The organism is Pseudomonas sp. GM79 (assembly GCF_000282495.1).
Taxonomy (GTDB): domain Bacteria; phylum Pseudomonadota; class Gammaproteobacteria; order Pseudomonadales; family Pseudomonadaceae; genus Aquipseudomonas.
On sequence record NZ_AKJE01000112.1, the window covers coordinates 1 to 56378 of the forward strand.

Sequence of the window (56378 nt, forward strand, 5' to 3'; positions counted from 1 at the left end):
TGGGGGACGAGCCGCGACGGCGGCCCACTTGGTGCAGGGCAAGGCGCGAGGAACGTGGTTTGGTTGTCCCAAATAAGTTCCGAGCAACGCAGCCCTGCGCCAAGTGGGGCCCGTCCCGGTCGTCACCAAGCGTCAACAGACCCTATCTCGAATGAGTCCTGTACACTGCACGACCTTGGCAGCCACACATTCCCCCGGCTGCGCTCCCGATCCTGGATTTTCCGGCCATGCAGAAAGAAACCGAAATCAAACTCCGCGTCAGCCGCGAAACCCTCGCTGCCCTGCGCGAGCACCCGTTACTGAAAAAACGCAACAAAAGTGGCTGGGAACGCCGTGAGTTGATGAATCAGTACTTCGACACGCCTGAGCGCGACCTGGCCCGCGCCAAGGTTGCCCTGCGCCTGCGCCGCGATGGCGAAGAAGTGATTCAGACCCTCAAGACCCGTGGCCAGAGCGTCGCCGGTCTGTCCGAACGTCACGAGTACGACTGGAATTTGCCCAAAGCCAAGCTCGACGTGAAGAAACTCGACGGTGAATGCTGGCCCGAAGAGCTGGCCGAGCTGGACAAGAAAACCCTGAAAGCCATCTTCACCACCGATTTCGTGCGCGAACGCGCGGAAATCGCTTGGGGCCGTGGCAAGACCAAAGTGGTCATCGAAGCCGCGCTGGACCTGGGCCACGTGGTGGTCGGCAAGCAGAAAGAAGAAATCTGCGAGCTGGAACTGGAGCTGCGCGAAGGCGAACCGGCTGCGCTGCTAGAGCTGGCCGCCGAACTGGCTACGACACTGGCGCTGATGCCGTGTGACATCAGCAAGGCCGAACGCGGTTATCGCCTGTTCGACGCCAACAGCTACTCGCTGAGCTTGCCGGCACCGCAGATCACCGCCGAAATGCCGCTGGACGATGCGTTCGCCGCCCTGAGCTGGCATTTGCTGAGCAGCAGCCAGCGTCTGGCCGAGCAGTATCGCTTCAATGGCCACTGGCGCCTGTTGCAGGACTGGGTCGAGAACCTCGCTGAAATGCGCGCGTTGATCAGCAGCCTCGGTCAGGCCGCACCGCGTCAGTCGACTCACGATCTGCGGGTCGCGCTGGATGCCCTGCTGGAAGACTGGCGCCCGCTGGTACAAGCCGGCCTGGACGACGAAGACGTGCGCAAAGCCGCACCAGAGCAGTTCCTCGAAGAGCTGGAAGACCCACGTTGGGGCCTGTTCTCACTGAACACTTCGCGCTGGCTGCTGGCCCGCACCTGGGCCGCCGATCGCAACGTCCGCGGCAATCGCCAGGGCGCTGCACAACTGGGCAGCTGGCTGCCGCGCATGCTGGGCGAAGAAGCCAACTCGCTGCAATTGCAGCGTTACCAGCAACAGCCGGAAGACTTGGCCGAGCAGCTGCCGCGTATCGAGCGCATCCAGGCCTGGCTGCACCATGCCCGCGGCGTACTGGAGATCCCGGAAATGGATCGCCTGTACGGTGAGCTGAACAAACTGACGCAACTGGCCAACGAACCGATCACTGATGAATCGCTGGATGCGCGCAAGCACCAGGCGATTGCGGTGTATCAGAATCGCGCCTGGAAGACTTTGCTGCGTCTGTAAAATCGCCTTCGCGAGCAAGCCCGCTCCCACATTTGATTTGCTGCGTACACAAAAAAAGTGTTCGGCGCAGAGCTAATGTGGGAGCGGGCTTGCTCGCGAAGAGGCCAGCACGGCCAATGCAAAACTTCACCCCCGCAACACCGGCAAACTCGTCGTGGACTTGATTTCGGACAACGCCACGATCGAGTTGACCTCCTGAATCCCCGGCACCATCGACAGCTTCTCGAAGAAGAAGCGCTCATAAGCCTCGATGTCCGCCGTGACGATCCGCAGCAAGAAATCCACCGACCCCATCAGCACATAACATTCCAGCACTTCGGGAAAACCGCGAATCGCCTCGGTGAACTCGGTGAAGTTCGAACGTCCGTGGGCGTTTAGTTTGATTTCGGCGAAGATCTGCGTGTTAAGGCCGATTTTCTTGCGGTCAAGCAACGTCACTTGAGCGCGAATGATCCCCTCCTCCTTCATCCGCTGAATCCGCCGCCAGCACGGCGACTGCGAGAGCCCCACCTGTTCGGCGATCTGCGCGCTGGAGAGCGAAGCGTCCTCTTGCAGCAACGCGAGAATCTTGCGGTCGTAGCCATCCAGCTCGCTGTGCATAGAAAAACCTATAGTGGGTACTAGATCGAATTGATCTATTCGATAAATGGTCAATAAACCCAATCATAGATAAGAAATGCCCGGCACCGAATGTAAAAATTCCTCCAGTGATTTTGGAGCCCGACCATGCCGCATTTAGAAGCCGTGAACACCCCGCCCGCCCGCGCCGATGTCTGGAACGTCAGCAACGCCCACTGCCGCGTTCACTATCAATTACTGGCCGAGGCCGAGCCGGATCTGCTGTGTCGGGCGCTCAATCTTTTCGCCTTGCAGTTTCTGACGCCGCAGCAGGTCAACGTGCAGCGCATGGACGATCTACTGACGGTCGATATCGTCATGGACGGCCTGAGCTGGCACCGTGCTCAAGTGATCGCGGAAAAATTACGTAACCTGATCAGCGTCTGCTCGGTGAACCTGCAAGTGGCTGATTCTGCGTGGGAAGAGCCGGCTCAGGCGGCAGGCTGAAAAGAAACGTCACGCCTTGGTCGGGTAGTGGCCCAACGGTCTACGGGTGCGCGACTATCCTTTGCGAACGGTTGTTCATAAGGAGCCCGCATGTCCGTTCAACTCGCCACTCAGGACCGCTGGCTGGACCTCAATGATTTGCTGCGTGAATTGGTCGCCCAAGGCTTTATCAGCCAGGATTCGGCCGAACACGCACTCAACGCCCGCCGCCGTCACGCCATAAATGGTCAGCAGCACCCGCTGGAGTTCATCGCCAGCCAACACCTGGACGACCTCAGCCGTCCCGGCAAACACCTCGATCTGGAAAGCCTGACGCTCTGGCTGTCTCAGCAGGCCGGTCAGCCTTACTTGCGCATCGACCCACTGAAAATCAACGTCGCGGCCATCACGCCGCTGATGTCCTATGCCTTCGCCCAACGCCACAAGATTCTGGCGGTATCCATCGACCGCGACGCCGTCACCGTGGCCAGCGCCCAGCCCTTCGTCAGCAGCTGGGAAGCCGACCTGACCCACGTGCTGAAGGTGCCGATCAAACGCGTAGTGGCCAACCCGGTGGACATCCAGCGCTTCAGCGTGGAGTTTTTCCGCCTGGCTAAATCGGTCACCGGCGCCACCAACGCTGATCAACAAATAAGCACCCTGGGCAACTTCGAACAGTTGCTCAACCTCGGCGCCAGCGACCAGGAGCCGGACGCCAACGATGCGCACATCGTCAACATCGTCGATTGGCTGTTCCAGTACGCGTTCCAGCAACGGGCCAGCGATATCCACATCGAACCCCGGCGCGAGCAAGGCACGGTGCGCTTTCGCATCGACGGCGTGCTGCACAACGTCTATCAATTCCCGCCGCAGGTGACCATGGCCATCGTCAGCCGCCTGAAAAGCCTGGGGCGGATGAACGTCGCGGAAAAGCGCAAACCCCAGGACGGCCGGGTCAAAACCAAAACCCCGGATGGCGGCGAAGTCGAGCTGCGGCTGTCGACATTGCCGACGGCGTTCGGCGAGAAGATGGTCATGCGGATCTTTGACCCGGAAGTGCTGCTCAAGGACTTCGATCAGCTGGGTTTTTCCGCCGATGACCTGCGTCGCTGGCAAGACATGACCCGCCAGCCCAATGGCATCATTCTGGTGACCGGGCCGACTGGCTCAGGCAAGACCACCACGCTGTACACCACCCTGAAGAAACTGGCGACGCCGGAGGTCAACCTCTGCACCATTGAAGACCCGATCGAAATGGTCGAGCCAGCGTTCAATCAGATGCAGGTCCAGCACAACATTGACCTGACCTTTGCCGCCGGCGTGCGCGCGCTGATGCGCCAAGACCCGGACATCATCATGATTGGCGAGATCCGCGACCTCGAAACCGCCGAGATGGCGATTCAGGCCGCACTCACTGGCCACTTGGTGCTGTCGACGTTGCACACCAACGACGCCCCGAGCGCCATCAGCCGCCTGCTGGAGCTCGGCGTGCCGCATTACCTGATCAAGGCCACGGTGCTCGGGGTCATGGCCCAGCGTCTGGTCCGGACCCTCTGCCCGCATTGCAAGGCGCCATTAACTTTGGGCGAGGACGACTGGCAAACCCTGACCCGGCCTTGGCAAGCGCCACTGCCAGGTAACGCACAACGCGCCATCGGTTGCCTGGAATGCCGCGAAACCGGCTATCGCGGCCGCGCCGGGGTGTACGAAATCATGCAACTGACGGACGGCATCAAAGCGCTGATCAACCCTGATACCGATTTGCTCGCGGTCCGGCGTCAGGCCTTCAAGGAAGGCATGCGCAGTTTGCGCTTGTCGGGGGCGCAGAAAGTGGCGGCGGGTTTGACCACGATCGAAGAGGTGTTGCGAGTGACGCCGCAGAGTGAGCAGAAATAGGCCTGATGTCGGTAGGAGCTGCCGCAGGCTGCGATCCTTTGATCTTGTTTTTAAAAGCAAAAATCAGAAGATCGCAGCCTGCGGCAGCTCCTACGGCGAGCCGACTAACGTCACGGAACTCGATTGGGTAATTGGCAATCAAAGGCCGCAGTTAATACCCAGTGGAGTCACCTTTTATGCGTCTCAAACTTGCTGTCGCTACCTTCGCCGTGTTGTCCCTTCAAGTCGGTTCGGCGATGGCTGATGACAGCTTTTTGCGTAACGTCCTTACGTCCGGTGCCACCACCGGCACCTCTTACCTGACCTCCAGGGATCACAAGCTGGTCGTCGCCGCCCAGGACGACGCCGGCAGCTTTGTCGCCAGTGACGGCGCCATTCGCGGCCCCTACCTGGAAGCTGCGATACAGAAAGTCCGCGCCGACAACCCTGGCCTGCAAGCCACGGACATGGAACTGGCGAATGCCATCCTGGCGAAGAATGCCATCGCCTCGAAGTAAGGTTCATCGCTGGTCAAAAATGCCGCTCTGGATGAGCGGCATTTTTTTGCCTGAAATGCGATCCATTGTGGGAGCGGGCTTGCTCGCGAAAGCGGTGTTTCAGCCAACATCAATGGTGAATGTTGAACCGCTTTCGCGAGCAAGCCCGCTCCCACAAGATCTTCATCTCTCGTGATTTCAACGATATTCGTCCACCGGCACACACGCGCAAAACAGGTTGCGGTCACCGTAGACATTGTCCACTCGATTCACCACCGGCCAGTACTTGTGGGCCTTGGTGTGTGCATCCGGCGTCACCGCCCGCTCGATGCTGTACGGCCGCTCCCAAACCCCGGTGATGTCGGCCAAGGTATGCGGTGAGCGTTTCAGCGGGTTGTCCTCTGCCGGCCAGTTGCCGTTCTGCACCTCGGTGATTTCCGCGCGGATACTCAGCATCGCGCCGATAAAACGGTCCAGCTCCGCCTTCGATTCACTCTCGGTCGGTTCGACCATCAACGTCCCCGGCACCGGGAATGACATGGTCGGCGCATGGAAGCCGTAGTCCATCAGGCGTTTGGCAACGTCCTCTTCACTGATTCCGGTCTGCGCCTTGAGCGGTCGCAAGTCGAGAATGCATTCGTGGGCCACTCGCTCGTTGCGCCCGGTGTAGAGCACTGGAAATGCGCCGGCCAAATGCTGCGCCAGGTAATTCGCGGCGAGAATCGCCACCTCGCTCGCATCCGCCAGTTGCGGCCCCATCATCGCGATGTACATCCAGCTGATAGGCAAAATGCTCGCGCTGCCCCAAGGTGCCGCGCTCACTGCGCCGTTCTCCGGCAGCGGGCCGTCGATTGGCACTACCGGGTGATTGGCAACGAACGGCGCCAGGTGCGCCCGAACGCCAATCGGGCCCATCCCCGGCCCGCCACCGCCGTGGGGAATGCAGAAGGTTTTGTGCAGGTTCATGTGCGACACGTCGGCACCGATGTCTGCCGGCCGTGCCAATCCAACCTGCGCATTAAGGTTGGCGCCATCCATGTACACCTGACCGCCATGGCTGTGGATAACTTCACAGATCTCGCTGATGCCTTCCTCGTAGACCCCATGGGTCGAAGGATAAGTCGCCATCAGGCAGGCGAGTTTATCCCCCGCCTCCGTGGCTTTTTCCTTCAGATCATCCAGATCGACATTACCTCCCTCGTCGCACTCGACGATCACCACCCGCATCCCGGCCATTTGCGCCGAGGCCGGGTTGGTGCCGTGGGCCGAGGACGGGATCAGGCAGATATCCCGCGCGCCCTGATGGCGGCTCTCGTGGTATTTGCGGATCGCCAACAATCCAGCGTATTCGCCTTGAGCGCCCGAATTGGGTTGCATGCAAATCGCATCGAAACCGGTGATCGCGCAGAGCCAACGCTCCAGTTCCGCGATCATCAAGGAGTAACCCACTACCTGCTCTTTCGGCACGAACGGATGCAGGTTGGCGAACTGTGGCCAGGTGATGGGGATCATCTCGCTGGTGGCATTGAGCTTCATGGTGCAGGAGCCCAGCGGGATCATCGATTGGTTGAGCGCCAGGTCTTTGTTTTCCAGCTGCTTGAGGTAACGCAGCATTTCGGTTTCGCTGTGATGAGCGTTGAACACCGGATGACGCAGATAAGGCGTACTGCGCTGCAACCCGGCAGGAATGCCGGACACCAGGGTTTCAGCGTCCAGTTCGTCGACGTTGAGCCCATGATCGGCCCCGAGAAACACATCGAACAGCTTCGCCACGGTGGTTTCGTCACAGGTTTCGTCAAGGCTCAGGCCCAACTGCCCACGGCCGAGAATGCGCAAATTGATCTGCGCCGCCTGAGCACTTTCGATGATCGCCGTCTGAGTGCCCCCCACCTCCAGGGTCAGGGTGTCGAAGAAATTCTGGTTGAGACGGGTGACCCCGTGACGCTCCAGGCCGGCGGCGAGGATGCAGGTCAGCCGATGGACGCGCTGGGCAATCCGTTTTAGCCCTTCCGGTCCATGGTAGACCGCGTAGCAACTGGCGATATTGGCCAGCAGCACCTGAGCGGTGCAGATGTTGGAGTTGGCCTTCTCCCGGCGGATATGTTGCTCGCGGGTTTGCAGGGCCATGCGCAGGGCGACGTTGCCGCGCGCATCTTTCGACACGCCGATGATCCGCCCGGGAATCGCCCGTTTGTACTCGTCGCGGCTGGCAAAAAACGCGGCGTGAGGGCCGCCGTAACCCATGGGCACGCCGAAGCGCTGGGACGAACCGAACACCACGTCAGCGCCCAGCTCCCCCGGCGGGGTCAGCAACAGCAGGCTTAGCAGATCGGTCGCCACACAGACCAAAGCTTGCTGGGCATGCAGATGATCGATCAATGGGCGCAGATCGCGCACTTCACCACGGGTGTCGGGATACTGCAGCAGCGCGCCGAACACCTGGTGCTGTTTCAAGTTATCCACAGCATCGATGATCAACTCGAAACCAAACCCTTCGGCCCGGGTCCGCACGACGGAAATGGTCTGCGGGTGGCAATTCTCATCGACGAAAAACAGGTTACTTCTGGATTTGGCCACGCGCTTGGCCAGCGCCATGGCCTCGGCTGCCGCCGTGGCTTCATCCAGCAGCGAGGCGTTGGCCAGTTCCAGGCCGGTCAGGTCGATGGTCAGTTGCTGGAAATTCAGCAACGCTTCGAGCCGGCCTTGAGCGATCTCCGGTTGATAGGGGGTATAGGCGGTGTACCAACCGGGATTTTCCAGCACGTTGCGCAGGATGACGGCCGGCGTGAGAGTGCCGTGGTATCCCATGCCGATCAGGCTGGTCCAGACCTGGTTCTGCTCGGCGTAACCCCGCAGCTTGGCCAGCGCGGCTTCTTCGTCGAGGGCCGGCGGCAAGTCCAGCGGCCGGTTGAGGCGGATTCCCGGCGGTACCGTCTGCTCGATCAGTTCGACCCGGCTGCCAAGACCGAGGCTGTCGAGCATCGCCTGCTGCTCGGCGGCATCGGGGCCCAGATGGCGGCGCAGGAAGGTATTGGGGTCGCGTAACTGGCTCAAGGACGGCAACTGGGACATGACGGGCTCTCTCTTGACTGGCGCTCGGCGTCGATGCAATGCGGTCAAACCAGCATAGCAGTCGCTGCCGACAGCGAGCCTGTGGGGAGCTTGACACTTACCCTGTGGGAGCGGGCTTGCTCGCGAAAGCGGTGGGTCAGTCGCCCTATACGCTGAATGATTAATAGCTTTCGCGAGCAAGCCCGCTCCCACATTTAGTCCTCAGCGCATCAAGATGGCAGATACAAAAAAGCCCCGGATAATCGGGGCTTTGAGGTAACGCTGAAGGCTTACTCGCCGATGACGTCCTTGTAGGCACCTGCATCGAGCAGCAGATTGTCCAGCTCGGAGGTATCGCTTGGCTCGAGCTTGAAGAACCAGCTGTCATAAGGCGCGCTGTTGACCAGTTCCGGGTTGTTGGCCAACTCTTCGTTGACAGCAATGACTGTGCCGGAAACTGGCGAGTAGATATCCGACGCAGCCTTGACCGACTCGACGACACCCGCAGCCTCACCGGCAGCGAACACTTTGCCGATTTCCGGCAGCTCAACGAACACTACGTCACCCAAGGCTTCCTGAGCGTGGTCTGAAATACCCACTTTCACGCCGCCATCATGGTCTAGACGGGCCCATTCGTGACTTTCGGCAAAACGCAGGTCGACAGGGATTTCGCTCATGTTCTGTGTCCTCAAGAAAAATGTCAGCGGTCATTGCCCGCCAAAAAAAAGTTAGATCAAGGTTTTGCCGTGGCGTACGAAGGTCGGTTTGACCACTCGAACCGGGTACCACTTGCCACGGATTTCCACTTCGGCGCGGTCGGCGGTGGCCACCGGTACGCGCGCCAGTGCAATCGACTTGCTAAGCGTAGGAGAGAAACTACCACTGGTGATCTCCCCTTCGCCAACATCGGCGATGCGAACCACCTGATGCGCGCGCAAAACCCCACGCTCTTCCAGGACCAGACCCACCAGTTTGTGCTGTACGCCATCGGCCTGTTCGGCTTCCAGGGCAGTGCGGCCAATGAACTGGCGCGTGGCCGGTTCCCAGGCAATGCTCCAGGCCATGTTGGAGGCCAAAGGCGAAACTTCTTGATGAATGTCCTGGCCGTAGAGGTTCATGCCGGCTTCGACACGCAAGGTATCGCGGGCACCGAGGCCGATCGGGGAAATACCCGCGCCCACCAGATCGTTGAAGAAGCCCGGTGCCTGATCGGCCGGCAACACGATTTCCAGACCATCCTCACCGGTGTAACCGGTGCGCGCGATGAACCAGTCACCGTCAGTCTGACCTTCGAAATATTTGAGCTGCTGAATCAGCGTGCCACGGGACTGAGTCACCAGTTCGGCAATCTTGTGCCGGGCGTGAGGTCCTTGAATGGCCAGCATCGCCAGCTCGGAGCGCTCGTTGAGCCGCACATCGAAGTCGCCGAGATGAGCTTGCATCCAGGCCAGGTCCTGATTACGAGTGGAGGCGTTCACCACCAGGCGATAACCTTCCTCGAGACGATAGACGATCATGTCGTCGACGATGCCGCCGTGCTCGTTGAGCATGGCGCTGTACAAGGCACGGCCGGGGCTGTGCAGACGCTCGACGTCATTGGCCAGTAAATACTGAAGCCAGGCCTTGGCCTGGGGGCCGTCAACATCGATCACGGTCATGTGGGATACATCGAAAACCCCGCAATCGCGGCGCACCTGATGGTGTTCCTCAACCTGCGAGCCGTAATGCAGAGGCATATCCCAACCGCCAAAATCGACCATCTTCGCGCCGAGGGCGAGATGAAGGTCGTACAGAGGCGTACGCTGTCCCATGGGTTTCTCCTTCCGGGCGTGGCGAAGGTGCGGGCAGGCGCTGCACGGGATGAAATGCCTTGAAATAAAAGGCTTTCAGCCGATTTCAGCAACCCGATCCGAGGACGGACCGCACCGAATGCCGCGCATTGTAGCCGCAAGGTGTAGGACTGACACCTACGCGTTTCGATGCGCCGAACGTCGGATCAATCCGATGACCGGTAACAACCCGACCAACACCAGGGTCAGTGCCGGCAACGAAGCCCTCGCCCACTCGCCTTCGCTGGTCATTTCAAAGATCCGCACCGCCAGCGTGTCCCAGCCAAACGGGCGCATCAGCAGGGTCGCGGGCATTTCCTTGAGCACATCGACGAACACCAGCAACGCCGCGCTCAACGTGCCCGGCAGCAGCAGCGGTAGATACACTTTGAAAAACAGTCGTGGCCCACTGACGCCAAGGCTACGTGCTGCTTCGGGCAAAGAGGGCCGTATTCGCGCCAGGCTGCTTTCCAGCGGTCCATAAGCCACCGCGATAAAACGCACCAGATAGGCCAGCAACAACGCCGACAGACTGCCCAGCAGTAACGGTTTGCCCGCGCCGCCAAGCCATCCCGACAGCGGGATCACCAGTTCGCGATCCAGGTAACTGAACGCCAGCATGATCGACACCGCCAGCACCGAGCCCGGCAAGGCGTAGCCAAGGTTGGCCAGACTGATGCCGGAACGGATCGCCCGGGTCGGCGCCAATCGACGGGCAAAGGCCAGCACCAGAGCGACACTGACGGTGATCAACGCCGCTATGCCGCCCAGGTACAAGGTATGGATGATCAATCCTGCATAACGCTCATCCAGATCGAAGCGCCCACGTTGCCAGAACCACACCATCAATTGCAGCACGGGAATGACGAAGGCGCAGGCAAATACCAGACCACACCAGCTCATGGCCGCCAGCGCCTTGACCCCACGCAGGTGATACAACGCCTTGACCCGCGGTCGTTCGTTGCTCGCCCGATTGGCCCCACGAGCACGACGCTCGCCATACAGCACGACCATCACCACCAACAGCAACAGGCTGGCCAGTTGCGCGGCCGTGGAAAGACTGAAAAAGCCGTACCAGGTTTTGTAGATAGCGGTGGTGAACGTATCGAAGTTGAACACCGACACGGCACCGAAATCCGCCAGGGTTTCCATCAGCGCCAACGCCACGCCCGCGCCAATGGCTGGACGTGCCATCGGCAACGCAACCCGCCAGAACGCCTGCCATGGGGATTGCCCAAGGACTCGCGCCGCTTCCATCAAGCCTTTGCCCTGAGCCAGGAATGCGCTACGCGCCAACAAGTAAACGTACGGATAGAAAACCAGCACCAGCACCAGAATCACACCGCCGGTGGAGCGCACTCGGGGCAGCCTCAGGCCGCTGCCGAACCATTCGCGCAGCAAGGTTTGCACGGGACCGGCAAAATCCAGCAGGCCAACGAAGACAAATGCCAGCACATAAGCAGGAATCGCAAAGGGCAACATCAGCGCCCAGTCCAGCCAACGCCTCCCGGGGAATTCGCAGAGGCTTGTGAGCCAGGCCAGGCTGACGCCCAGCAGCGTTACGCCGAAACCGACGCCGAGTACCAGCGTGAGGGTATTGCCCAGAAGTCGCGGCATCTGGGTGTCCCACAGGTGGGACCAGATCTGCTGATCGATGATTTGCCAGGAAAAAAGCAGAACGCTCAGGGGCAGCAAGACCAGCGCAGCAATGGCGAAGACCAGGGGATACCAGCGGCGTTGGGCGGGGTGGGCCAAGGAAGGTTGTCTCGCGAGGAAATCGTGAAGTGTAAGGAAAAAATGCAAAAAGATCGCAGCCTTCGGCAGCTCCTACATTGGGATGATGTACACCCGGTAGGAGCTGCCACAGGCTGCGATCTTTTGACCTTTAAAACAGCAGACTCAGTTCCAGCCAGCCCGATCCATCATCCGGATCGCTTCAGCCTGACGCTTGCCAGCGATTTCCACCGGCAAGGTGTCAGCCACAAACTTGCCCCAGCTCGCTACTTCAGCTGAAGGCTGAACGGCAGGGTTGGCCGGGAATTCCTGGTTCACGTCAGCGAAAATCTTCTGCGCTTCAGGCGTGGTCATCCACTCCACCAGCGCTTTGGCCGCTTCTGGGTGTGGCGCGTGTTTGGTCAGGCCAATGCCCGACAGGTTGACGTGCACGCCACGGTCGCCCTGATTCGGCCAGAACAGCTTCACCGGCAGGTCCGGCTTCTGTTTGTGCAGACGGCCGTAGTAGTAAGTGTTGACGATGCCGACGTCGCACTGGCCGGCGTTGATCGCCTCCAGCACGGCAATGTCGTCGGAGAACACGTCGGTGGACAGGTTATTGACCCAGCCCTTGAGGATTTTCTCGGTTTTCTCGGCGCCATGGACTTCGATCATCGTGGCGGTCAGGGACTGGTTGTAGACCTTCTTCGCCGTGCGCAGGCACAGGCGGCCTTCCCACTGCTTGTCGGCCAGCGCCTCGTAGGTGGTCAGCTCACCGGGTTTCACCCGGTCGGTGGAGTAGGCGATGGTCCGTGCCCGCAGGCTGAGGCCGGTCCAGGCATGGGAGGAAGCGCGGTATTGCAGCGGGATGTTGGCGTCGATCACCTTGGAAGTGAACGGCTGGAGGATGCCCATCTGCTCGGCCTGCCAGAGGTTGCCGGCATCGACGGTCAGCAGCAGATCGGCAGTGGCGTTTTCGCCCTCGGCCTTGATCCGCTGCATCAGCGGCGCTTCCTTGTCGGTGATGAATTTCACCTGCACGCCGGTTTTCTGGGTGTAGACATCGAAGACTGGCTTGATCAACTCATCGATACGCGAGGAGTAAACCACCACCTCGTCGGCGGCCTGGGCGGCGGTGCAGCCAATCAGGGTCAGGGCCAGTGCGGTCAGTAGACGCTTGGGTGCCAACATGGAAGCGGTCTCTCGAAATGGGGAAAGTAGGGCCAAATGATAAGGACTCACATTTCGCTTCTCAATCGAACAGTGAGTGGAGGAGTTACCGGATGTTGCACGGTTTTGGAAGGTGCGTTGAATGTGCCGCCGCCTTCGCGAGCAAGCCCGCTCCCACATTTGAAATGCATTCCAGTGTGGGAGCGGGCTTGCTCGCGAAGAGTCCATCAGCCCCAACGAAGATCTCAGGCCTTGGCAAGTGCCGGCAAATCCCCAATCAACCCAAGCGCTTCACGCACGAACAACGCCTTGGCCTCGGGCATCTGATCGACCATCTTCAACCCGGTATTACGCAACCAGCGTACCGGCAACGGATCGGCCTGGAACAACCGCTCGAACCCTTCCATTGCCGCCATCAACGCCAGGTTGTGGGGCATGCGCCGACGCTCGTAGCGACTGAGCACTTTCACGTCCGCCAACCGCTCGCCACGCGCGGCCGCTTGCAGCAGCACTTCGGCCAGCACCGCGGCATCGAGGAAACCGAGGTTCACGCCCTGCCCGGCCAGCGGATGAATGGTGTGGGCCGCGTCGCCGATCAACGCCAGTCCTTCAGCCACATACCGTTTGGCATGACGCTGACGCAGCGGCACACACAAACGCGGGTCGACGCTGAGCACCGTGCCAAGGCAGCCTTCAAAGGCCCGTTCCAGCTCCTTGCAGAAGCCTTCGTCATCCAGCGCCATCAGGCGTTCGGCTTCACTCGGCGTGGTCGACCAGACGATCGAGCACCAATCCTGTTGACCGTCCCGCTCCAGCGGCAGAAACGCCAGCGGACCGTTGTCAGTGAATCGTTGCCACGCAGTCATTCGATGGGGTTTTGAGCTGCGCACGCTGGTAACGATCGCGTGGTGCATGTAATCCCATTCGCGAGTCGCAACACCGGTCAGGCGCCGAACGGCCGAGTTGGCGCCATCCGCCGCGATCACCAAAGGTGCCCGCAAGGTGCGGCCATCGGCCAGGGTCAGCAACCAGTCGTCACCGGAGCGACGCATCTGCTCCAGACGCGCATTGGCCAGCATCCCGAGATCGCAGTCGTGCAGTCGGTCGAGCAAAGCGTCCTGAACCACGCGGTTCTCGACGATATGCCCGAGCACTTCGGCATGCACGCTGGTCGCCGAGAAATGGATCTGCCCAGTGCCGCTGCCATCCCAGACATGCATGTCCGTATAGGGGCTGCTGCGCCGGCTGACGATGCCATCCCAAACGCCCAGACGTTCGAGTATTCGCTGGCTGGCCGCCGACAAAGCGCTCACCCGCGGTTCGAACGGAGCCTGCCCATCGAAGGGTTTGACGCTCAGGGGACTACCGTCCAGCAGCAGGACTTCAAGCCCACTGTTTTGTAACGCCAGCGCCAGGGCGCTGCCGACCATTCCGGCCCCGACAATCAGCAGATCTGCGCGCATTTCCATGCTTTAAGCCTGTCTCGCTTGCGGCTTGAGCCGCTTATAAAGTTTTTTTCCGACGCGCGTCACCCAAGTGCTCGCGCCGTCGTGAATATCGACTTGCAGGTGCACCCTGCCCGGCTTTCGCTTAGTCATCGGGACGCGTACCCAGGCCCATGGCCTGCCGGGCGAACCAGCGTTTGGCCGGCGGCAGCAGATCTAGGCCAAGCAGCCCAATGTTGCGGCCCAGGGAAACCAGCGGCTGAGTGCTGCCGAATAACCGGGTGACCTGATCGGAGAAGCCCACGGTCAGTTTCTGATCCATGCGCTGACGCTCGCGATAGGCTTGCAAGGTGGCGAAATCACCGGGCGATGTCTCGCTACCCAACAAACTGTCGGCCAGCGCCTGGGCGTCACGCAACGACAGGTTGAACCCTTGCCCGGCAATCGGATGCAGGCTGTGGGCGGCGTTGCCTAGGATCGCCAGATGCGGGCGGACTTGTTCCTCGGCTTCGATCAGCGACAGCGGATACAAATGCCGTGCGCCGACCTGTTTCAGCGTGCCGAGACGATAACCGAAGATGCCCTGTAGCTCAGTGAGAAAGCTGCGGTCATCAAGGGCTGCCAGTCGTTGCGCGTCCATGCCCAGACGGGTCCAGACCAAAGCGCAGCGGTTTTCCGGAAGCGGCAGCAAGGCCATCGGGCCGTCGTCGGTGAAGCGTTCGAAGGCCATGCCGTTGTGCGCTTCGCTGGGGGTGATGTTGGCGATCAGCGCGCTCTGGTTATACGGGCGTTTCTTGATGCCGATTCCCAGTTGCTCACGCAAGCCGGAACGGCCGCCATCGGCGAGCACCGCGAGGTCGCATTCCACCAGAGTTTCATCATTGAGCGTCAGGCGATAGCCGTCGGTCAGCGGTTCCATGCCGGTGACCTCCGCCGGGCAACGCCAACTGATCACGTCCTTGTCCAGACTGTGCCAGAGGCATTGGCCGAGCCAGGCGTTTTCCACCACATAACCCAACGCCGGAACGCCCTCTTCCATCGCCGACAGCCGTGCGGTGGAGAAACGTCCACGGTCGGAGACATGAATCTGCTTGATCGGCTCGGCGCGGCGGGAGATTTCCTGCCACACGCCCAACCGTTGATAAATCTGCCGGGCACCAAAGGACAGCGCCGAAGAGCGGGCGTCATAACTCGGTTGATAGCTGTCGCCGGGGGCAAACGGTTCGATCAGCACGATCTTCCAGCCGCGGGCCTTGGCCCCGGCCTGCAACGCCAATGCCAGACTGGCGCCGACCAGGCCACCGCCGATGATTGCCAGATTGACTCGACTCATGCCGCTTGTGTCCGTGCTGCGGCCATCAATGCCTCGATGTCGGCGACCGTTTTCGGCACGCCGTTCGTCAGGATTTCACAACCGGTTTTAGTGACCACCACGTCGTCCTCGATGCGCACGCCAATGCCGCGCCATTTCTTCGCCACGTTCTGGTTGTCCGGCGCAATGTAAATGCCCGGCTCGACCGTCAGCGCCATGCCGACTTCCAGCACGCGCCATTCGCCGCCGACCTTGTACTCGCCAACGTCGTGCACATCCATGCCCAGCCAGTGGCCGGCGCGGTGCATGTAAAACGCTTTATAGGCTTCGCTGGCGATCAACTCGTCGACGTCGCCCTGCAACAGGCCCAACGTCACCAGACCGGCGGTAATCACCCGGACCGTGGCTTCGTGTGCCTGATTCCAGTGTTTGTTCGGTGCGATTTCAGCAAACGCGGCTTCCTGGGAAGCCAGCACCAACTCGTAAATCGCCTTCTGCTCCGGTGAATACTTGCCATTGACCGGCCAGGTGCGAGTGATGTCGCTGGCGTAGCAGTCAATCTCGCAACCGGCGTCGATCAGCACCAGATCGCCGTCCTTGAGCACCGCGTCATTCTGCTGGTAATGCAGGATGCAGCTGTTGCGCCCGGCGGCGACGATCGAACCGTAAGCCGGCATCTTCGCCCCGCCCTTGCGAAACTCGTAATCGAGCTCGGCTTCGAGGCTGAACTCATGCAAACCGGCACGGCTGGCCTGCATCGCACGAATATGGGCCTGGGCGGAAATCCGTGCGGCTTCGCGCATTACCTTCACTTCTGCCGCCGATTTATACAGGCGCATGTCGTGAAGCAGATGATCCAGGGCAACGTATTCGTTCGGCGGCTGGGCGCCGAGGTGCGCTTTAGAGCGGATCACGTTGATCCAGTCCATCAGGTGCCGATCGAATTCCGGATTGCTGCCCATGGCCGAGTACACCCGGTCACGGCCTTCGATCAGGCCCGGCAGGATGTCGTCGATGTCGGTGATGGGGAATGCGTCGTCGGCGCCGAAGTCGCGGATCGCGCCTTCCTGGCCGGCGCGCAGTCCGTCCCACAATTCCCGTTCGGCATTACGTTCCCGGCAAAACAGCACGTATTCGCCGTGCTCACGGCCGGGCATCAAGACGATGACGGCTTGAGGCTCGGGAAAACCGCTGAGGTACTGGAAATCGCTGTCCTGACGGTAGACGTGCTCGACGTCACGGTTGCGGATGGCCACCGCGGCGGCGGGCAGGATGGCGATGCTGTTGGGTTCCATCTGCGCCATCAGCGCCTTGCGGCGACGGCTGTATTCCGATTTCGGGATATGAATCATGGGCAGACGGCTTTCCCTGGCACGCGATTAATGCAACGACGGTTTGGCAGCCGCTTCGTCGGTTTTCTTGGTTTCGGTGAACAGCAGCAACGGAGCGACGCGCAGGTACTCCATCACTTCCATGTAGTCGCTTTCGCCGTCGTCGGACTCTTCCAGCGCGTCCTGTACCTGGGCAATGGCGGCAAGATCCTGCAGCACTTCGGTGGCTTCAGTGCTCAAGGCATATTCGCGGCGGGTCAGACCGAAGCCGGTAAGAAAGCCCTGGCACCACTGGCCCAGTGCAGCCGCGCGCTCGGTGAGCGGCGCGTCGTCGGTCGGCAGCAGCAGAACAACGGTCATGTCGTCGCTGGTAAGCTCGCCCTTGACCATCTCTTGCAGGCCGATCAAGGCGTTGCGAACGTTGTCTTGCGGCTCGCCTTCGAGCAGCTCGGCGGCGTCGGCCAACCAGCTGTCGGCTTCGAAGCCGGCACCGGCGCAACTGCGACCGAGCAACAGGCCGTGCAGTTCGGCAGGCGAGACGGGATGGCCGCTGGTGCTCAGCAGGGTGGCAAAGGCTTGGTACGGAGAATTCTGAATGGGCATGGGCAGCTAGGCGCCAGACGGCGCTATGTCTAGAATGAAGGCCTTGTATCCTACATCGACAGACTCGCCAAGACTATTAAAGGCTGTCCGCCAGCTATCACGCATCAGACACAACCAGTGGACAAAATGGAAGACACCGACCTGCAAGCGCTGATGGCCAGACTCGAGCTGCTAATTACTCGAGTCGAGCAACTAAAGAGTCAGAATGGACTCCTATTAGCTCAGGAAAAGACCTGGCGCGAGGAACGCGCGCACCTCATTGAAAAAAATGAAATCGCCCGGCGTAAGGTCGAATCGATGATTTCGCGCCTCAAGGCCCTGGAGCAAGACTCATGAGTTCAAGCAATAGCGTTACCGTGCAGATCCTCGACAAAGAATATTCGATCATTTGCCCCCAGGAAGAGCGCAGCAACCTGGTGAGCGCTGCCCGTTACCTGGACGGCAAGATGCGCGAAATCCGCAGCAGTGGCAAAGTCATCGGCGCCGACCGCATCGCCGTGATGGCCGCCCTGAACATCACGCACGATCTTCTGCACAAGGATGAACGCCCGGATGTGCAGGCCAGCGGCTCGACCCGTGAGCAGGTTCGCGACCTGCTGGACCGCGTCGATCTGGCGCTGTCGACCGATCCGGATGTCACCAAGGGCTGAAACGCGAAACCGCTTGGGGTATACTCGCATCACTCCCTGGGGTGCTTGCCAGTTGACGACGTCCCTGAGCCGATTCGCACTACCTTGGAGGTTGCACGTTGGGCTGGTGTGCATGTCCGCTAGACGGAAAGCCTTAAAGCCTACTGCATCTTCCACCTTGAACTTTCGGGTTCAAGGGCTAAGTCGACAGCGGTTCATCCGGGGAGCCTTATTTCAGTCCGATGCCGGTTTTCATACCGGCATCGGCTTTTTTACGGGTACGCTTCAGTACCCGCACTTCTGAAGCCCTGATCCATGACCGAACCTGCGCTGCTGCCCCGCCCGCAACTTCGACGCATGCTGCGCAAGGCCCGCCGCGCACTGACACCCAGTCAGCAGCGCGAGGCCGCTCGCGGGCTGTATAAGCAATTGATCCAGCACCCGCTGTTCCGCCGCGCAAAACACATCTCCCTGTACTTGCCCAACGACGGTGAAATCGATCCGCGCCTGCTGATGCGTGCCGCGCAACGTCGGGGCAAGGTGACGTATCTGCCGGTGCTCAGTGCCTGGCCGCGAACCAAAATGGTGTTCCAGCGGATACGCCCCGGCGAAAAGCTCAAACCCAACCGTTTTCGCATCCCCGAACCACGGCACAACATCGCCCGACAACGCAAGGTCTGGGCGCTGGATCTGGTGTTGTTGCCGCTGGTGGGGTTTGACGATGTCGGCGGACGCCTGGGAATGGGCGGTGGTTTCTACGATCGAAGCCTGGCGTACCTGGCGCGCCGCAAAAACTGGCGCAAGCCGACACTGCTGGGCCTGGCCCATGAATGTCAGAAGGTTCAACGATTGGCTCAGGCGAGCTGGGATGTACCGCTGCAGGGAACGGTCACGGACAAGGCATGGTATTTCGCGGACTAGACGCCACTGATTTCAGCGGCGTCGAAAGACAGGTTCAGCGCTTGAAGGCCGACGGCTGTTGCTGCGAGATCTCGACCGGAGCATCGGGCTTGGCGTTCCACAGGCTTTGGGCATAGCCGGTGGTCACGACACCCAGGCCGAACAAAATAACCAAAATCCATAGTAAATCCGGTTTGCGTTTCATCGATTGCCCCCCCAAAGGCACATCAACACGATGACAGCAGCGGTTTCCGTTGTAGGTGTAGGCCGTGCAGCAGCGTCAAGCTTAGAAGGCCGGCATTTTGCGACAACGTGAACCGACACGCAAACGCTGGCGTCAACCGACTGTCGGTTTGTCATAAAATTGCCTGACCGCTTGCCCACTCACCTCGCAAGGAGCAAAACCATGGCCTATTGGCTGATGAAATCCGAGCCTGACGAACTCTCGATCAAAGACCTGGAGAAGCTTGGCCGAGCGCGCTGGGACGGGGTTCGCAACTACCAGGCGCGCAACTTTCTGCGGGCCATGGCGGTGGGCGACGAGTTTTTCTTCTATCACTCCAGCTGCCCGGAGCCGGGGATTGCCGGGATCGGCAAGATTGTCGAGGCCGCGTACCCGGACCCGACGGCACTGGAGCCGGAGAGTCATTACTTCGATCCGAAGGCCACCACCGAGAAAAACGCCTGGAGCGCGATTGATGTTGCTCACGTCGAGACGTTTCCCAAGGTGCTGAAGCTCGATTATCTGAAGCAGCAAACGGCGCTGGCTGAGATGCCACTGGTGCAGAAGGGTTCGCGGCTATCGGTGATGCCCGTCACCGCTGAGCAATGGGCGGCGGTGATTGCATTACGGGCATGAGCGATGCAGCGACAGCAAGAATGCCTTCGCGAGCAAGCCCGCTCCCACAGTTGACCGCGTACTTATCCAGCAACTCGGTTTAATGTGGGAGCGGGCTTGCTCGCGAAGGGGACAGCCCAGACAACAAACGTCTTACTGAATAATAAGGTTGTTGAACAACAAATCCTCAACCACCGGCTTGCCAGTCTCGTCGTTCATCACTTGCTGGGTCTGCTTCAAGGCTTCCTGACGCAGCTTTTCCTTGGCTTCAACGTTGTTCATGGCTTCAGTGGTCTGCTGTGCAAACAACGCCACCAGCTGATTACGGATCAATGGCTCATTGGCCTTTACCGCTTTGGTCGCCTCGTCACCGGTCACCCGCAACGCCACATCGGCCTTGTAGACCTTGAGCTTCGGCGTGCCGTCCAGCCCATAGTTGCCCACGAATGGCGGGCTCAGGGTGATGTAGTTGACCTTCGGAGCTTCACCTTCTTTGGCTTCTTCGGCCAGCGCTGCCACAGGCAGAGACAGGGCCAGCATCAACATGATCCACGCTTTCACAATTCGCTCCTTATCCGGTTTGCGGCCAAGCATAACGGCCCGCCGCTCAAGCACAAGCTTATGGCTGACTATCAGGGTCGGGCATGCTCGTTGACCCAATGACTCACACACCTACACTTATCGGCCATCACTCCCAAAGGAATAGCCCTGATGAAAGCCGTGCTGTGCAAAGCCTTCGGCCCTGCCGAATCGCTGGTGCTGGAAGACGTCGCCAGTCCTGTCGCGAAGAAGAATGAAATCCTGCTGGACGTGCATGCGGCTGGGGTGAATTTCCCGGACACGTTGATCATCGAGGGCAAATATCAGTTCAAGCCGCCCTTCCCGTTTTCTCCGGGTGGCGAAGCGGCCGGCGTGGTCAGCGCAGTGGGCGAGAAGGTCAGTCACCTCAAGGTCGGTGACCGGGTCATGGCCCTGACTGGCTGGGGCAGTTTTGCCGAGCAGGTCGCGGTGCCGGGCTACAACGTGCTGCCGATCCCGGCATCAATGGACTTCAACACCGCCGCCGCATTCAGCATGACCTACGGCACTTCGATGCACGCCCTCAAGCAACGGGGCAACCTGCAACCTGGCGAAACCTTGCTGGTGCTCGGCGCTTCCGGTGGTGTCGGTCTGGCCGCTGTAGAAATCGGCAAAGCCATGGGGGCTCGCGTTATAGCCGCCGCCAGCAGCGCAGAAAAACTCGCGGTGGCCAAGGCTGCCGGCGCCGATGAGTTGATCAACTACAGCGAAACCAGCCTCAAGGACGAGATCAAACGCCTGACCGACGGCCAGGGCGCCGACGTGATCTACGATCCAGTGGGCGGCGACCTGTTCGACCAGGCGATCCGCGCCATTGCCTGGAACGGCCGTCTACTGGTGGTCGGTTTCGCCAGTGGACGAATCCCGGAGCTGCCAGTGAACCTGGCACTGCTCAAAGGCGCCGCGGTAGTCGGCGTGTTCTGGGGCTCCTTTGCCCAGCGCCAACCACAGGACAACGCGACAAACTTCCAGCAGTTGTTTGGCTGGTTTGCAGAGGGCAAGTTGAAGCCGCTAGTGTCTCAGGTGTATCCCCTGAGCAACGCGGCCCAGGCGATCAATGATCTTGGCCAGCGCAAGGCGGTCGGGAAAGTGGTAGTTCAGGTTCGCTGATTGTTTACCTGACCTGCTTGACCCAAACCGGGTCGCAACCCTGCGACCCGATTCCGCCATCCCCATACCGCCCTTCATTTATACCTGAGCGACATGTTCATAAAAGAACATGCAATCTCCAACATTTCCACTGTTTGGCCGATGCGAACCGGTGCTATTTTCGGTAACGAAACTGTAACATTCGCATCCGCAGTCAAAACAAGAAATCTGGAGCTCTTGAATGTTTGCTTTCTTTCGTCCTGCCGCACATCAGGCTCCATTGCCTGAAGAAAAAATAGACAGCACCTACCGACGCCTTCGCTGGCAGATCTTCGCCGGGATTTTCATTGGCTATGCGGGTTACTACCTGCTGCGCAAGAACTTCACCCTGGCATTTCCGGATCTAATCGCTCAAGGCTATACAAAAGGCCAGCTCGGGGTGGCGATGTCGGCGATTGCGATCGCCTACGGCCTTTCCAAGTTTCTGATGGGCATCGTGTCCGACCGCTCCAACCCTCGTTACTTCCTGCCTTTTGGCCTGATAGTGTCCGCCGGGGTGATGTTCGTTTTCGGTTTCGCACCGTGGGCAACGTCCAGCGTGACCATGATGTTCATCCTGTTGTTCATCAACGGCTGGGCGCAAGGCATGGGCTGGCCACCGAGCGGGCGCACCATGGTGCACTGGTGGTCGCAGAAGGAACGCGGCGGTGTGGTTTCGGTCTGGAACACCGCGCATAACGTTGGCGGCGGCTTGATCGGCCCGCTGGCGATACTCGGCATGGGTTGGTTCAACGACTGGCACAGCAAGTTCTACGTACCGGCAGCGGTGGCGTTGCTGGTCGCTGTGTTTGCCTTCATTGTCATGCGCGATACCCCGCAATCGACGGGCTTGCCGCCTATCGAGAAGTACAAGAACGACTACCCGGAAGGCTACGACGCCAGCCACGAAGAAGAATTCAGCGCCAAGGACATCTTCGTCAAATACGTGCTGCGCAACAAAATGCTCTGGTTCATCGCGCTGGCCAACGTCTTCGTCTACTTGCTGCGCTACGGCATTCTGGATTGGGCGCCGACCTACCTCAAAGAGGTCAAGCACTTCGACTTCGACAAGACGTCCTGGGCTTACTTCCTGTACGAGTGGGCAGGCATTCCCGGCACACTGCTATGCGGCTGGATGTCGGACAAGATCTTCCGGGGCAACCGTGGCCTGACGGGCATGGTGTTCATGGCACTGGTGACCGTTGCGACGATCGTTTACTGGCTGAATCCGCCGGGCAATCCGATGGTCGACATGATCTCGCTGTTCGCCATCGGCTTCCTGATCTATGGCCCGGTGATGCTGGTCGGCCTGCAGGCGCTGGAGCTGGTTCCGAAGAAAGCTGCAGGAACGGCCGCGGGCTTTACCGGTTTGTTTGGTTACCTGGGTGGTTCAGTCGCGGCCAGTGCCCTGATGGGCTACACGGTGGACTATTTCGGCTGGGATGGCGGCTTCATCCTGCTGGTCGTCGCCTGCCTGCTGGCGATGGCGTTTCTGGCACCCACCTTGGGTCATAAGAACGTCGCCAGTCAGAGCCGCGAAGCGATCGCCTGATCGGCCTTTGATTTACAGCGCTTGAGCCGCGCCTCCAGATTCCGGTCTGGCATGGCGTGGCTACGCAGGGCGTGCGCGGTCTGCTCGACATATTCGCGCGTGGTGCCGTAACGCCCGCAAGCGCTTTCGAACACCTGGCTCAGCACATGATCCGGCAAGTTGCCGGCATAGCTGGGCAGGTGCCGCTCCAAAACGAATCCCAATGCCTGAACCTGGTTTCCGTCTTCAAGACGGCAGTTGAGCCAGTGTGGGCGATAGGACGGGAATGGCATTTCACGCTGCCAGAGCGCATAAAGCGAAGCTTCGAGTTGTTCTTCGGGCAAGCGATAGGCAAACCCGCTGCATGAGCCGCCACGATCCAGGCCAAACACCAGCCCGGGCACTTCCGGTGTACCGCGATGTTCGTGGGACCACAGGTACAAACCGCGATGGTAGCCATGCACGCGACCGCGCACTCGCTCAACCGCTGCACATTCAGGGCGCCAGATCAGCGAACCATAAGCGAATAGCCAGACCGGCCCACCCTTGTGGCGCGCCATGGTCGATTGCATCGAGCTGAGCAATTGTTCGTGCGTAAGCTGCGGCCCCAGATCGAGCCGCGGAGGGTAAGCCAGATTCAAAAAAGCAGATTCAATGGCGCTCATGGCGAATAGCGTTCAGCTCCCCGCGGGTAAAGAATTACTTAATAGAACGCACCGCTGTAACAATAAGGCACATATGGATCAAGGCAATTTAAGTGCCATGGCGGAGTTCGAAACGTATTGCCTGAATGAGATATAACCTACCGGCATTTATATAAATCTATAAATACCGATCGGCTATATGGGGAGTTATAACGAATTAAGATCGAGGATCAAGATCGGGGGGCGTAGGCGAACACATCCGCGCGCATCTGATGGGCATCCATCCCCGCGTCGACCAGGGCATCCAGCGTGCCATAGACCATGGCCGGAGAGCCGCTGGCGTAGACGTGCAGCGCTTTCAGGTCAGGGAAATCTTCACACACCGCCTCATGCAACATGCCGCAGCGCCCTCCCCAGCCGCATTGATCGCTGACGACTTTATGCAGGAACAGATTGGGCAGTTTTTCCCATTCATCCCAATGTTCGATGTCATAAAAGTCTTCAGGACGACGCACCCCCCAATACAGATGCACCGGATGCTTGAATCCCGTGGCCCGGCAATGTTCGATCAGGCTGTGGATCTGGCCCATGCCGGTACCAGCAGCAATCAGTACCAGTGGACCGTCCGGCAATTCCGCCAGATGGGTGTCGCCGAATGGCATCTCGATGCGCACCATCGAGTTGCGCTGAAGCTGTTCGATCAGGCTCAGCGCACTGCTTTCGCGCGCCAGTACGTGAATTTCCAGGTCGCGCCCGGAATGCGGTGCAGAGGCCAGGGAGAACGCGGATTTCTCGCCGCTCTCTCGCTCGATCATCAGGTACTGACCGGCGTGATAGCGCGGCGGCTTGCCCGCCGGTGCACGCAGACGCACGCGCCAGGTATCGCCGCCAACATCCCTGCATTCAATGACCTGACACGACACGCTGCGCACCGGCAATTCTCCCAGCGCGAGCACGCCATCCCACAGCACGATGCAGTCTTCCAGCGGCTCTGCAATGCAAGTGTAGAACTCGCCATGGTCACGCACATCGCCGGCTTGTTCGACCCGCCCTTCCACCAGCAACGCGCCGCACACATGGCAATTGCCGTTACGACAGCTTTGCGGGCATTCATAGCCCAGGCGCCGCGCGCCATCGAGAATCCGCTCGCCGGGCAGAATCTCTAGCACTGCTCCGGAGGGCTGCAAGGTTACACGCATCAATCTATTCCTAACTGATTCCAGATGGCATCGATCCGTTGGGTAACGGCTTCATCCTTGACGATGACCCGGCCCCACTCGCGGGTGGTTTCGCCTGGCCATTTATGCGTGGCATCGAGTCCCATCTTCGAGCCCAGGCCGGAAACCGGCGAGGCGAAGTCGAGGTAGTCGATCGGCGTGTTGTCGATCATCACCGTGTCGCGCTTGGGGTCCATGCGCGTGGTGATGGCCCAGATCACGTCGTTCCAGTCCCGTGCGTTGATATCGTCGTCAGTGACGATAACGAACTTGGTGTACATGAACTGTCGCAAAAACGACCAGACACCGAGCATTACCCGCTTGGCATGCCCAGGATACGACTTCTTCATGGTCACGATGGCCATGCGGTACGAACAGCCTTCGGGCGGCAGGTAGAAGTCGGTGATCTCCGGAAACTGCTTTTGCAGGATCGGCACGAACACTTCGTTCAGCGCCACACCGAGAATCGCCGGCTCATCCGGCGGACGACCGGTGTAGGTGCTGTGGTAGATCGGTTTGATCCGGTGAGTGATGCGCTCGACGGTGAACACCGGGAAGCTGTCGACTTCGTTGTAGTAGCCGGTGTGGTCGCCATACGGACCTTCATCGGCCATTTCGCCCGGATGGATCACGCCTTCAAGGATGATCTCGGCGGTGGCCGGCACTTGCAGGTCGTTGCCGCGGCACTTCACCAGTTCGGTGCGATTGCCGCGCAACAGACCGGCGAAAGCGTATTCGGAGAGGCTGTCCGGCACCGGCGTCACAGCGCCAAGAATGGTTGCCGGATCAGCACCCAGGGCCACAGACACCGGAAACGGCTGGCCGGGGTGTTTCTCGCACCACTCACGGTAATCCAGCGCGCCGCCACGGTGGCTCAACCAGCGCATGATCACCTTGTTGCGGCCGATCACTTGCTGACGATAGATGCCGAGGTTCTGGCGGTCCTTGTTCGGACCTTTGGTGACGGTCAGCCCCCAAGTAATCAGCGGACCGACGTCGCCCGGCCAGCAGGTCTGTACCGGCAACATTGCCAGATCGACATCGTCGCCTTCGATCACCACTTCCTGGCAGACGGCGTCTTTGACGACTTTCGGCGCCATGGCAATGATCTTGCGGAAGATCGGCAGCTTGGACCAGGCGTCCTTCAAGCCCTTCGGCGGCTCGGGCTCCTTGAGGAACGCCAACAGCTTGCCGATTTCGCGCAACTCGCTGACCGCTTCTGCGCCCATGCCCAGCGCCACGCGCTCGGGGGTGCCGAACAGGTTGCCGAGTACTGGAATGTCATAGCCGGTAGGGTTTTCGAAAAGCAGCGCCGGGCCCTTGGCGCGCAACGTGCGATCGCAGACCTCGGTCATTTCGAGCACTGGGGACACTGGAACCTGGATGCGCTTGAGTTCGCCGCGCTTTTCCAGGCCGCTGATAAAGTCGCGCAAGTCGCGATACTGCATGCGTGAGCCTCGTGTTGGCCGTGGCGTTCGGGGCAGGCAGTTTAGCGCCGAACCCCTCTATTCAGAACCACGAACTGCCGTTGATCAAAAATCAGATAGCAAAAAGCCGGGTTTCCCCGGCTTTTGCTGACTTTCTGCGACTTACTTGCGTTTCATCGACAGGAAGAACTCGTCGTTTGTCTTGGTCTGTTTCAGCTTGTCGACCAGGAACTCGATGGCAGAGACTTCGTCCATCGGGTGCAGCAGCTTGCGCAGGATCCACATACGCTGCAGTTCGTCGTCGGCCGTCAGCAACTCTTCGCGGCGAGTACCGGAACGGTTGATGTTGATGGCCGGGAACACACGCTTTTCGGCGATCTTGCGATCCAGAGGCAGTTCCATGTTGCCGGTGCCTTTGAACTCTTCGTAGATCACTTCGTCCATCTTCGAGCCGGTTTCAACCAGCGCGGTAGCGATGATGGTCAGCGAGCCGCCTTCTTCGATGTTCCGTGCAGCGCCGAAGAAACGTTTCGGTTTCTCCAGGGCGTGGGCATCGACACCACCGGTCAGCACCTTGCCGGAGCTCGGGATCACGGTGTTGTAGGCACGCGCCAGACGGGTGATGGAGTCGAGCAGGATCACCACGTCCTTCTTGTGTTCGACCAGGCGCTTGGCCTTCTCGATCACCATTTCGGCAACCTGCACGTGGCGGGTTGGCGGCTCGTCGAACGTCGAGGCAACCACTTCGCCGCGCACGGTGCGCTGCATTTCGGTCACTTCTTCCGGACGTTCGTCGATCAGCAACACGATCAGATGAACTTCAGGATTGTTACGTGCGATGTTCGCTGCGATGTTTTGCAGCATGATCGTTTTACCGGCTTTCGGCGGTGCAACGATCAGGCCGCGCTGGCCTTTGCCGATCGGGGCGCACAGGTCGATGACACGACCGGTCAAGTCTTCGGTGGAACCGTTGCCGGCTTCCATCTTCATGCGCACGGTCGGGAACAGCGGGGTCAGGTTCTCGAAGAGAATCTTGTTTTTCGCGTTCTCGGGACGATCGTAGTTGATCGTGTCGACCTTGAGCAGTGCGAAATAACGCTCGCCTTCCTTTGGAGGGCGGATCTTGCCAACGATGGTGTCACCGGTGCGCAAGTTGAAGCGGCGGATCTGGCTCGGCGAGACGTAGATGTCGTCTGGGCCGGCGAGATAGGAAGCGTCAGCGGAGCGCAGGAAGCCGAAGCCGTCCTGGAGAATCTCCAGCACGCCATCACCGGAGATTTCCTCGCCGCTTTTAGCGTGCTTTTTGAGCAGGGAGAAAATCACGTCCTGCTTGCGCGAACGGGCCATATTTTCTATGCCCATCTGTTCGGCCAATTCGAGCAGTTCGGTAATCGGCTTTTGCTTGAGTTCAGTCAGATTCATATAGGAATGACGTAATCATTTATGGAGGGGGGAAATTAAGCTTTTGGCTTAATGAGGCCGCGCCGCAGAGAAGGCGACAGGATCGCGTACTTATTCGAAAAGGAGTGCGTCGGCGACGGCTAGCAGGGGGCAGTGGAGAAACCAGTGCGGGGCCGAATGTACCACCTGAGTTTCGGAGCGTCTAGCCCTCAATAACGAAAAGGCCCCGCATTATGCGGGGCCTTTTCATGACGCTTTATAACAACGCTTAGATGTTGGCGTCGAGGAAAGCAGCCAGTTGCGACTTCGACAGCGCACCGACCTTGGTGGCTTCGACGTTGCCGTTCTTGAACAGCATCAGCGTCGGGATACCACGTACGCCGTGCTTGGCCGGGGTTTCCTGGTTTTCGTCGATGTTCAGCTTGGCTACGGTCAGCTTGCCTTTGTAGGTCTCAGCGATTTCGTCCAGAACAGGAGCGATCATTTTGCAAGGGCCGCACCATTCAGCCCAGTAGTCGACCAGTACAGCGCCTTCGGCCTTGAGTACGTCGGCCTCGAAGCTAGCGTCGCTAACGTGTTTGATAAGATCGCTGCTCATGGAAGTCTCCAGGTTGTAAGCAAAAAAACGTGGCCCATCATAGCCGCCCTTCCCGCGTTCAGGAAGCTGCAGATGATTGAGTCTCGCTATGGTGGCCCATGAGTTTGGGTATAGCTCAAGTCATGAGGTGACGGGAGCGACGAAAGCAATTCCGGTACGCAGGGCGGCGTTGCGCACATGCTCCTGCATGGCCTTCTGCGCGGCGCCAGAGGCTCGACGAGCCAGCGCACGGAGGATTTTACGGTGTTCCTGCCAGGTTTCCATCGCCCGTTCGGCCCGGATGAACGGTAGCTTCTGGCTCTCCAGGAAGATGTCGGCGCTGGCCGTCAGAATGCTCAGCATCGCCTGATTGCCGCTGGCCAGGAGGATGCGCCGGTGAAACTCGAAGTCCAGTCGTGCTGCCGCCTCGAAGTCGGCGGCACGCAATTCGGTGCGCATGGCGGCGACATTGTCCTCCAGGGCATCAAGATCGTCGGTGCTCAGGGTCACGGCCGCCAGCCCGGCGGCAAAGCCTTCCAGCGCATAGCGCAACTGGAAGATGTCCAGCGGCGATGCCTGGGCCGCGAACGGCCAGCCCGGCGCGGCATCGCCCCGGGGCAGATCAACCGGTGATTGCACAAACACGCCCTTGCCCGGCTGGATACTGATCACGCCCAGCGCACTCAGGGACGATAACGCCTCACGCAACGACGCCCGACTGACCCCCAATTGCACCGCCAGGTCCCGTTGCGAGGGCAAGGCATCCCCCGCCCCGAAACCTTGCTCGGTGATCAGTTTGCGGATGGCTTGCAGCGCCACTTCGGGTACGGCGCGGGAGATCGAGTTCATGGTTTTTTCAGACGAGCCAGGCCAATGAGCGGCTAGTTGTAAAGCTATTCGCGGCGTCCGGCAAGTCGTGCCCCATGGGGGTTCGGGGATTTTCACGGGTGCGCCATCAGGGTGCGAAATGCCACCCAACTGTTCAGACCAGTAAGACCGAACGACACCAGCAAAACCGTGGCCTGCGGCCCCCAAAACCGAATCTTGGCATGTCCTGTGCTCTGTCGATCCGCAGAAATCACTTCCCGCCGATCCGGAGATTTGCCATGACCATGCGTTACAGTGCCCTCCTCGCCGCTCTGTTTGCCAGCCTGATGCTGAGCCAGGCGCCCGCCCACGCCGACGGTCTGGAGGATGTGGTCAAGCGCGGCACCCTCAAAGTCGCGGTGCCCCAGGACTTCCCGCCGTTCGGTTCGGTCGGCCCGGACATGAAACCTCGCGGCCTGGACATCGACACCGCCCAACTGCTGGCCGACCAGCTCAAGGTCAAACTCGAACTGACCCCGGTCAACAGCACCAACCGCATTCCGTTTCTGACCACCGGCAAAGTCGACCTGGTGATTTCCAGCCTCGGCAAGAACCCTGAGCGCGAGAAAGTCATCGACTTCTCCCGTGCCTACGCGCCGTTCTACCTCGCCGTATTCGGCCCGCCAGACGCCGCCATCAAGGGCCTGGACGATCTCAAGGGCAAAACCATCAGCGTCACCCGTGGCGCCATCGAAGACATCGAGCTGACCAAAGTCGCTCCCGAAGGCGCGACCATCAAACGCTTCGAAGACAACAACTCGACCATCGCCGCTTACCTCGCAGGGCAAGTCGACCTGATCGCCAGTGGCAACGTGGTGATGGTGGCAATCAGTGAGAAAAACCCGAAACGCGTGCCGGCGCTGAAAGTGAAGCTCAAGGACTCACCGGTTTACGTTGGCGTGAACAAGAACGAGCCGGCGCTGCTGGGCAAGGTCAACGACATCCTCGCCACAGCCAAGGCTGACGGTGCGCTGGAAAAGAACTCGCAAACCTGGCTGAAAGAGCCGCTGCCGGCCGATCTCTGATCGTTCGCGGAGACGACTTATGGCTTATCAGTTCGATTTCTTGCCGGTGGTGGAAAACACCGACCTGCTGCTACGCGGTGCGCTGTTCACTCTTGAGCTGACAGCCATTGGCGCGGTGCTCGGGGTCGGTCTGGGTATCGTCGGGGCACTGGTGCGGGCGTGGAACATCCGCCCGTTCGCCGGCATTTTCGGGGTTTACGTCGAGTTGATCCGCAACACGCCATTCCTGGTGCAGTTGTTTTTCATCTTCTTCGGTTTACCGTCGCTGGGCCTGCAGATTTCCGAATGGCAGGCAGCGGTGCTGGCGATGGTGATCAACCTTGGCGCCTATTCGACCGAAATCATCCGCGCCGGCATTCAAGCGATCCCCCGCGGGCAGCTGGAAGCCGCAGCCGCCCTGGCAATGACCCGCTTCGAAGCCTTCCGCCACGTGGTTCTGTTGCCGGCGCTGGGCAAGGTCTGGCCGGCCCTGAGCAGCCAGATCATCATCGTCATGCTCGGCTCGGCGGTCTGTTCGCAGATCGCCACCGAAGAGCTGAGCTTCGCCGCCAACTTCATTCAATCGCGTAACTTCCGCGCCTTTGAAACCTATGCCCTGACCACACTGATCTACCTGTGCATGGCGCTGCTGATCCGCCAATTGCTGAACTGGATCGGCCGGCGCTACATAGCAAGGAGCAGCAGCCAATGAGCGATTTCACCTTCTGGGACATCCTGCGCAACCTGCTCACGGGCCTGCAATGGACCCTGGCATTGTCGCTGGTGGCGTTTATCGGCGGCGGGCTGATCGGCTTGCTGATCATGGTGATGCGGATTTCAAAAAAATCCCTGCCCAGCCACTTCGCCCGCACCTACATCGAACTGTTCCAGGGCACACCGCTATTGATGCAGCTGTTTCTGGTGTTCTTCGGTGTGGCGTTGGCCGGTGTGGAGATTTCGCCGTGGATGGCCGCGGCGATGGCCTTGACGCTGTTCACCAGCGCTTACCTGGCGGAGATCTGGCGCGGTTGTGTCGATTCGATCCCCAATGGCCAGTGGGAAGCCTCGTCGAGCCTGGCACTCAATCCGCTGGAGCAACTGCGTTACGTGATCCTGCCGCAAGCCTTGCGCATCGCCGTGGCGCCGACCGTGGGTTTCTCGGTGCAAGTGGTCAAAGGCACCGCCGTCACCTCGATCATCGGCTTCACCGAACTGACCAAGACCGGCGGCATGCTCGCCAACGCTACCTTCGAGCCCTTCATGGTCTATGGCCTGGTGGCGCTCGGTTACTTCCTGCTCTGCTACCCCTTGTCCCTCAGTGCGCGCTACCTGGAAAGGAGACTGCATGCCTCTGCTTAGAATTTCCGCCCTGCATAAATATTACGGCGACCACCATGTGCTCAAAGGCATCGACCTGAGTGTCGACGAAGGCCAGGTGGTGGCAATCATTGGCCGCAGCGGCTCGGGCAAATCCACCTTGCTGCGCACCCTCAATGGTCTGGAGTCGATCAATGATGGCGTGATCGAAGTCGACGGCGAATACCTCGACGCCGCCCGCGCCGACCTGCGCAGCCTGCGGCAGAAAGTCGGGATGGTGTTCCAGCAGTTCAATCTGTTCCCGCACCTCACTGTGGGCGAAAACGTCATGCTCGCGCCGCAAGTGGTGCAGAAAGTGCCGAAAGCCAAAGCCGCCGAACTGGCGCGGCAGATGCTGGAGCGGGTGGGGCTGGGGGAAAAATTCGACGCCTTCCCCGACCGACTGTCTGGCGGCCAGCAACAGCGGGTGGCGATTGCCCGGGCGCTGGCGATGTCGCCGAAGGTGCTGTTGTGCGATGAAATCACCTCGGCGCTGGACCCGGAACTGGTCAACGAAGTGCTGAGCGTGGTCCGGCAACTGGCCAAGGAGGGCATGACGCTGATCATGGTCACCCATGAAATGCGCTTTGCCCGCGAGGTTGGGGACAAATTGGTGTTCATGCACCATGGCAAGGTGCATGAGGTGGGGGATCCAAAGGTATTGTTTGCCAACCCGCAGACGGCGGAACTGGCGAATTTTATCGGGACGGTTGAGGCGGCAGGCTGAGAGATCTTAAGTGCCTGCAAGGCCGCCTTCGCGAGCAAGCCCGCTCCCACAAGGATTTTGTGTTGCCTACAATCCTGCGAACGACACCGAACCAATGTGGGAGCGGGCTTGCTCGCGAAGGGGCCATCCGCAACGCCGCAAGTGTCCCGCGGTAAAAGATCGCAGCCTTCGACAGCGCCTACGCGTTGGCGGCAGCGTTTGATCGTGGCAGGATGTCGAGGTTATCGACCGAGACCCCCTGACCATGCCGCAATCCCAAGCCAAGAATCTGTCCCTGATCGCCGCAATCGACCTGGGCTCCAACAGCTTTCACATGGTCGTGGCCAAGGCCCAGAACGGCGAAATCCGGATTCTCGAACGTCTCGGGGAGAAGGTTCAGCTGGCCGCCGGCATCGACGAAGAGCGTCAACTCAGCGAAGAATCCATGCAGCGCGGGCTCGATTGCCTGAAGCGTTTCGCCCAACTGATCAGCGGTATGCCGCCCGGCACCGTGCGGATCGTCGGCACCAACGCCCTGCGCGAAGCCCGTAACCGCGCCGAATTCATCCACCGCGCCGAAGAAATTCTTGGCCATCCGGTAGAAGTCATCTCTGGCCGTGAAGAAGCGCGCCTGATTTACCTCGGCGTCTCCCACACCCTCGCCGACACGCCGGGCAAGCGCCTGGTAGCCGACATCGGCGGCGGCAGTACCGAATTCATCATCGGCCAGCGCTTCGAACCGCTGCTGCGCGAAAGCCTGCAAATGGGCTGCGTCAGCTATACCCAGCGCTATTTCAAGGATGGCAAGATCACCCCGGCCCGCTATGCCCAGGCGTACACCGCGGCGCGACTGGAGATCATGAGCATCGAACACGCCCTGCACCGCCTGACCTGGGATGAAGCCATCGGCTCCTCGGGCACCATTCGCGCCATTGGCCTGGCGCTGAAGGCCGGCGGGCATGGCACTGGCGAAGTGAATGCCGAAGGCCTGGCCTGGCTCAAGCGCAAACTGTTCAAACTCGGCGATGTCGAGAAAATCGATTTCGAAGGCATCAAGCCCGACCGTCGGGCGATTTTCCCCGCCGGGTTGGCGATTCTCGAAGCGATCTTCGACGCCCTCGAATTGCAACGCATGGACCACTGTGAAGGCGCCCTGCGCGAAGGCGTGCTCTACGATCTGTTGGGCCGTCATCATCATGAAGACGTGCGTGAGCGCACACTCAGCTCGCTGATGGATCGTTATCATGTTGACCTGGAACAAGCCGCGCGGGTCGAACGCAAGGCGCTGCATGCTTTCGATCAGGTGGCCGAGGATTGGCAGCTGGATGACGGTGTCTGGCGCGAACTGCTGAGCTGGGCCGCCAAGGTCCATGAAGTGGGTCTGGACATCGCGCACTATCAGTACCACAAGCACGGCGCCTACCTGATCGAGCACTCGGACCTGGCCGGATTCTCCCGCGAAGACCAGCAAATGCTCGCGCTGCTGGTGCGGGGCCACCGACGCAACATTCCCAAGGACAAGTTCGCCGAATTCGGCGACGACGGCATCAAGCTGATTCGCCTGTGCGTGTTGCTGCGCTTTGCGATTCTGTTCCACCACATCCGCGGTACCCAGGAAATGCCACAAGTCGTGCTGCACGCCAATGGCGACAGCCTGGACGTGTTGTTCCCGGAACACTGGCTGGACGACAACCAGTTGACCCAGGCCGACTTCGCCCTGGAAGCGGAATGGCTGACCCGCGTCAGCTTCGTGCTGAACGTCCGCTGAAATTGAAAAAGGCCTTCTTCGGAAGGCCTTTTTTTGTGCCCGCGATTCAGCAGACGATGCAATCCCCATGTGGGAGCGGGCTTGCTCGCGAAGGCGGTGTGTCAGTCAACATTCATGCTGAATGTGCTGCCCCCTTCGCGAGCAAGCCCGCTCCCACAGGTTCTGCGCGTTAACGAACCGCCAGAATCGGGCTGCCCAAACGCTCAAGCAAGGTGGCCTGGGCACTGCGCGGGTTCTGGTTGCCGGTCGGCGTGTTGCGGATGTAGCGACCGTCCGCCTGCAGGCTCCAGCTGTGGGTGTTATCGGTCAGATAAAGCTCCAGCTCTTTCTTGACCCGCAAAATCAGCTTCTTGCCCTCGACCGGGAAGCAAGTCTCGACGCGCTTGTCGAGGTTGCGCTCCATCCAGTCGGCGCTGGACAGGAACATCTGCTCTTCGCCACCGTTGAGGAAGTAGAAAACCCGGGTGTGTTCCAGGAAACGACCGATGATCGAGCGCACATGGATGTTGTGGGAGACCCCGGCAATGCCCGGTCGCAGGCAGCACATGCCACGCACCACCAGATCGATACGCACCCCGGACTGACTGGCCTTGTACAACGCGCGGATGACCTTCGGGTCGGTCAGCGAGTTGAACTTGGCGATGATGTGCGCCGGTTTGCCGTCGAGGGCGAACTGCGTCTCCCGGGCAATCATGTCGAGCATGCCCTTCTTCAACGTGAACGGTGCGTGCAGCAGTTTCTTCATGCGCAGGGTCTTGCCCATACCGATCAACTGGCTGAACAGTTTGCCGACGTCTTCGCACAAGGCGTCGTCGGAGGTCAGCAGGCTGTAGTCGGTGTACAGACGGGCGTTGGCCGCGTGGTAGTTGCCGGTCCCCAAGTGGGCGTAACGGACAATTTCGCCCGCCTCGCGGCGTAAAATCAGCATCATCTTGGCGTGGGTCTTGAAACCGACCACGCCGTAAATCACCACCGCACCGGCCGCTTGCAGACGGCTGGCCAGTTGCAGGTTGGACTCTTCATCGAACCGCGCGCGCAATTCGATCACTGCCGTCACTTCCTTGCCGTTACGCGCAGCGTCTACCAGCGCATCGACGATCTCGGAGTTGGCGCCGCTTCGATACAACGTCTGGCGAACCGCCAACACATGCGGGTCTTTCGCTGCCTGACGCAGCAAGTCGACCACCGGGGTGAACGACTCGAACGGGTGCAGCAACAGAATGTCCTGCTTGCTGATCACGCTGAAAATGTTCTCGCTGTTTTGCAGCAGTTTCGGGATCTGCGGGGTGAACGGGTTGTATTGCAGCTCCGGATGACTGTCCAGGCCAGTGATGCTGAACAGCCGGGTCAGGTTGACCGGGCCGTTGACCTGATACAACTCGGTCTCATGCAGGTTGAACTGCTTGAGCAAGTAGTCGGACAAGTGTTTCGGGCAGGTATCGGCAACTTCCAGCCGCACCGCGTCACCGTAGCGACGGGAGAACAACTCGCCGCGCAGGGCGCGGGCCAGGTCTTCGACATCTTCGGTGTCGACCGCGAGGTCGGCGTTTCGGGTCAGGCGGAACTGGTAGCAGCCCTTGACCTTCATGCCCTGGAACAGGTCATCGGCGTGAGCGTGGATCATCGACGACAGGAACACATAGTTGTCGCCGGGACCGCCGACTTCTTCCGGCACCTTGATGATCCGCGGCAGCAGACGCGGTGCCGGGATAATCGCCAGACCGGAGTCGCGACCGAAGGCGTCGATGCCTTCGAGTTCGACGATGAAGTTCAGGCTCTTGTTCACCAGCAACGGAAACGGGTGCGTCGGGTCGAGGCCGATCGGGGTGATAATCGGGGCGATCTCGTCGCGGAAGTAACGACGAACCCAGGTCTTGAGCTTGGTGGTCCAGTAACGGCGACGGATGAAGCGGACCTGATGTTTTTCCAGTTCCGGCAACAGAATGTCATTGAGGATCGCGTATTGGCGATCGACGTGGCCATGCACCAGTTCACTGATGCGAGCCAGGGCCTGGTGCGGTTGCAGGCCATCGGCGCCAGCCTGTTCGCGAGCGAAGGTGATCTGCTTCTTCAGGCCGGCGACACGAATCTCGAAGAACTCGTCCAGGTTGCTGGAGAAAATCAGCAGAAACTTCAACCGCTCCAGCAATGGGTAGGACTCATCCAGCGCCTGTTCCAGCACGCGGATATTGAACTGCAGTTGCGAGAGCTCACGATGGATGTACAGGCTGCTGTCATCCAGGCCGGGAATGGCAATCGCTGGCGCCGCAACAACGGGCTCGGCCACCACCGCGGGAGGAGCAGGCTCCAGCTCCGGCGGGGTTTCGGCGATTGGCTCCACCACAGGTTGAGCGTCTTTTACGGCAACTTCAGTGAGTCCTTCGGTATTCATCGAATGTTCCTGGGAGGGCTATTTTTGCTCTCGTAACAATTGAGCAGCACGGACGGCAAAGTAAGTCAGGATGCCATCAGCGCCTGCACGTTTAAAAGCGGTCAGGGATTCAAGGATAACCCCTTCGCTCAACCAGCCATTCTGGATCGCTGCCATGTGCATGGCGTATTCACCGCTGACCTGATAGACAAAGGTCGGCACTTTAAATTCTTCTTTGACCCGATAAAGGATATCCAGATACGGCATGCCTGGCTTGACCATGACCATGTCCGCGCCTTCTGACAAGTCCGCCGCCACTTCGTGCAGGGCTTCGTTGCTGTTGGCCGGGTCCATCTGATAGGAGGCCTTGTTGGCCTTGCCCAGGTTCAGCGCCGAACCCACCGCATCGCGGAACGGGCCGTAATAGGCGCTGGCGTATTTGGCCGAGTAAGCCATGATCCGCACGTTGACGTGATCGGCCAGCTCCAGCGCTTCGCGGATCGCCTGAATGCGACCGTCCATCATGTCCGAAGGCGCCACCACCTGAGCGCCGGCTTCGGCGTGGGACAGGGCCTGTTTAACCAGTGCGTCGACGGTAATGTCGTTCTGCACGTAGCCTTCTTCATCGAGAATGCCGTCCTGGCCGTGGGTGGTAAACGGGTCCAGGGCGACGTCGGTGATAACACCCAGCTCCGGGAACCGGTCACGCAGGGCTCGGGTGGCGCGCTGGGCGATGCCGTCGGGATTCCAGGCTTCAGCGGCGTCCAGGGATTTGAGCTCCGGCGGCGTCACCGGGAACAATGCCAGGGCCGGAATCCCCAACTCAACCCACTTGGCCGCTTCTTCCAGCAACAGGTCGATGGTCAGACGCTCGACGCCCGGCATCGACGCCACCGCTTCGCGACGGTTTTCACCGTCCAGCACGAACACCGGCAGGATCAGGTCATCGACGGTCAGTACGTTTTCACGGACCAGTCGACGCGAGAAATCATCACGACGGTTGCGACGCAGGCGGGTTGCAGGAAACAAACGATTGGCGGGGGTAAAGCTCACGGCAGACTCCTGAGCCCGCGCTGGCGGGCGAGCGTGACAGTTATAAGCGGCCATTATGACGAACGGATGACAGTTGTGCTTCAGGAAGCCGCATTCCATTGTCCTTGTAGGAAATGTTCACGTCGAGACACATTTTGACACTTTCCTGAATGTGTCCGAGGGGTTAGGCTGCGCGTTCATTTCGCCAGCACCCAGACAATGCTCCAACAATTTCTTCAGGAATTCGGCTACTTCGCCCTCTTTCTCGGCACATTCTTCGAAGGCGAAACCATCCTGGTGCTCGCGGGCTTCCTTGCGTTCCGTGGATACATGGACATCAAGGTAGTGATGCTCGTGGCATTCCTCGGCAGTTATGCCGGCGATCAGCTGTGGTATTTCCTGGGACGCAAGCACGGGCGCAAACTGCTGGCGCGCAAACCGCGCTGGCAACTGATGGGCGATCGGGCGCTGGAACATATCCGCAAGCACCCGGACATCTGGGTGCTGAGCTTCCGCTTTGTCTATGGACTGCGCACCGTGATGCCAGTGGCGATCGGTCTGTCGGGCTATCCACCGGGACGTTACCTGCTGCTCAACGGGATTGGCGCAGCCATCTGGGCCGCCGCGCTGGCTTCCGCCGCCTATCATTTCGGCGCAGTGCTCGAAGGCATGCTGGGCAGCGTCAAGAAGTATGAGCTGTGGGTGCTGGGCGCCCTGCTGGTACTGGGCTTTTGCCTGTGGCTGCGGCGGCGCTTCAAGAATGCCCGTCTGGCGAAGAAGATCTACGCCGACGAGCAAGCGTTGAAAGCTGAACAGGCCAAGTCCAGCGAACCTACGACGCCCATCGAGTGAAGCGGTTTCTACAACAGTAGAGACCGATGCCGCTGAGCAGGCTGTAACTGAGCAGCCCCACCCAGCCCACCGCATTGCCCATTACACTGTCCGGCCATAACCCGACCATTGGCGCCAGCCACACCAGCGGCAGGTTCGACGCCAGCCGCAACAGCTCCAGCTTCAACGCCTGCGGGCGATTCTCCAGGGCCACGCCCAACACAAACAGCCCCAGTGCCACGGCGCCCCAGCCCAACACCAGGGCCGAAGTCGGCAGGCTCTGCTCCAGGTTCATCAGGTAACTGCCCAAGGCGATGTAGACGCAGAACTGCAGCGCCACATACCACTGCTGGCGTCCATCCAGCGGTACCTCGAATTTGCGGAACTGGCTCAGGTCCGGTTTGTTCATCGGGTACTTGGCCGCCACATCCGCTGGTCGCCAACCGGTGCGCATGAACCAGATCCGCAGCTTGTCCCACCAGCGTTCGGCGCGCCGTGCGTCATCCCATAGCTGCGCATAGAACTGCACGTTCGCCCACAACGGATTCCAGCTCGCCAGCGGTGTGGTCACGCCGAAAATCACCGGCTCGTTGTCGTCCTCTTCCTGGAACGAGCCAAATAGACGGTCCCAAATAATGAACACCCCGCCGTAGTTGCGATCCATGTAAAGAGCGTTCTGTGCATGGTGAGCCCGATGATTGGACGGCGTGACGAAGAACCATTCGAACCAGCCGAGCTTGGGAATGTGCCGGGTATGCACCCAGAATTGGTACAGCAGATTCAGCGCCGCAACGCTGACGAACACCACGAGTGGAACGCCGAGCACGGCCATGGGCAGGTAGAAAATCCAGCTCAACAGAAACCCGGTGCTGGTCTGGCGCAAGGCGGTGGAGAGGTTGTAGTCCTCGCTCTGGTGATGCACCGAGTGGGCAGCCCAGAGGATGTTGCGTTCGTGACCCATGCGGTGCAGCCAGTAATAGCAGAAGTCGTAGAAGACGAAGGCAAACACCCAGACCCAGACGCTGTCGGCCGACAGCTCAATCACGGCCAGGTGCTTCAGGGCGAAGGCATAAGTCACCAGGCCGACGCCTTTGGTCAACAGGCCCGTGGTAGTCGACAGCACGCCGGTGCTGAGGCTGTTGATCGCGTCTGCCACGCGGTAATTGCTCACCCCGCGCCAACGGTCGGCCAGCAACTCGACCGCAATCAGCACAAAGAAAAACGGCACCGCATACAGAATAAAGTCCATGACGCGCCCTGATCAGAATCGTTCCGCAGAGATTAGGTGTAGCCGCGTGTTAACCCTATGGCAACGAATGACAAATTAGTGGACATTTAACGCCATGAATCTGGAGAAAAGCCCATGAGCAAAAAAATTGCAGTGATCCTTTCCGGCTGCGGCGTGTACGACGGCGCCGAGATCCACGAAAGCGTGATCACCCTGCTGCGGCTGGACCAGCGCGGCGCCCAGGTGCAGTGTTTCGCACCCGATATCGCGCAGTTGCATGTCATCAACCACGTTACCGGCGAAGAAATGCCCGAGTCGCGCAATGTGCTGGTGGAATCGGCACGGATCGCCCGGGGCAACATCAAGGATATCCGTGAAGCCAGCGTCGAAGACTTCGATGCGCTGATCGTTCCTGGCGGATTCGGGTCGGCCAAAAATCTGTCGAACTTTGCCGTCGAAGGTGCCGGATGCAGCGTTCAGCCTGACGTCCTGGCGTTGACCGAAGCGTTCGCCGAGGCCGGCAAACCGGTAGGGCTGATCTGCATCTCGCCGGCCCTGGCGGCCAAGATCTACGGCCCGGGCGTGACCTGCACCATCGGCAACGATGCCGATACCGCCGCCGCGATGAACAAAATGGGCGCCACCCATGCCGAGTGCGCGGTGACCGACATCGTCGAAGACAAGGCGCGCAAGCTGGTGAGCACGCCGGCATACATGCTAGCGCAATCGATCAGCGAGGCTGCTTCCGGGATCAATAAACTGGTCGACCGCGTGCTCGAACTGACCCACGAAAACGACGAGTAACACGGTTTAATTGTGGGAGCGGGCTTGCTCGCGAAGAGGTCAACATTCAACTTTGATGTCGACTGTCAAACCGCCTTCGCGAGCAAGCCCGCTCCCACAAGGTTCAATGCATGGCTCAAGACTTGCGCGACAACCGCGTAAGTATCCGGTCCAGCGCATTGGCGAATGCCTGCTTCTCGCGCTCGCCAAACGGCGCCGGTCCGCCGCTCATCTGGCCCTGCTCACGCAGATCGGTGAACAGATTACGCACCGCCAGTCGATCGCCCATGTTCTGCGCATCGAACTCCTTGCCCCGTGGATCCAGCGCCGCGACGCCTTTCTTCACCAACCGGTCCGCCAGCGGTACATCGCTGCAAATCACCAGTTCACCTGGCACCGCGTGTTCCACCAGGTAATCGTCGGCGGCATCCGGGCCGCTGGGTACTACGATCAACTTCACCAGCGCGAGGCCCGGTTTAATCTGCGGCTGGCCGGCCACTAGCACCACTTCGAACTGGCGCTTGAGGGCGAACTTCACCACCAGATCCTTGGCTGCCCGAGGGCAAGCGTCGGCATCGATCCACACGCGCATAGTGTTTCCTCTATTGAAAAGCATCGCGGGCAAGCCCGCTCCCACAAGGTTAGCGCTGAACCTGTGGGAGCGGGCTTGCCCGCGATTATGAGCGTAGCGAATGCTTCAGGAAACCGACACCCGCCGCTTCTCGGCCATCCGGCTACGGCTATACAACACAATGATCGCAATGATCGCCACAGCCTGAGCACTCAGGGAATACGCATCAGCGTGGATCCCCAGCCAGTCGAAGTCAAAGAACGGCACCGGCCGCGTGCCGAAGATCCCGGCTTCCTGCAACGCCTTCACGCCATGGCCGGCAAACACCACCGACAATGCGCACAACAAACCGGCATTGATGCCGAAGAACAACGCCAGCGGCAGTTTCGCCGAGCCACGCAGAATCACCCAGGCCAGACCAATCAGCATTACCAGCGCTGTCGCTCCGCCCGCCATTACGGCGTTGTGTCCTGCTGGCCCGGCCTGCAACCACAGGGTTTCGTAAAACAGGATCACTTCGAACAGCTCGCGATAAACCGAGAAGAACGCCAGAATCGCAAAGCCGAAACGCCCGCCACCACTCACCAGGCTGCTCTTGATGTAATCCTGCCATGCCGCTGCGTGGCGACGGTCGTGCATCCACACGCCGAGCCAGAGCACCATGACACTGGCAAACAACGCCGTCGCGCCTTCCAGCAGTTCACGCTGGGCGCCGCTGACGTCGATCACATAAGCCGCAACCGCCCAGGTCGCCAGCCCGGCCAGCAGTGCCAGGCCCCAACCGATGTTGACGCTGCGTACCGCCGATTGCTGACCGGTATTGCGCAGGAATGCGAGGATCGCCGCGAGCACCAGAATCGCTTCCAGACCTTCACGCAGCAGAATCAACAGACCGGAAATGTAGCTCAGCGACCAGCTCAAGCCATCACTGCCCAGCAGGCCAGCGGACTGTTTCAACTTGGCTTTGGCCGCATCCAGGCGCTGCTCGGCCTGGGCCACCGGCAAGCCGTCCTGCAACGACTGACGGTACGCCATCAGGGATTTTTCGGTGTCTTTGCGCACGTTGGCGTCGACGTTGTCCAGCGAGCTTTCGACCAGCTCGAAGCCTTCCAGGTACGCCGCTACCGACAAGTCATAAGCCTGATCGTGATCGCCGGCGCGGTAGGCTGCGATGCTCTTGTCCAGGGTGGCCGCCGTGTAATCAAGCAACTGCCCCGGACCACGCTTGACCTGCGGCGGTTGCGCCCGTTGTGCACGGAAGGTAGCGGCCGCTTGCGGACCTTCAGCGGCCTGCACTTCGGCTGGCGTCTGACGTGCCAGGTCGGCGATGTTGTAGGTTTTCTCGGATTTGGCCGCAGCCGGATCGGCGCTGAAGCTGGCGATATAGGTCGCCAGGTCCCAACGTTGACGATCATCCAACTGATCGGCGAAAGCCGGCATGTCGGTGCCTTCAACGCCCATGCCCAGCGTGTTGTAGATCGCATAGAGGCTCAGACGGTCCAGTCGCACGGCATCACGCAGATTGGCCGGCGGTGGCGTCATGCCGACACCCGCCGGACCGTCACCGGCCCCCGCATCGCCATGGCACACCGAGCATTGCTGGGTATACAGCGGCGCGCCGCGAGTCGGGTCTGGAGTGATAACCGGGGCTTGGCTGACCTCATAGGTCACCGCCAGTTTTGCCCCCAGCTGCCGCGCCTGACGGGCAACATCCGCGCCGTCCTTGCGAGCGGCGATGGCAGCGCCAAGGCTGCCGACGCCCTGCTCCAGCTCTGCGCGTTCGGGTTTGGCCGGCAAATCGGCGATCAAACCTTGTAGCACCTTGAGGAATTCCTGCTGTTCGCGGTATTCAGACTCATCGATGACCTTGCCCGCCTCGACCGTCGCTGGGTAATCGGCGCCAATGTAATCGAGCAAATGCAGGGCCTTGGGCGCACCTTCCGCGGTTTCGGCCAGCGCATTGAAGCTGCAGAACGCGATCACCGGCAGCACGAGCCACGCCAGAAAACGAGAGGAGGCAATCATGAATAAATCTCAAATGGAAATACGAAGTAACACATTGTTCACTCCCAATGAGTTTCACTCAAGCTTTGTTGGTATTTCCTGCGTAGCTGCGTATAAATTCAGCGGCCAATTGCCATCTACGCCGGTTTCGTTCAGGGAAGAATCAACGTGTCCATGCGTTCAAACCTGTTTTTCTCACTGCTGTTAAGCCTTGCCCTGCAACTGACTGGTTGCGCCGCCTATCGCGACTACGACCTGGAACTGGAGCAAACGACCGCCCAGTTGAAAGCCGGAAATCCGCAGGGCGCTCTCCAACTGCTGGAGCTGCACAATCCGTCAGAAGAACGGGATCTGCTCTACTACTTCGAAAAAGGTGCAGTCCTGAGTGCCGGTGGTGCACTGCCGCAAAGCCAGGTTGCCTGGCGCAGTGCAGAGCAAATGGTGATCCAGCGCCAGGACACCGTCGAGTCTGCTGGCACACAGCTCTTGTCCGCGATGGGCGATCATTGGGGCAGCATCATCAATGACAAACTGCGGCGCTACGATGGCTACGACTACGAAAAAGTCATGCTGACCACGCAAATGGCCCTGAACCAGTTGGCCGTGAATGACTTCGACGGTGCTCGCGCCGACATCAAGAAAACCCACGAACGTGAAGCACTGATTGCCCGTCAGCGGGAAAAGGAATACGAGCGACTTGAAGAAGAAGCCAAGGCTCAGGGCGTTCGCGTGCACTACAAGGATCTCCAGGGCTATCCCGTGATGACCCTCGATGCGCCCGCCGTGATCGCGCTGAAAAACGGCTATCAGAGTGCATTCAGTCACTACCTGGCCGGGTTTACGTATGAAGCGCTGGGTGAGCGTGATCTTGCCGCCCCGGGTTATCGCCAGGCCATCGAGTTGCGACCCGACCTGCCCTTCTTCGAGCAGGCATTGCGCGAACTCGACAAACCCGCAGCCAAGGCAAATGAAAGTGATGTGCTAGTCATCGTGCAAAGCGGCCTGGCGCCGGCGCGCAGCTCGGTTCGTGTCCCCTACCCGGTGCGCCTGGAAGACAATCAGGTGATCGTCGCCAACGTGTCGTTTCCGGTGATGGTTCCCGACACGTCGACCCCGGCGTTCACGCAGATGACGATCGACGGTCGCAAACAGCAACTGACCCTTGTTAACAGCATCACCGACATGTCTTTGCGCACGCTGCGCGACGATATGCCGGGCATCATTCAGCGCACCGCGCATCGCGCCTACCTGGCTGCTTCTGTTCAGGCTACAGACAACCGACGCGACCCGAGCAAAGCCTCTTACGTGACGCAGCACGATGGCTTTGAGCACGCGGACACCCGAACCTGGCGCACGTTGTCCAACATCACTCTGGTGGCGCGCCTGCGCCTGAAAAAAGGCGAGCACCTGATCAGCCTGCCCAACACGCCGGGCGCCGCGCCCCTGAAAGTCCGCATCGAGCAGGACCATCAGGTCATAGGCCTGCGAGCGCTGGGCGAGCGGGTTTACAGCAACGGAGTGGCTTTCGAACCTGCCGTTGCGCCTGAAAGTAGTGTGGTATCCGGTCTGAAATAAGTAATGGCACATTTGTGAAAGCATGTAATTAAAAAGCCATTACATAGCCAGTATCCCTGTCTATAATGCCACGCCGTCGTTATTGCGATATGGCATTTAAGCTCCTCTTTTTATGAGGAATTGGCAGGAGGCCAACAGCCCTGCCGATAGGTCCCAACAGCCCGACCAGCACGCGGCTGCATATATTCAGGGAAGACGTACCCCTTATGGCATTCCGTGCCCCCGCCTTGATCGCGCTCAGCGCTGTCACATTGCTTTCCGGCTGCTCGGCCTTTCGTAACTACGATTCGGAACTTGCACAAACCAACCAGCAACTGGCCTCCGGCAACGTCGAAGCCGCCTTGACCCTGCTGGAAAAGAACAACACCGGCAAAGACAAAGACCTGCTCTATTACTTCGAGAAGGGCGAACTGCTGCGCGCCAAGGGCGACTTGTCCGGCAGCCAGAACGCCTGGACCAGCGCCGATCAGGTGGTGGGCAAGTGGGAAGACGCAGTCAAGCTCGACACCGACAAATACCTGGCTCAGTTCGGCAGCTTCCTGGTCAACGACAAGGTTCGTCGCTACGAAGGCTACGACTACGAAAAAGTCATGCTGACCACGCAGATGGCCCTCAACCTGCTGGCGGTGAACGACTTCGACGGCGCGCGCACCGCGATCAAGAAGACTCACGAACGTGAAGCGGTGATCGCCGACCTGCGTGACAAGGAATACCTCAAGAGCGAAGAGCAAGCCGAGAAAGAAGGCGTCAAAACCCAGTACAAGGATCTTCAGGGTTACCCGGTGGCGAGCCTCGACGCGCCGGAAGTGGTCAGCCTGAAAAACAGCTACCAGAGTGCGTTCAGCCATTACCTGGCAGGCTTCGTTTATGAAGCCCTGGGCGAGAAAGATCTGGCGGCGCCGGGTTATCGCAAGGCCGTCGAACTGCGCCCGAACACGCCGCTGCTGGAACAGGCACTGGTGAACCTCGACAAACCGGCCAAGAGCGATGACAGCGACATCCTGATCGTGGTGCAAAGCGGTCTCGCACCGTCCCGCGACTCGATCCGCATTCCGCTGCCGTTGCCGATCAGCAACAACGTGGTGATCACGCCGCTGTCGTTCCCGATCATCAAGCCCGATACCTCAACCGCCACCTTTGCCCAGATCGGCGTGGACGGTCAGCAGCTGAACCTGACCCAACTCAACAGCACCACTGCCATGTCCCGTCGCGCGCTGCGTGATGACATGCCGGGCATCATCCTGCGCACCACCGTGCGGGCGATCACCCGGGGTGTGGCACAGAAGCAAATCAACGAAACCAACCCGCTGGCGGGTCTTGCAGTCGGCATCACTTCAGCCGTGCTCGAAGGTGCCGATACTCGTACATGGCGTACGCTGCCGGACAACACTCAGGTGGTACGTCTGCGCTTAAAGAAAGGCGAGCACCACGTCACGTTGCCAAGCGCCGTGGGCGGCTCGGTGGTCAAGGTCATCGTTGATCAGCGCTTTCAGGTCATCACCCTGCGCGCCGTGGGCAATCAAGTATTCGCCAACGGCCTGGCCGCACACGTGATCCCGAGCGCCAACGCGACCGCCGTGGCCAGCCTCAAACAACCTTAAGAACGGAGTCTTTGCATGCGCTTCAAATTCATCGCTGTCGTCGCCCTCGCCTTGCTGGCCGGCTGCGCCACCCCGCCACCGCCGGAGCCAGGCAGCGCTGCCAGCAAGGTCGTGGCCATGGGCAAGCTCAAGAACATCGTGGTCGGCGCCATGCGCGTGGCCCGGGAAAACGGCTTCATGACGGTCAATGCGCAGCTGAGCAACACCAGCTACAACAACAAGACCTTCTACTACCGTTTTGCCTGGCTCGGCCCTGAAGGCTTCCCGGTTGCCGAAGAGGAAACCTGGAAAAGCCAGATGATGTACGGCGAGCAGACCAGTTTCATTCAGGCGATTGCGCCAACCGCCAAAGCCGTGGATTTCCGTCTCGAAATCAAAACGCCTTAAGCCCGACACCCTATTCGTTCAGTTTTAGAGAGCATTCCCATGTTTGCACGCTTTTCGTTCATCGCCGTCATTGCCCTCCTGGCCAGCGGTTGCGCCAACACTTCGCCAACGCTGGGCAGCAAAAACATCAGCTACGGTGACACCAAGGCCGTGGAAACCGTGACCAACGAGTTCGGTTCCACCGACCTTCAGATGATCGCCGAATCCATGACCCGCTCCCTGGCCCAGTCCGGCATCCTGCAAGGCCGTCCGGTGGTTCAGGTCTACGACGTGAAGAACAAGACCAGCGAGTACATCGATACCCGCGAAATCACCACCAGCATCAAGACCCAACTGATGAAGACCGGCGTCGCCCGCTTCGCCAGCGACAACACCGCCATGCAAAGCCAGGTTGACCAGCTCAAGCTGCAAAACCAGAGCGGTTTGTACAAGAAAAGCACCGTGGCCAAGACTGGCAACATGATCGCTGCCCAATATCGCATCGAAGGTTCGATCAGCTCGATCGTCAAGCGCAGCAGCGACTACAAGGACGTCTTCTACAAATTCAGCCTGCAATTGATCGACGTTGAAAGCGGTCTGGCCGAGTGGATGGACGAAAAAGAGATCCGCAAAACCACGGAGCGTTAATCGATGCGCGCATGGATTGGCATGATGGCCCTGGCTTGCGCGTTCAGCGTGCAAGCGGCCCCGAAAGTCGCGGTGACGGATCTGGCGTATCAGGAGCGAGTGGAGCAATACATCCACATCGTTTCGGCACAGAGCAACCACAGCCAGAGTTACTACGGCGCCAGCGGCTCTTCGAGTTACAACGAGATCGAAGCGACCAGCAGCTACATCGAGCAAGGCGAGCTGCGTAAATTCACCGGCGACATCAAGGGCGAGATTCTGCGCACCGGCATGTTCCAGCTGGTGCAGGGCACGCCTTACACAGCATCGTCCAAAGGTGACGTGTATGACGTGATCAAGCGGATCAAGGCCGGCAGCTTCAAAGGTGCCGACTACGTGCTGTTCGGCACCGTGTCAGACATCGACTTCACCCGCGACATGAACGAGCTGGCCAACACCGACAGCTATTCGGCGGTGCTGGGGCTGACGCTGGTGGCGGACTTCAGCCTGATAAACACCAAGACCTTTGAGATCACCTCGGCCTTCACGGCGATGGGCGAAGGTCAGGACACCAAACTGGTGAATGGTCGGGACATCAGGATTTCGCTGAACCGCCCACGGGTGGTACGTGATGTGTCCAAGGCGCTGGGTGAGGATGTGGCTGCGCAATTGAGCCAACAGCTCGGTGGCGGTGGTTACGAGCAGCCGGGGCAAGCGCCGCTGCGCAATAACCTGCCGCAGGATACGGCGCCGGTGATTCTGCACTGATATTCAGGTCAGCCACCCTGTGGCGAGGGGGCTTTGTGGCGAGGGAGCTTGCTCCCGTTGGGCCGCGAAGCGGCCCCCAGCAGTCAGGCAACCCGTATCAGCCGGTTTTACGACTGCTGCGCAGCCGAGCGGGAGCAAGCTCCCTCGCCACAAATGAAAAAGGCGACCTGCAAGGGTCGCATTTTTTTGTGCCTGAAGGTTTACACCGCCGCTTTGCGCAGGGTCGCCATGAACGCCGCCGCGCCGATGAACAGCCCGGCAAACGTGCGGTTCATGCGTTTTTGCTGCTTGGGTGTGCGCAACAAACGCAGCACCTTCGCCGCCAGCCCGGTGTAGCCGGCCATGACGATCAGGTCGACGCAGATCATGGTCACGCCGAGGATCAGGTACTGGGCCACCAGCGGCGCGTGGGGGTCGATGAATTGCGGCAGCACCGCGAGCATGAACACCAAGGCCTTGGGGTTGCTGACGTTCACCAGAAAGCCACGGAACACCAGCGCCATCGGCTTGCCGATCTGCCGGATGGCCGCATCGTCGCTCATGTCATTGGGCAGCGCGCGCCATTGCTTGACCGCGAGGTAGACCAGGTATGCCACGCCAAACCATTTGATCGCATAGAAAGCCGTGGCGGAGGCCGCGAGGATCGCACCCACACCGGCAGCGACAATCGCGATCTGCAAGGCCAGGCCCAGTTGCAGGCCCAGGGCGTTCCAGTAACCGCGCCAGAAACCGTAGCGCAGACCGCTGGACATCGACGCAATGGCGCCGGCACCGGGAGAAAGACTGATCACCCAGCAGGCGGCAAAAAACGCCAGCCATGTTTGAAGCAGCATCGCACACCTCGACTCAGACTCGTGACAGACGTCTAAGCTAATGCGCCTTTGGGCCGATGACTACCGATTTTTTGCAGGACATGGCGACTGCCGACCAGCGTTTGCGGCTTGAGGCCCCCTTCGCGAGCAAGCCCGCTCCCACATGGGATCTTCAGTGGACACAAAATTTGTGATTCACATCAATCTAGTGTGGGAGCGGGCTTGCTTGCGAAAGCGGTGTATCAGGCGACATCGATGCAGAAATTCAAAGCCTATTTTTCAAACCCATTGGACGGAAACACATCCGTCCCACGCCAGCGTCGAACCGAGCGCTGGAAGAACAGGCTATTGGGCACTTGCACCATGGCACTGCCGGTGCCGAGTTCTTCGGCTTCGATCAGCGTGGTGTAGAGCAGATTGATCGCCACCACCCGACCTTTGACGCCGGGCTTGTCGGTGGTATCCACCAATTCGACCACATCGCCGATGCGGAACGGGCCGACGGTGAAGATCAGAATTGCGCATAGCAGGTTGGACAGCACGCTCCACATGGCGAAAAACGCCACGGCGGCCACCGCAACGAAACCGGACAACGCCGTCCAGAGCACCGTGGCCGACACGCCAAGGCGTTCCAGCACAAAGATCAACGCACTGCCCATGATCAGCCAGCGCAAACCACCGCGCAGCGGCATGAAAAACTGCGGCGGAAACGGATAGCGTTCGCCCAGGCGAGTCAGGCATTTAGCGACGACGCGCTGGGCGATATAACCGGCCAGCAGGATCAGCAGAATTTGCACGACCAGCCAGAGCGGCTCCCCCCACCCAGCCGGCAACGGCAGCTTGAAGGCTTCCATCAGGACAGTGCCTCCAGCTCCGCCTGCATGCTTTCCAGCAGTTCCAGCGCTTCCATCCAGGCTTCTTCCAATTCGGCTTCACGCACCTTCAGCTTGGCTTGTTCAGCCAGCAGATCACGCAAATCGTTCTTGCGCATCGGCTCGTAAATGTCGCTGTCGCCAAGGCTGGTATCGATCTTTGCCAGCTTCTCGTGCAGCTTGCCCAGCTCGGCTTCAAGCTTGTCGGCCTCGCGCTTGTGTGGTGCCAACTGCTGACGCAATGCAGCAGCGGCCTGGCGCTGGGCCTTCTTGTCGGTCTTGTCCGGATTGACCGGGGTATTGCTGACCGGGGCATTGCGTTGACGGTATTCGACCAGCCAACGGGCGTAGTCTTCCAGGTCGCCGTCGAACTCCTCGACCTTGCCGTCGGCCACCAGATAGAAATTGTCAGTAGTGCTTTTGAGCAGATGGCGATCGTGTGAGACCACCAGTACCGCGCCACTGAATTCCTGCAGTGCCATGGTCAGCGCCAGACGCATTTCCAGGTCCAGGTGGTTGGTCGGTTCGTCGAGCAGCAACAGGTTCGGTCGATCCCAAGCGATCAATGCCAGGGCCAGACGCGCTTTCTCACCGCCGGAGAAATTCAGTACCGGCTCATCGATACGCGCGCCGCGGAAGTCGAACCCTCCGAGGAAGTCGCGCAGGGTCTGCTCACGCTCGGTCGGCGCCAGGCGCTGCAAGTGCAGCAACGGGCTGGCTTTGGAGTCGAGAGAATCCAGCTGATGCTGGGCGAAGTAGCCAACGACGGTGTTTTCACCGCGTGTCAGGCGACCGGCCAACGGCGAGAGTTCACCGGCGAGGTTTTTGATCAGGGTCGATTTACCCGCGCCGTTCGGGCCGAGCAAACCGATCCGCGCGCCGGGGGTCAGTTGCAGCTTGACCTTCTCCAGCACGGCTTTGTCGCCGTAACCCAGTCGAGCATCCGACAGGTCGATCAGCGGGCTGGAAATTTTCGTCGACTCGCGGAAGACGAAGTCGAACGGCGAATCGACGTGGGCGGCGGACAGCTCTTCCATCCGCTCCAGTGCCTTGATCCGGCTCTGGGCCTGACGGGCCTTGGTGGCCTGGGCCTTGAAGCGGGCGATGTAGCTTTCCATGTGCGCACGTTGCGCCTGTTGCTTCTCGTAGGCCTGTTGCTGCTGGGCCAGACGTTCGGCACGGGCGCGTTCGAAAGCGCTGTAACCACCGCGATACAGGGTGATCTTGCGTTGATCGACGTGGGCTACGTGATCGACCACGGCATCGAGGAAGTCCCGGTCGTGGGAAATCAGCAGCAAGGTGCCAGGGTAGCTTTTAAGCCACTCTTCGAGCCAGATGATGGCGTCGAGGTCCAAGTGGTTGGTCGGTTCGTCGAGTAGCAACAGGTCCGAAGGGCACATCAAAGCCTGCGCCAGATTCAGACGCATCCGCCAGCCACCGGAGAAGTCTCCTACTTGCCGATCCATCTGCTCATTGGTGAACCCAAGGCCGGCCAGCAGCTTTCGAGCCCGTGCGTCGGCGGTGTAGCCGTCGGCGCTGTCGAGTTCCGAGTGCAGGCGGGCCTGAGCGGCACCGTCATGGGCCGCTTCGGCTGCGGCGAGGTCGCGTTGCACCTCGCGCAGGCGCAGGTCGCCATCGAGCACGTAGTCGACCGCCAGGCGTTCGAGTGTCTCGATTTCCTGGCGCATGTGGGCGATGCGCCAGTCGGCCGGCAAGAAGCAGTCACCCGAGTCCGGGTGCAGTTCGCCACGAATCAAGGCGAACAGGCTCGATTTGCCGGCGCCGTTGGCACCGATGAGGCCGGCTTTGTGGCCGGCGTGCAGGGTCAGCTCGGCGTCTTCTAGCAGACGTTGCGGGCCACGCTGTAAAGTCAGGTTCTGAAGTCGAATCATAATGGCGGCGGAGTCTACCAGCTTCGCTCGCAACTGGCGCGAGTAGCACTATGTCCTCTGACCTGTGGAGCTTTTCCGTTATCACTTACTCCCGTCGCGGGGTAGAACGTGCGTGCCTGCAATTGCAGTCGGCAGGCGTGAATGTGTGCCTGCTGCTGTGCGGGTTGTGGCTGGAAGAACGTGGAGTTACCTGCAACAAACAACGCTTGCAGCTGCTTCGCGATGTAGCCGGGCCTTGGGACGCGGATGTCGTGCAACCGTTGCGCGCCTTGCGCCTGCAATGGAAAGCCGCCGCTAGCGAGGATGCCGGGCTGAATGATTTGCGCGAACAGGTAAAGTCACTGGAGATGGAAGCCGAACGACATCTGCTGTCACGGCTGGAACGATTGGCACAGAGTTGGCCGCAGTATGAGGAGACCGAACGAACGGCCTGGCTCGAAGGTGTGGCGGCGGGTGCCGCCAACCTGGACCGCGACGCGCTGCATCAGCTGCGCGTCGCGGCAACCGGCACTTAGGAAGCGCTGGTTGGGGTGGTTGCTGCGATCGATGCGGCGGCCGGCGTTGGCGCTGGCGTGGCTGTCGAGGTGGCTGCTGCTAAGGCAGACGTTGCTGCCGGAGCCGGGTTGGCTGGCTTGGCAACTGGCGCGGCGGCCGGCTTGGCGGCAACCGGTTTTTTCACCGCTGGTTTTGCAGCCGGTTTGGTAGCGGCAGGTTTGGCTGCTGGTTTCGCTGCGGCAGGTTTTGCAGCAGTAGCTGGCTTGGCTGCAGCAGGTTTTGCAGCAGTAGCTGGCTTGGCTGCAGCAGGTTTTGCAGCAGTAGCTGGCTTGGCTGCAGCAGGTTTTGCAGCAGCAGTTTTGGCAGCCGGTTTGGCTGCAGCTTTTGCAGCTGGCTTGGCAGCAGTTTTAGTCGCGACTGATTTCGCGGCTGGCTTGGCAGCAGGTTTCGCAGCGGCAGTTTTTGCAGCTGGTTTTGCGGCCGGTTTGGCAGCTGCTTTCGCCGCTGCAGTTTTCGCCACCGCGGGTTTAGCAGCAGCGGTTCTGGCAGCCGGTTTAGCGGCAGCTGTTTTGGCAGCGGCTGGCTTGGCGGCAGGTTTGGCAGCCGGTTTGGCAGCGCTTGCAGCGACTGTTTTTTTCGCCGCAGGTTTAGCGGCAGGTTTTGCTGCGGCTTTCACCGGTGCTTTGGCAGCCGGTTTGGCAGCAGGCTTGGCCGATGCTTTTGCAGCAGCCGGTTTGGCAGCGGCTTTCTTGGCAGGAGCCGCGGCAGGCTTGGCCGAACGCAGGGACAACGCCTTGCCGACAGCCTCTTGTACACGACCGACGCCCTGGGCCAGTTTCAGGCTTTCTTGAGCATCGCGCTTGAGTTGCAGAATGTAGCTGCGCGTTTCGGATTGACGATCCTTGAGGGCATCGAGCAAGTCCTCAAGTTCTTTCACCGCATCTTTGGCCTTGGCTTGTGCCTTGGCCTTGCCGGCCGCCGCAGCGTCCTGCAATTTGGTACGGGACTTGTGCAATTTCTCTTGCGCTTTTCCGCGCTGCTTCTCCAGTTTGGCGAGCAGTTTTTCAGCATCAGCCAAGGCTTGGGAACAAGCGTTTTCCAAATGCTCGAGCAGGCTGCCCGAGAGTTGTTGGAGTAAGTGCAACGGAGTATTTACTGGCTTCTTGGTGGCCGACATGGTTTACCTCCTGGCTGACGTGAATGCGGCTCATACTAGACCTCTGCTGCAACCGCCGCTAGGGCATGTTGACAGTATCGAAAGCACTACGTTGCAACGAAGTAAAAATGTTCTGTGCTTGCGCAAAACCAGTTCACCTTTGAACGCATTCACACTGGCATAATCCTGCGCATCTCAGGTCGGAGAGTGCCCATGTCGCGCTACCTTTTTTTATCGTTGTGCGTGGTTTTTTCTGTGGCGCAAGCCGCCGAAAAAACCGCCGCAAATGACACTCACGATCTCGCTTACAGCTTGGGCGCAAGCCTTGGCGAACGCTTGCGCCAGGAAGTTCCGGACCTGCAACTTCAGGCCCTGCTCGAAGGTTTGCAACAAGCCTATCAAGGCAAGCCGCTGGCACTGAAAGATGAGCGGATCGAACAGATTCTGGCTGAGCATGAAGCCCGGATTGCCATGCAGTCGCCTGTACCGCAAAGCGAATTGGCATTGGAAAACGAGCGACGCTTTCTAGCCGAGGAAAAAGCCAAGCCCGGCGTTCGCGAACTGGCCGATGGAATACTGCTGACAGAGTTGGCACCGGGCACCGGTGCCAAGGCCGGTCCGAATGGCAAGGTCCAGGTGCTGTATATCGGACGCCTGCCTGACGGTTCAGTGTTCGACCAGAACAGCCAACCGCAATGGTTCAGTCTTGATAGCGTAATCACAGGCTGGCGCAGTGCGCTGCAAAACATGCCGGTCGGCGCGACATGGCGCCTGGTGATTCCATCGGCCCAAGCCTATGGTGCCGACGGTGCCGGCGACCTGATTGCGCCATTCACGCCGCTGGTATTCGAGGTCGAATTGCGCGGTGCTAAAAGCTGAAAACCGGAAACGAAAAACGGCGCGCATTTGCGCACCGTTTTGAGGGTGTTGCCGGATAAGGTTCAGGCTTGAACCGAATCCTCTTCCTTGTGAGCAGTGTGCAGCACTTCGATCAGGCAATCTTCCAGTTCGAAGCGTTCGTGCAACAAGCCACCCAGCTCCTTGAATTTCTCCGCGACACACTTGCCGGCATCACACAGGTCGTTGAACGCCAGCAGCTTCTCGGTGATGACGTCAATGCGCGGGTAAATTGTCTCGGCCAACTCCAGACCACGAGTATCACCGAACGCCTTGGCTTCGCCCGTCAGCTGTTCGTAGATCTCGAAATGCCCGGCAGACACGTAGTCGACCAGCACACCGCAGAATTCCTGCAACGGTTTTCGGTTCTCGCCCAAAGCTTCGGGCTTGGCGCCGAGAGCGTCATAGGCCCGAACCAGTTCGTGACGCTCCTGCAACCAGCGATCGATCAGCAGATGCACTCCACCCCAACGTTCCTGAGCATTCTGACAACTTTCGAGCATGGTGATTCTCTCTTCCCTTGTGGGTCATGCTGCTCTACACCTGTCGCACACTTGAAGATCAAGAATCGACCAGGCAGAGCGTCATTCGAGCAACATAAATCCAATGACACGTGCGGGCCAGATTATGCCCGCGCGCCTATGGCTTCAAGGTACGCAGGAGATAAAGTTCATACAAGTGTTTAATCACCCGCCAATGCCCGGTGCGACGACTCGCCGCTGAGCGGTCGCTGACACGCGATCCAGACAAGGCGCAGCAACTGATACCCGCCCAGAATCATCATCGCAACGAAGAACAGCAAACTCCATTCCGGGATGCTCAGGTCGAACAGCGTCCAGGAAATTTCCGCGCAATCGGCGGTTCCTTTGAACATTCGCTGCACGACACAAAGCCAGGGCGTACTGGCGAACAGATCGGCCAGATCAGGCGAACATGTCGATAACTGATGCACCGGATCGCTCTGCAACACCACCTGCCGCCACGCTGTGATGGTGCCCGCCAGACTGCAGAACAGACCCAGCAACCAATACAGGAAGGATCCAAAGCGTCCCGGCCCCTGCACTGAAGCCGCCAGGCAGACACCCGTCAGCAGCGCCAGGCAAACCCGCTGCAACAGGCACAACCCGCACGGCTTGAGGCCGACCGCATATTCCAGGTGATAGGAAACGCCCAAGGCCAGGGCACCTGCAATGAAAACCATGAAAAACAAGGAGCGTGAGCAGGCCAAAGACATGGCTTTTCCGTAACAGTAGAGACAGGCGGTTACGGTAGAGGAAAGCGCAGCAGCCTTTCAAGGCAGGCCCCCACGGACACTTCACCAGAAGTGTAGGGAATTCCCGACAGCGTCGAGAGGATTTGATGTAGTCCTCTGTAGGACTTTGCCGGCGAAGGATTACAACGCTGAAACAGTGGCGGATTCGAAGCGATTACCGCCCTGTAGCAGCTGCCGAAGGCGGCGTTCGGCTGCGCAGCAGTCGTCATCCATCTAACGCGCCCCACCTGATCAAACCGTGGCGCCTGATTTACGACTGCTGCGCAGCCGAACGCAGGCTGCGCCAGCTGCTACAGGGGCAGGAATCAGGCGTGAGCCGGCACCGGTAGCGGTGCCGCCAGCAAGCGCTCGTCCAATAGACCCAAGCCCTCCTGGAACAGCTGATTACTGCGTTGGGTATCACCCAGTTGCGCCAGCAACCGCGCCAGCTCGGCGCAGGCTTCAGGGTTGCGCTGCACGCGCAGGCTGCTCTCCAGATAATCCCGGGCCTTGCCCCACAGACTGCTTTGCAGGCACAAACGGCCCAACGTCAGCAGCAGGCTCGGGTCGGCGGGATGATCCTTGAGCCAACCCTCGGCGGTGTGCAGTTGCCTGGCCGCATCGCTGCCGCGAACCAGCCCGTAAAGGCGTGCCAGATGGCTGTCGTATTTGCGCTTGAGGGCTGCACGCAGGACCTCCTCGGCCTCGACCTGTGCCCCTAGTTGCCGCAATTGCTCGGCATAGGCCAGCACCAGTTGCGGTTCCTGGCGCTGAGCGGCGGTGAGTTGCTGCCAGGCGCGATTGAGTGATTGCAAACCGACCGTTCCGTCCTCTTCCCGCTGCGCCGCCAACGAAAGATTTTCACCCCAGGCACGGCGCTCCAACTCAGCCAGTTCGGCCGGTGGCAATACCTTGTCCTTGCGTAACTCCGGCAACAAGCGAATCACTGCCGACCAGTCGCCCCGCTGCTGAAGCAGGCGCTGCAACTGGCGCAGGGTCTGGACGTTATGAGGATGACGCTCGTGCATGGCTTGCAGGGTTACCAGCGCGCCCTCAGTGTCGCCGCGGTCAGTCTGCAACTGGGCATGGTTCAAGGCAATCGCCAGCTCGGCCTGGGGCTGCCGCTCGAGGGCGCGCTCCAGCAGGTTGTCGCTTTCCTCGTAGTGACCTTGTTCGTTCGCGGCGCGGGCGGCACCGAGGTAGTAGAG

54 protein-coding genes, 1 other RNA gene and 1 pseudogene (1 of these 56 running past the window's edge) are annotated in these 56378 nt (G+C 59.9%); 25 read left to right on the forward strand and 31 right to left on the reverse strand.

The window, feature by feature from the left end; genetic code table 11:
* Positions 1-227: 227 nt before the first annotated feature.
* Positions 228-1595 (forward strand): CYTH domain-containing protein, encoded by a 1368-nt coding sequence (locus PMI36_RS02020; RefSeq protein WP_008076027.1) that lies wholly within the window; start codon positions 228-230, stop codon positions 1593-1595.
* Positions 1596-1721: 126 nt separating this feature from the next.
* On the opposite strand, the gene PMI36_RS02015 is transcribed toward PMI36_RS02020, so the two are convergent.
* Positions 1722-2195: an Lrp/AsnC family transcriptional regulator gene (locus PMI36_RS02015; protein WP_008076029.1), complete on the reverse strand. Its 474-nt coding sequence runs from the start codon at positions 2193-2195 to the stop codon at positions 1722-1724.
* 126 nt (positions 2196-2321) lie between these two features.
* On the opposite strand from PMI36_RS02015, the gene PMI36_RS02010 reads away from it, so the two are divergent.
* The 3 genes from PMI36_RS02010 to PMI36_RS02000 all read left to right on the forward strand — a co-directional run bounded on the left by PMI36_RS02010 (position 2322) and on the right by PMI36_RS02000 (position 5032).
* Positions 2322-2660, forward strand: a complete 339-nt coding sequence (locus PMI36_RS02010) for a hypothetical protein (RefSeq protein WP_008076031.1) — start codon at positions 2322-2324, stop codon at positions 2658-2660.
* Positions 2661-2750: 90 nt separating this feature from the next.
* Positions 2751-4535 (forward strand): GspE/PulE family protein, encoded by a 1785-nt coding sequence (locus PMI36_RS02005; protein WP_008076033.1) that lies wholly within the window; start codon positions 2751-2753, stop codon positions 4533-4535.
* A gap of 176 nt (positions 4536-4711) precedes the next feature.
* On the forward strand, positions 4712-5032 hold the full coding sequence (locus PMI36_RS02000) for a DUF2388 domain-containing protein (protein ID WP_008076034.1): 321 nt from the start codon (positions 4712-4714) through the stop codon (positions 5030-5032).
* A gap of 177 nt (positions 5033-5209) precedes the next feature.
* Here PMI36_RS02000 and gcvP read toward each other — a convergent pair whose 3' ends face one another.
* The 10 genes and pseudogenes from gcvP to PMI36_RS01955 form a co-directional block, all read right to left on the reverse strand.
* Positions 5210-8083 (reverse strand): aminomethyl-transferring glycine dehydrogenase, encoded by a 2874-nt coding sequence (gene gcvP, locus PMI36_RS01995; RefSeq protein ID WP_008076037.1) that lies wholly within the window; start codon positions 8081-8083, stop codon positions 5210-5212.
* Positions 8084-8352: 269 nt separating this feature from the next.
* Entirely contained in the window at positions 8353-8739 is a 387-nt protein-coding gene (gene gcvH / locus PMI36_RS01990) for a glycine cleavage system protein GcvH (protein WP_008076041.1), read from the reverse strand.
* Between the two features lie 51 nt (positions 8740-8790).
* A complete protein-coding gene (gene gcvT, locus PMI36_RS01985) occupies positions 8791-9873 on the reverse strand; it encodes a glycine cleavage system aminomethyltransferase GcvT (RefSeq protein ID WP_008076043.1) in 1083 nt (360 codons plus the stop codon).
* 156 nt (positions 9874-10029) lie between these two features.
* Positions 10030-11646: an ABC transporter permease gene (locus PMI36_RS01980; RefSeq protein WP_008076044.1), complete on the reverse strand. Its 1617-nt coding sequence runs from the start codon at positions 11644-11646 to the stop codon at positions 10030-10032.
* 144 nt (positions 11647-11790) lie between these two features.
* Positions 11791-12795, reverse strand: coding sequence for an extracellular solute-binding protein (locus PMI36_RS01975; RefSeq protein ID WP_008076045.1), 1005 nt, complete (start codon positions 12793-12795; stop codon positions 11791-11793).
* A 224-nt stretch (positions 12796-13019) separates the two neighbouring features.
* On the reverse strand, positions 13020-14237 hold the full coding sequence (locus tag PMI36_RS01970) for a 2-octaprenyl-3-methyl-6-methoxy-1,4-benzoquinol hydroxylase (RefSeq protein ID WP_162830930.1): 1218 nt from the start codon (positions 14235-14237) through the stop codon (positions 13020-13022).
* Between the two features lie 9 nt (positions 14238-14246).
* A pseudogene (locus PMI36_RS32195) lies at positions 14247-14342 on the reverse strand (tetrameric acyl-CoA thioesterase); the annotation flags it as partial.
* Between the two features lie 22 nt (positions 14343-14364).
* The gene (ubiH, locus tag PMI36_RS01965; RefSeq protein ID WP_008076047.1) at positions 14365-15552 is read right to left on the reverse strand and encodes a 2-octaprenyl-6-methoxyphenyl hydroxylase; all 1188 of its coding nucleotides are present in this window, start codon (positions 15550-15552) and stop codon (positions 14365-14367) included.
* A complete protein-coding gene (pepP, locus tag PMI36_RS01960) occupies positions 15549-16883 on the reverse strand; it encodes a Xaa-Pro aminopeptidase (RefSeq protein WP_008076048.1) in 1335 nt (444 codons plus the stop codon). Before pepP ends, ubiH begins: the two co-directional genes overlap by 4 nt.
* 27 nt (positions 16884-16910) lie before the next feature.
* Positions 16911-17465: a YecA/YgfB family protein gene (locus PMI36_RS01955; protein ID WP_008012538.1), complete on the reverse strand. Its 555-nt coding sequence runs from the start codon at positions 17463-17465 to the stop codon at positions 16911-16913.
* Positions 17466-17591: 126 nt separating this feature from the next.
* On the opposite strand from PMI36_RS01955, the gene PMI36_RS01950 reads away from it, so the two are divergent.
* The 4 genes from PMI36_RS01950 (at position 17592) to PMI36_RS01940 (ending at position 19015) form a co-directional block, all read left to right on the forward strand.
* Positions 17592-17801, forward strand: a complete 210-nt coding sequence (locus PMI36_RS01950) for a TIGR02449 family protein (protein WP_007982902.1) — start codon at positions 17592-17594, stop codon at positions 17799-17801.
* The gene (locus PMI36_RS01945) at positions 17798-18115 is read left to right on the forward strand and encodes a cell division protein ZapA (protein WP_008076050.1); all 318 of its coding nucleotides are present in this window, start codon (positions 17798-17800) and stop codon (positions 18113-18115) included. Before PMI36_RS01950 ends, PMI36_RS01945 begins: the two co-directional genes overlap by 4 nt.
* A 30-nt stretch (positions 18116-18145) precedes the next feature.
* Positions 18146-18324: non-coding RNA, 6S RNA (gene ssrS / locus PMI36_RS31105), on the forward strand.
* Positions 18325-18409: 85 nt separating this feature from the next.
* Complete coding sequence (locus PMI36_RS01940) at positions 18410-19015, forward strand: 5-formyltetrahydrofolate cyclo-ligase (RefSeq protein WP_008076052.1); 606 nt, start codon at positions 18410-18412, stop codon at positions 19013-19015.
* A 34-nt stretch (positions 19016-19049) separates the two neighbouring features.
* Here PMI36_RS01940 and PMI36_RS31790 read toward each other — a convergent pair whose 3' ends face one another.
* Positions 19050-19199, reverse strand: coding sequence for a hypothetical protein (locus tag PMI36_RS31790; RefSeq protein WP_008076065.1), 150 nt, complete (start codon positions 19197-19199; stop codon positions 19050-19052).
* A 201-nt stretch (positions 19200-19400) separates the two neighbouring features.
* On the opposite strand from PMI36_RS31790, the gene PMI36_RS01935 reads away from it, so the two are divergent.
* Complete coding sequence (locus tag PMI36_RS01935) at positions 19401-19853, forward strand: EVE domain-containing protein (RefSeq protein ID WP_008076067.1); 453 nt, start codon at positions 19401-19403, stop codon at positions 19851-19853.
* Between the two features lie 132 nt (positions 19854-19985).
* Here PMI36_RS01935 and PMI36_RS01930 read toward each other — a convergent pair whose 3' ends face one another.
* Positions 19986-20393, reverse strand: a complete 408-nt coding sequence (locus tag PMI36_RS01930) for a flagellar basal body-associated protein FliL (protein ID WP_032830753.1) — start codon at positions 20391-20393, stop codon at positions 19986-19988.
* 150 nt (positions 20394-20543) lie between these two features.
* On the opposite strand from PMI36_RS01930, the gene PMI36_RS01925 reads away from it, so the two are divergent.
* Positions 20544-21521 (forward strand): NADPH:quinone oxidoreductase family protein, encoded by a 978-nt coding sequence (locus tag PMI36_RS01925; protein WP_008076070.1) that lies wholly within the window; start codon positions 20544-20546, stop codon positions 21519-21521.
* Positions 21522-21741: 220 nt separating this feature from the next.
* The gene (gene glpT, locus PMI36_RS01920) at positions 21742-23091 is read left to right on the forward strand and encodes a glycerol-3-phosphate transporter (RefSeq protein WP_008012529.1); all 1350 of its coding nucleotides are present in this window, start codon (positions 21742-21744) and stop codon (positions 23089-23091) included.
* Here glpT and PMI36_RS01915 read toward each other — a convergent pair.
* The 6 genes from PMI36_RS01915 to PMI36_RS01890 form a co-directional block, all read right to left on the reverse strand.
* The gene (locus tag PMI36_RS01915) at positions 23067-23735 is read right to left on the reverse strand and encodes a gamma-glutamylcyclotransferase (protein WP_008076072.1); all 669 of its coding nucleotides are present in this window, start codon (positions 23733-23735) and stop codon (positions 23067-23069) included. The two genes, glpT and PMI36_RS01915, sit on opposite strands and share 25 nt — an antisense overlap.
* Positions 23736-23944: 209 nt before the next feature.
* Entirely contained in the window at positions 23945-24913 is a 969-nt protein-coding gene (locus PMI36_RS01910) for a CDP-6-deoxy-delta-3,4-glucoseen reductase (protein ID WP_008076074.1), read from the reverse strand.
* Positions 24913-26379, reverse strand: coding sequence for a 4-hydroxy-3-polyprenylbenzoate decarboxylase (ubiD, locus tag PMI36_RS01905; protein ID WP_007899385.1), 1467 nt, complete (start codon positions 26377-26379; stop codon positions 24913-24915). Before ubiD ends, PMI36_RS01910 begins: the two co-directional genes overlap by 1 nt.
* A gap of 141 nt (positions 26380-26520) precedes the next feature.
* A complete protein-coding gene (rho, locus tag PMI36_RS01900; RefSeq protein ID WP_007899384.1) occupies positions 26521-27780 on the reverse strand; it encodes a transcription termination factor Rho in 1260 nt (419 codons plus the stop codon).
* 247 nt (positions 27781-28027) lie between these two features.
* Positions 28028-28357: a thioredoxin TrxA gene (gene trxA / locus PMI36_RS01895; RefSeq protein WP_003206727.1), complete on the reverse strand. Its 330-nt coding sequence runs from the start codon at positions 28355-28357 to the stop codon at positions 28028-28030.
* 120 nt (positions 28358-28477) lie between these two features.
* Entirely contained in the window at positions 28478-29185 is a 708-nt protein-coding gene (locus PMI36_RS01890) for a FadR/GntR family transcriptional regulator (RefSeq protein ID WP_008076075.1), read from the reverse strand.
* Between the two features lie 257 nt (positions 29186-29442).
* Between PMI36_RS01890 and PMI36_RS01885 the strand changes: the two genes are divergently transcribed.
* The 5 genes from PMI36_RS01885 (at position 29443) to ppx (ending at position 34037) form a co-directional block, all read left to right on the forward strand.
* The gene (locus tag PMI36_RS01885) at positions 29443-30228 is read left to right on the forward strand and encodes a transporter substrate-binding domain-containing protein (protein WP_008076076.1); all 786 of its coding nucleotides are present in this window, start codon (positions 29443-29445) and stop codon (positions 30226-30228) included.
* Positions 30229-30247: 19 nt separating this feature from the next.
* Positions 30248-30919, forward strand: coding sequence for an amino acid ABC transporter permease (locus PMI36_RS01880; protein WP_008076077.1), 672 nt, complete (start codon positions 30248-30250; stop codon positions 30917-30919).
* On the forward strand, positions 30916-31566 hold the full coding sequence (locus PMI36_RS01875) for an amino acid ABC transporter permease (protein ID WP_008076078.1): 651 nt from the start codon (positions 30916-30918) through the stop codon (positions 31564-31566). The genes PMI36_RS01880 and PMI36_RS01875 overlap by 4 nt, the downstream gene beginning before the upstream one ends.
* Complete coding sequence (locus PMI36_RS01870; protein ID WP_008076079.1) at positions 31553-32290, forward strand: amino acid ABC transporter ATP-binding protein; 738 nt, start codon at positions 31553-31555, stop codon at positions 32288-32290. Before PMI36_RS01875 ends, PMI36_RS01870 begins: the two co-directional genes overlap by 14 nt.
* Before the next feature lie 244 nt (positions 32291-32534).
* Positions 32535-34037 carry an exopolyphosphatase gene (ppx, locus tag PMI36_RS01865; protein ID WP_008076080.1) on the forward strand — a complete coding sequence of 501 codons (1503 nt, stop codon included), beginning with the start codon at positions 32535-32537 and terminating at the stop codon, positions 34035-34037.
* A 169-nt stretch (positions 34038-34206) separates the two neighbouring features.
* Here the strand turns inward: ppx and ppk1 are convergent, their stop codons facing one another.
* Positions 34207-36429 (reverse strand): polyphosphate kinase 1, encoded by a 2223-nt coding sequence (ppk1, locus tag PMI36_RS01860; protein WP_008076081.1) that lies wholly within the window; start codon positions 36427-36429, stop codon positions 34207-34209.
* Between the two features lie 18 nt (positions 36430-36447).
* Positions 36448-37461: a porphobilinogen synthase gene (hemB, locus tag PMI36_RS01855; RefSeq protein WP_008076082.1), complete on the reverse strand. Its 1014-nt coding sequence runs from the start codon at positions 37459-37461 to the stop codon at positions 36448-36450.
* Between the two features lie 198 nt (positions 37462-37659).
* On the opposite strand from hemB, the gene PMI36_RS01850 reads away from it, so the two are divergent.
* Positions 37660-38292: a DedA family protein gene (locus PMI36_RS01850; protein WP_008076083.1), complete on the forward strand. Its 633-nt coding sequence runs from the start codon at positions 37660-37662 to the stop codon at positions 38290-38292.
* Here the strand turns inward: PMI36_RS01850 and PMI36_RS01845 are convergent.
* Positions 38273-39520 (reverse strand): sterol desaturase family protein, encoded by a 1248-nt coding sequence (locus tag PMI36_RS01845; protein ID WP_008076084.1) that lies wholly within the window; start codon positions 39518-39520, stop codon positions 38273-38275. The genes PMI36_RS01850 and PMI36_RS01845 overlap by 20 nt on opposite strands.
* 114 nt (positions 39521-39634) lie before the next feature.
* Here PMI36_RS01845 and elbB point away from each other — a divergent pair, with 114 nt between their 5' ends.
* Complete coding sequence (elbB, locus tag PMI36_RS01840) at positions 39635-40303, forward strand: isoprenoid biosynthesis glyoxalase ElbB (RefSeq protein ID WP_008076085.1); 669 nt, start codon at positions 39635-39637, stop codon at positions 40301-40303.
* Positions 40304-40418: 115 nt separating this feature from the next.
* Here elbB and PMI36_RS01835 read toward each other — a convergent pair whose 3' ends face one another.
* Together PMI36_RS01835 and PMI36_RS01830 are read right to left on the reverse strand one after the other, a co-directional pair.
* Positions 40419-40874: a YaiI/YqxD family protein gene (locus tag PMI36_RS01835; protein ID WP_008076086.1), complete on the reverse strand. Its 456-nt coding sequence runs from the start codon at positions 40872-40874 to the stop codon at positions 40419-40421.
* A 105-nt stretch (positions 40875-40979) separates the two neighbouring features.
* Positions 40980-42878, reverse strand: coding sequence for an FTR1 family protein (locus tag PMI36_RS01830; RefSeq protein WP_008076087.1), 1899 nt, complete (start codon positions 42876-42878; stop codon positions 40980-40982).
* Positions 42879-43031: 153 nt separating this feature from the next.
* Here PMI36_RS01830 and PMI36_RS01825 point away from each other — a divergent pair, with 153 nt between their 5' ends.
* The 5 genes from PMI36_RS01825 (at position 43032) to PMI36_RS01805 (ending at position 47794) form a co-directional block, all read left to right on the forward strand.
* Positions 43032-44432, forward strand: a complete 1401-nt coding sequence (locus PMI36_RS01825; protein WP_008076088.1) for a COG3014 family protein — start codon at positions 43032-43034, stop codon at positions 44430-44432.
* Positions 44433-44638: 206 nt separating this feature from the next.
* Positions 44639-46033 (forward strand): COG3014 family protein, encoded by a 1395-nt coding sequence (locus PMI36_RS01820; RefSeq protein WP_008076089.1) that lies wholly within the window; start codon positions 44639-44641, stop codon positions 46031-46033.
* A gap of 15 nt (positions 46034-46048) precedes the next feature.
* Positions 46049-46420 carry a YcfL family protein gene (locus PMI36_RS01815; RefSeq protein WP_007899347.1) on the forward strand — a complete coding sequence of 124 codons (372 nt, stop codon included), beginning with the start codon at positions 46049-46051 and terminating at the stop codon, positions 46418-46420.
* A 39-nt stretch (positions 46421-46459) separates the two neighbouring features.
* On the forward strand, positions 46460-47047 hold the full coding sequence (gene lpoB, locus PMI36_RS01810; protein WP_007899345.1) for a penicillin-binding protein activator LpoB: 588 nt from the start codon (positions 46460-46462) through the stop codon (positions 47045-47047).
* Between the two features lie 3 nt (positions 47048-47050).
* Positions 47051-47794, forward strand: coding sequence for a hypothetical protein (locus PMI36_RS01805; protein ID WP_008076090.1), 744 nt, complete (start codon positions 47051-47053; stop codon positions 47792-47794).
* Between the two features lie 200 nt (positions 47795-47994).
* Here PMI36_RS01805 and PMI36_RS01800 read toward each other — a convergent pair whose 3' ends face one another.
* The 3 genes from PMI36_RS01800 to PMI36_RS01790 all read right to left on the reverse strand — a co-directional run bounded on the left by PMI36_RS01800 (position 47995) and on the right by PMI36_RS01790 (position 51370).
* Positions 47995-48627 (reverse strand): LysE family transporter, encoded by a 633-nt coding sequence (locus PMI36_RS01800; protein WP_008076092.1) that lies wholly within the window; start codon positions 48625-48627, stop codon positions 47995-47997.
* 251 nt (positions 48628-48878) lie between these two features.
* A complete protein-coding gene (locus PMI36_RS01795; RefSeq protein ID WP_007899338.1) occupies positions 48879-49460 on the reverse strand; it encodes a mechanosensitive ion channel family protein in 582 nt (193 codons plus the stop codon).
* On the reverse strand, positions 49460-51370 hold the full coding sequence (locus tag PMI36_RS01790) for an ATP-binding cassette domain-containing protein (RefSeq protein ID WP_008076093.1): 1911 nt from the start codon (positions 51368-51370) through the stop codon (positions 49460-49462). Before PMI36_RS01790 ends, PMI36_RS01795 begins: the two co-directional genes overlap by 1 nt.
* Before the next feature lie 50 nt (positions 51371-51420).
* On the opposite strand from PMI36_RS01790, the gene PMI36_RS01785 reads away from it, so the two are divergent.
* Positions 51421-51885, forward strand: a complete 465-nt coding sequence (locus tag PMI36_RS01785) for a TIGR02444 family protein (protein WP_008076094.1) — start codon at positions 51421-51423, stop codon at positions 51883-51885.
* Here the strand turns inward: PMI36_RS01785 and PMI36_RS31655 are convergent.
* On the reverse strand, positions 51882-53042 hold the full coding sequence (locus PMI36_RS31655; RefSeq protein WP_008076095.1) for an AlgP family protein: 1161 nt from the start codon (positions 53040-53042) through the stop codon (positions 51882-51884). The genes PMI36_RS01785 and PMI36_RS31655 overlap by 4 nt on opposite strands.
* Before the next feature lie 192 nt (positions 53043-53234).
* Here PMI36_RS31655 and PMI36_RS01775 point away from each other — a divergent pair, with 192 nt between their 5' ends.
* Positions 53235-53900, forward strand: a complete 666-nt coding sequence (locus tag PMI36_RS01775) for an FKBP-type peptidyl-prolyl cis-trans isomerase (RefSeq protein ID WP_008076096.1) — start codon at positions 53235-53237, stop codon at positions 53898-53900.
* 62 nt (positions 53901-53962) lie between these two features.
* Here the strand turns inward: PMI36_RS01775 and PMI36_RS01770 are convergent, their stop codons facing one another.
* The 3 genes from PMI36_RS01770 to PMI36_RS01760 all read right to left on the reverse strand — a co-directional run.
* Positions 53963-54421 carry an Rsd/AlgQ family anti-sigma factor gene (locus PMI36_RS01770; RefSeq protein WP_007899333.1) on the reverse strand — a complete coding sequence of 153 codons (459 nt, stop codon included), beginning with the start codon at positions 54419-54421 and terminating at the stop codon, positions 53963-53965.
* 179 nt (positions 54422-54600) lie between these two features.
* On the reverse strand, positions 54601-55152 hold the full coding sequence (locus tag PMI36_RS01765) for a disulfide bond formation protein B (protein ID WP_008076097.1): 552 nt from the start codon (positions 55150-55152) through the stop codon (positions 54601-54603).
* Positions 55153-55496: 344 nt separating this feature from the next.
* Positions 55497-56378 carry the 3' portion of a heme biosynthesis protein HemY gene (locus PMI36_RS01760; protein WP_008076098.1) on the reverse strand. 357 nt of this gene lie beyond the right edge of the window, so the window shows 882 of its 1239 coding nt (coding positions 358-1239); its start codon lies off the right edge, out of view — the gene reads right to left on this strand; the stop codon is at positions 55497-55499.

Bases quoted from the DNA above. Each gene is read 5' to 3' on its own strand.
- PMI36_RS01845 (WP_008076084.1), bottom strand. From the start codon at position 39,520: ATGGACTTTATTCTGTATGCGGTGCCGTTTTTCTTTGTGCTGATTGCG.
- PMI36_RS01770 (WP_007899333.1), bottom strand. From the start codon at position 54,421: ATGCTCGAAAGTTGTCAGAATGCTCAGGAACGTTGGGGTGGAGTGCAT.
- ubiD (WP_007899385.1), bottom strand. From the start codon at position 26,379: ATGCAGTATCGCGACTTGCGCGACTTTATCAGCGGCCTGGAAAAGCGC.
- PMI36_RS31655 (WP_008076095.1), bottom strand. From the start codon at position 53,042: ATGTCGGCCACCAAGAAGCCAGTAAATACTCCGTTGCACTTACTCCAA.
- PMI36_RS01940 (WP_008076052.1), top strand. From the start codon at position 18,410: ATGACCGAACCTGCGCTGCTGCCCCGCCCGCAACTTCGACGCATGCTG.
- rho (WP_007899384.1), bottom strand. From the start codon at position 27,780: ATGAATCTGACTGAACTCAAGCAAAAGCCGATTACCGAACTGCTCGAA.
- ppx (WP_008076080.1), top strand. From the start codon at position 32,535: ATGCCGCAATCCCAAGCCAAGAATCTGTCCCTGATCGCCGCAATCGAC.
- PMI36_RS01790 (WP_008076093.1), bottom strand. From the start codon at position 51,370: ATGATTCGACTTCAGAACCTGACTTTACAGCGTGGCCCGCAACGTCTG.
- pepP (WP_008076048.1), bottom strand. From the start codon at position 16,883: ATGATTCATATCCCGAAATCGGAATACAGCCGTCGCCGCAAGGCGCTG.
- PMI36_RS02000 (WP_008076034.1), top strand. From the start codon at position 4,712: ATGCGTCTCAAACTTGCTGTCGCTACCTTCGCCGTGTTGTCCCTTCAA.
- PMI36_RS01775 (WP_008076096.1), top strand. From the start codon at position 53,235: ATGTCGCGCTACCTTTTTTTATCGTTGTGCGTGGTTTTTTCTGTGGCG.
- glpT (WP_008012529.1), top strand. From the start codon at position 21,742: ATGTTTGCTTTCTTTCGTCCTGCCGCACATCAGGCTCCATTGCCTGAA.
- PMI36_RS02020 (WP_008076027.1), top strand. From the start codon at position 228: ATGCAGAAAGAAACCGAAATCAAACTCCGCGTCAGCCGCGAAACCCTC.
- PMI36_RS01925 (WP_008076070.1), top strand. From the start codon at position 20,544: ATGAAAGCCGTGCTGTGCAAAGCCTTCGGCCCTGCCGAATCGCTGGTG.
- PMI36_RS01880 (WP_008076077.1), top strand. From the start codon at position 30,248: ATGGCTTATCAGTTCGATTTCTTGCCGGTGGTGGAAAACACCGACCTG.
- PMI36_RS01870 (WP_008076079.1), top strand. From the start codon at position 31,553: ATGCCTCTGCTTAGAATTTCCGCCCTGCATAAATATTACGGCGACCAC.
- elbB (WP_008076085.1), top strand. From the start codon at position 39,635: ATGAGCAAAAAAATTGCAGTGATCCTTTCCGGCTGCGGCGTGTACGAC.
- ubiH (WP_008076047.1), bottom strand. From the start codon at position 15,552: ATGAGTCGAGTCAATCTGGCAATCATCGGCGGTGGCCTGGTCGGCGCC.
- PMI36_RS01825 (WP_008076088.1), top strand. From the start codon at position 43,032: ATGCGTTCAAACCTGTTTTTCTCACTGCTGTTAAGCCTTGCCCTGCAA.
- PMI36_RS01915 (WP_008076072.1), bottom strand. From the start codon at position 23,735: ATGAGCGCCATTGAATCTGCTTTTTTGAATCTGGCTTACCCTCCGCGG.
- PMI36_RS01800 (WP_008076092.1), bottom strand. From the start codon at position 48,627: ATGCTGCTTCAAACATGGCTGGCGTTTTTTGCCGCCTGCTGGGTGATC.
- PMI36_RS02015 (WP_008076029.1), bottom strand. From the start codon at position 2,195: ATGCACAGCGAGCTGGATGGCTACGACCGCAAGATTCTCGCGTTGCTG.
- PMI36_RS01875 (WP_008076078.1), top strand. From the start codon at position 30,916: ATGAGCGATTTCACCTTCTGGGACATCCTGCGCAACCTGCTCACGGGC.
- PMI36_RS01935 (WP_008076067.1), top strand. From the start codon at position 19,401: ATGGCCTATTGGCTGATGAAATCCGAGCCTGACGAACTCTCGATCAAA.
- gcvH (WP_008076041.1), bottom strand. From the start codon at position 8,739: ATGAGCGAAATCCCTGTCGACCTGCGTTTTGCCGAAAGTCACGAATGG.
- PMI36_RS01795 (WP_007899338.1), bottom strand. From the start codon at position 49,460: ATGGAAGCCTTCAAGCTGCCGTTGCCGGCTGGGTGGGGGGAGCCGCTC.
- PMI36_RS02005 (WP_008076033.1), top strand. From the start codon at position 2,751: ATGTCCGTTCAACTCGCCACTCAGGACCGCTGGCTGGACCTCAATGAT.
- PMI36_RS01785 (WP_008076094.1), top strand. From the start codon at position 51,421: ATGTCCTCTGACCTGTGGAGCTTTTCCGTTATCACTTACTCCCGTCGC.
- PMI36_RS01945 (WP_008076050.1), top strand. From the start codon at position 17,798: ATGAGTTCAAGCAATAGCGTTACCGTGCAGATCCTCGACAAAGAATAT.
- PMI36_RS01830 (WP_008076087.1), bottom strand. From the start codon at position 42,878: ATGATTGCCTCCTCTCGTTTTCTGGCGTGGCTCGTGCTGCCGGTGATC.
- PMI36_RS01950 (WP_007982902.1), top strand. From the start codon at position 17,592: ATGGAAGACACCGACCTGCAAGCGCTGATGGCCAGACTCGAGCTGCTA.
- gcvT (WP_008076043.1), bottom strand. From the start codon at position 9,873: ATGGGACAGCGTACGCCTCTGTACGACCTTCATCTCGCCCTCGGCGCG.
- gcvP (WP_008076037.1), bottom strand. From the start codon at position 8,083: ATGTCCCAGTTGCCGTCCTTGAGCCAGTTACGCGACCCCAATACCTTC.
- lpoB (WP_007899345.1), top strand. From the start codon at position 46,460: ATGTTTGCACGCTTTTCGTTCATCGCCGTCATTGCCCTCCTGGCCAGC.
- PMI36_RS01890 (WP_008076075.1), bottom strand. From the start codon at position 29,185: ATGAACTCGATCTCCCGCGCCGTACCCGAAGTGGCGCTGCAAGCCATC.
- PMI36_RS01955 (WP_008012538.1), bottom strand. From the start codon at position 17,465: ATGCCCATTCAGAATTCTCCGTACCAAGCCTTTGCCACCCTGCTGAGC.
- PMI36_RS01970 (WP_162830930.1), bottom strand. From the start codon at position 14,237: ATGCGCGCAGATCTGCTGATTGTCGGGGCCGGAATGGTCGGCAGCGCC.
- PMI36_RS01765 (WP_008076097.1), bottom strand. From the start codon at position 55,152: ATGTCTTTGGCCTGCTCACGCTCCTTGTTTTTCATGGTTTTCATTGCA.
- PMI36_RS01805 (WP_008076090.1), top strand. From the start codon at position 47,051: ATGCGCGCATGGATTGGCATGATGGCCCTGGCTTGCGCGTTCAGCGTG.
- PMI36_RS01815 (WP_007899347.1), top strand. From the start codon at position 46,049: ATGCGCTTCAAATTCATCGCTGTCGTCGCCCTCGCCTTGCTGGCCGGC.
- ppk1 (WP_008076081.1), bottom strand. From the start codon at position 36,429: ATGAATACCGAAGGACTCACTGAAGTTGCCGTAAAAGACGCTCAACCT.
- trxA (WP_003206727.1), bottom strand. From the start codon at position 28,357: ATGAGCAGCGATCTTATCAAACACGTTAGCGACGCTAGCTTCGAGGCC.
- PMI36_RS01975 (WP_008076045.1), bottom strand. From the start codon at position 12,795: ATGTTGGCACCCAAGCGTCTACTGACCGCACTGGCCCTGACCCTGATT.
- PMI36_RS01835 (WP_008076086.1), bottom strand. From the start codon at position 40,874: ATGCGCGTGTGGATCGATGCCGACGCTTGCCCTCGGGCAGCCAAGGAT.
- PMI36_RS01910 (WP_008076074.1), bottom strand. From the start codon at position 24,913: ATGCGTGTAACCTTGCAGCCCTCCGGAGCAGTGCTAGAGATTCTGCCC.
- PMI36_RS01850 (WP_008076083.1), top strand. From the start codon at position 37,660: ATGCTCCAACAATTTCTTCAGGAATTCGGCTACTTCGCCCTCTTTCTC.
- PMI36_RS01820 (WP_008076089.1), top strand. From the start codon at position 44,639: ATGGCATTCCGTGCCCCCGCCTTGATCGCGCTCAGCGCTGTCACATTG.
- PMI36_RS02010 (WP_008076031.1), top strand. From the start codon at position 2,322: ATGCCGCATTTAGAAGCCGTGAACACCCCGCCCGCCCGCGCCGATGTC.
- PMI36_RS01885 (WP_008076076.1), top strand. From the start codon at position 29,443: ATGACCATGCGTTACAGTGCCCTCCTCGCCGCTCTGTTTGCCAGCCTG.
- PMI36_RS31790 (WP_008076065.1), bottom strand. From the start codon at position 19,199: ATGAAACGCAAACCGGATTTACTATGGATTTTGGTTATTTTGTTCGGC.